Here is a 55206-nt window from a genome sequence, read left to right as displayed (position 1 = left end):
CTGCGCATGCTGTTCGGTCTGACCGGCGCCTCGGGGGTGCCCGGGACGGTCCGGGTCGAGGTGGCCGATGCCAGTTGCCGTCCGCCCCTGCAACGGCACGCGGCGGGCGAGGACACCAACGGCCGGGGCCTGGAGCTGGTGGACGGCCTCGCCGACCGCTGGGGCTGGCAGCCTGAGGGCGCGGGCAAGCGCATCTGGTGCGAGGTCGACCGGAGCGCGCCGCTGATCCAGCTGCCCCCGCACCCCGGTGTCACGGGCCGACCCGTCCTGGACCTGCGAAAACGTCCAGTGACGCGGGCCGTCACGCATCTCGCGTGACGCCCCGGGAATCTGCATAAAGGTTAAAGCAGTTGGACCGGGCAGCCGCCCGGCGCCTCGGAGCGCCGTCGGTCGTCCGGCGACCGGTCGTGCCTCTGCGCCCCCGGCGCGCCGCGCCTTCCTCGCGGTCAGAGCACGGCGACCGGGGCGACCGGGGTGCCCGTCGCCCCGGTGAAGGGTTCCGGCATCGCGGAGAGCAGGAAGGCGTACCGCTTCTCCTGGGCACAGACGGTGGACAGCTCCTCCAGGTTCCAGTTCTGGCCCTGGAGCATGCCCATCTCGACCAGGTCGAGGGCGTGTACCCCCAGCCACAGGTTCTCGATCTCCGGCGGGAAGATCTCGAAGGTCAGCGTGTCGTTGGCGACCGCCGCGACGTCGCGGGCGCGGAACCACTCGGGCGTACGGATCGAGAGCCCGGGTGAGGGATAGGCGTACGCGTGGGTGTCGCCCGCCAGGTACACCCGTATCTGCCCGGTCCGTACGAGCACGATGTCGCCGGGGCGCACCCGCACGCCGGCCAGTTCCTCGGCCGCCTCCAGGTCCTCGGGGGTGACGGCGTGGTCGCCGGGGAGCCGGTCGGTGCCGCGCGCGCGGGCCACGTCGAGGAGTACCCCGCGCGAGACGAGGTGGGGCACCTTGTCGATCCCGCTGAACTCCGCGCCGCCGTGCGCGGTGATCGACGCGGCGGGGCGGCCGTTGTAGATCCGGCCCGAGTGCGAGGCGTGGGTGAGGGCGTCCCAGTGGGTGGCCGTCTGGAGGCTCAGTACGGCCATGTCGTCGCTGGTGGCGACGGTGCCGGGGCCGAACAGCTCCTGGTTGATCTGGACCATGGTGTGCGTCGGGTTGATCCGCCCGGGGACCAGCCCGCTCTGCACGCCGTCCTGCCGCAGCGGCAGCGCCAGGGGGATGCGCAGCCCGCTGCGGACGGTGGCGGCGGCCTCCCGGACCACGGCGTCGGTGATCAGGTTGAGGGTGCCGATCTCGTCGTCGGCGCCCCAGCGACCCCAGTTGCTGACCCGCTTCGCGATGTCGTGGAACTCGGCCGGCAGTGACACAGCGCCTCCCGGGGCTTGTGCTCGTGGACCTGATGGCCCATAAAATCTAACGGTCCGTCAGAAACCGCGGGAAGGGGCCGGGCATGGGGAACTTCTTGGCAGGCAAGGTGGTGGCCGTGACGGGTGCCGGACGCGGCATCGGCAGAGCGGTCGCGCTCGCGGCGGCGGCCGAGGGCGCGAGGGTCGTCGTCAACGACTACGGGGTCTCCGTCGAGGGCGGCGAGCCGAGCAGCGAGGTGGCCGAGTCCGTCGTCAAGGAGATCGAGGCGGCGGGCGGAGAGGCGGTGGCGGTCGCCGACGACATCTCCACGATGGCGGGCGGCCAGCGGATCGTGGACACGGCACTCGCCCGGTTCGGCCGGATCGACGGGGTGGTCTGCGTGGCGGGCATCCTGCGCGAGCGGATGCTGTTCAACATGTCCGAGCAGGAGTGGGATCCGGTGGTCGCCACCCATCTCAAGGGCACGTTCACCGTCTTCCGGGCCGCCTCGGCGGTGATGCGGAAGCAGGAGGGCGGGGGCACGCTGATCGGCTTCACCAGCGGCAACCACCAGGGCAGCGTCGCCCAGGCCAACTACAGCGCGGCGAAGGGCGGGATCATCTCGCTGGTGCGGAGCGCGGCGCTCGGCCTGCACAAGTACGGCGTGACGGCCAACGCGGTCGCGCCGGTGGCCCGTACCCGGATGTCCGCCAACGTGCCGATGGAGCTGAAGGAGATCGGCGAGCCCGAGGACGTGGCGGCGCTCGTGGTCTACCTGCTCAGCGAACGGGCCCGTGCGGAGGGGATCACCGGCCAGGTGTACACGGTCGCGGGCCCGAAGATCGCGGTCTGGGCCCAGCCGAGGGAACTGCGCGCCGGATACGTCGAGGGGGCGTGGACGCCGGAGCGGATCGCGGACTTCCTGCCGGGGACGGTGGGCACCGACCCGATGCCGATGCTGGCACGGCTGGAGGAGATGGCCGCCGCCGCGGCGGCGAAGGCGCGGCCGAACGCCTAGGGATGGCGCAGGGATCAGGTCGGATCATCTTCGCCGGGCGGCCGAGACCGCCCGGCCTACCGAGGGAGACGGGATGAGAGGCGTCGTCTTCGACGGCGAGCGGACCGAGGTCGTCGGCGATCTGGAGATACGTGACCCGGGGCCCGGCGAGGTGCTGGTGCGGGTGGCCGCGGCCGGGCTGTGCCACAGCGACCTCTCGGTGATCGACGGGACGATTCCGTTCCCGGCGCCGGTGGTGCTCGGGCACGAGGGCGCGGGCGTGGTGGAGGCGGTCGGGGCGGGCGTCGGCCATGTCGTGCCCGGTGACCACGTGGCGCTGTCCACGCTGGCCAACTGCGGCGCGTGCGCCCAGTGCGACCGGGGGCGGCCCACGATGTGCCGCAAGGCGATCGGCATGCCGGGGAAGCCGTTCACCCGGCGCGGCACACGGCTGTACCAGTTCGCGGCCAACTCGGCGTTCGCCGAACGGACCCTGGTCAAGGCCGTGCAGGCGGTGAAGATCCCGGCGGACATCCCGTTGACGTCGGCGGCCCTGATCGGCTGCGGGGTCCTGACCGGTGTCGGGGCCGTCCTCAACCGGGCGAAGGTCGACCGCGGCGACACGGTGGTGGTCATCGGCACCGGCGGCATCGGGCTCAACGTGATCCAGGGCGCGCGGATCGCGGGCGCGCTGACCATCGTCGCGGTGGACGCCAACCCGGCGAAGGAGGCCGTGGCCCGGCAGTTCGGCGCGACCCACTTCCTGACCTCGGCGGACGGGGTGCGGGAGATCCTGCCGGAAGGCGCGGACCACGCCTTCGAGTGCGTGGGCCGCACCGAGCTGATCCGTACCGCGATCGACCTGCTGGACCGGCACGGCCAGGCGGTCCTGCTGGGCGTCCCGCCCGCGACCGCGGAGGCGTCGTTCCGGGTCTCGGCGATGTACCTGGACAAGTCGATCCTGGGCTGCCGCTACGGCTCCTCGCGCCCGCAACGGGACATCGCCCTCTACGCGGAGCTGTACCGGGAGGGGCGGCTGCTGCTGGACGAACTGGTCACCGCCACCTACCCGGTGGAGGACTTCGCCAAGGCGGCCGAGGACGCGCACCACGGCCGGGTGGCGCGCGGCGTGCTGGTGTTCTGAACTCCCGTGAGGCGCGGGGCGTGGCCGGGGCCGCCGGCGCGTTCCGGGGTGTTCTCCCCGGTCCGCCCGGTCCGCCCGGTGCGTTCCGGGCGTTCTCCCTGGTCCGCCCAGTGTTTTCCGGTGTGTCGGGGTGCTCCGGGGTGTCCTCAGGACCGCCCGAAGTGTTCCCCGGAGCTTCTCAGGTCCGCTCGGCGCGGAAGGTGCGCCGGTAGACCGTCGGGGAGACCCCCAGCGCCGTCTGGAGGTGCTGGCGCAGTGACGTGGGCGTTCCGAAGCCCGCGTCCCGGGCCACCTGGTCGATCGACAGGTCCGTCGACTCCAGCAGGTGCCGGGCGCGCTCGACCCGCTGCCGGGTCAGCCACTGCACGGGGCTGACCCCGACCTCCTCCCGGAACCGCCGGGTGAACGTCCGTACGCTCATCGACTCCTGCTGCGCCATGTCGCGCAGCAGGATCGGGCGCTCCAGCCGGCCGAGCGCCCAGGTCCGCGCGGTCGTCGTGGTCGCGAGCCGGGACTCCGGCACCGGGCGCCGGATGTACTGTGCCTGCCCGCCGTCCCGGTGCGGCGGCACCACCGTACGGCGGGCGACGTCGTTGGCGACGGCGGTGCCGTGGTCGCGGCGCACGATGTGCAGGCAGAGGTCGATCCCGGCGGCCACCCCGGCCGAGGTCAGGACATCCCCGTCGTCGATGAACAGGACGTCCGGGTCGACCCGGACCGCGGGGAACAGCTGCTGGAAGTGGTCGGCGTGCCACCAGTGCGTGGTGGCGGGGCGCCCGTCGAGGCGGCCGGAGGCGGCCAGCACGTAACTGCCCGTGCAGATGGAGACCAGCCGGGTGCCCGGTCTGATCCGGGCGAAGGCGGCGGCCAGTTCGTCGGTGAGCCTGCCCTCGGAGCGGACCGGGCCCAGCTCGTAACTGGCCGGGATCACCACCGTGTCGGCGGTGGCCAGTGCCTCGGGGCCGTGCTCGACGCCGATCGTGAAGTCCGCGTCGGTGCGGACCGGGCCCGGCGGGCGGACCGAACAGGTCACGACTTCATAGAGGCGGCGGCCCGCGTTCTGCGCCTCGACGCCGAACGCGCGGCCGAATATCCGCTGGGGGATGCCGAGTTCGAAGGGAAGCAGCCCGTCGAGGGCCAGAACGACGACTCGGTGCGGCACACGCGGCATGCGCAGGACTCCCTTCACCTCTAGTGGTATAGACCTCAACCCTGATACATGTCACTCCCGTGAAGGCAAAGTCAGCGCGGCACCCGCGCATTCCCGCGGCGCGGAGCGAGGGCGCGCAGCCCCTCCCGCCCGGTCCGTCCGCAGTGTCCTCGACCGGCGACGACCGGCCGGAAGGGCTGTGGAACCGTAACTTCCGGCTCTTCTTCGTCGCCCGTACCGCCGCCCTCTTCGGGGACGGCATGATCCCGGTGGCACTCACCGCCGGGCTGCTCGGGGCCGGTCGGCCGCACTCCTCCGTCGGGTACGCGCTGGCCGCCTGGATGGGTCCGCTGGCGCTGTTCGTGCTCTTCGGGGGCGTACTGGCGGACCGGTTCACGCCCCGCCGGATGATGATCATCGCGGACGCGCTGCGGCTGGTCGGCGCCTCGGCGCTGGCCGTCTCCTTCGCCACCGGGAACCCGCCCCTGTGGGCGGTGTACACGCTCAGCGCGGTCGCCGGGGTGGGCGCCGCGCTCTTCCAGCCGGGCGTCGCCTCGACCGTGCCCCGGGTGGCCGCGGACGTGCAGCGGGCCAACGCGGTACTCCGGGTCTCCGAGGCGCTCATGACCATGGCGGGCCCGGCCTTCGCGGGCATGCTCGTCGGGCTGGCCAGTGCCGGGGCCGTCTACGCGGCGAACGCCTCGACGTTCCTGGTCTCCGGGATCTGCCTGTTCCTGCTGCGGCTCGCCCCGGCCCCCGCGGACGACGCCCGGCGCGGCGGCTTCGTCTCCGAACTGGCGGACGGATGGCGGGAGTTCCGGGCCCGCAGCTGGCTGTGGGGGGTGATCGCGATCTGGACGGTGTACGGCTTCACGGTGCTCGGCCCGATGCTGCCGCTCACCGCGGTCGAGGTGACCGAGGCGCACGGCTCGGGGACGTACGGCGTGATGATGGCGGTGAACGGCGCGGGCAGCGTCGTCGGCGGGCTGCTCGCGCTGCGGCTGCGGCCCCGCCGTCCGCTCGCGGCGGGGGCCGTCGCGCTCACCGGGGTGTGCGTGAACCTGGTGGTGCTGGGGGCCGGGATGCCGGTGCCCGCGCTGGGGGCCGGGCAGTTCGTGGCGGGCGCGGCGTTCGCGTTCTGGCTGGTCATGTGGTCGACGACGGTGCAGACCCATGTGCCGCCCGAGGCGCTGAACCGGCTGCACGCGTACGACGTGGCGGGCTCGCTGCTGATGCTGGCGGCGGGCCGGGCCCTGGCGGGGCCGGTCGCGGACCGGCTGGGCGCGCCCGAGGTGCTGCTGGCCGGAGCGGTCATCAACCTGCTGGTGGTGGCGGTCCTGCTGGTGGCCCGGCCGATCAGCCGGCTGGAGCGGATCGCGTGAGGGGGCGTGGGGGCGGGCGTTCCGTCCCGCGCACGCGGGCGGTCGCGGCCGGGGCCGCCGTGCTGACGGTCCTGGCCGGGCTCGGGGTCAGGGCGTTCGCCGACGGCGACCTCGCCAAATACGCGGGGGACGCGCTCTACACGGTGCTGGTCTGCGCCCTGGCCGCGATGCTCGCCCCCCGAGCCCGGCCGGCCGGGTGGGCGGGGGCGGCACTGGCGTTCAGCTGGGCGGTGGAGCTGGCCCAGCTGACCGGGGTGCCCGCCGGGCTCTCCCGGCGCAGCGCGGTGGCACACCTGGTGTTCGGCTCGACCTTCAACGCGCCCGACCTGTTCTGGTACGCGGTGGGGGCCGGGTGCGGCTGGGCGGTCGCGGCCGGCTGGCGGCGGGCGCGCGGGTGGCCCGATCCCTGCGAAGCGCGTCCTTCCGGCCACTCGTGAGCGGGTCCGGCACGGCCGGATGCTGAGCGACGTGACCCAGACAACCAAGAGCGCCGCCCGGGACGGTGGCCGCCGGAGCGCGGCGGCGGCCACCCGCCGGCCGGCCCGCCCCCCTGTCCGTGCCGGGCGGACCGGCCGTCCCCGTACCCGGTCCGGGGAGCCCGGCCGTCCCCGTATCCACCGCGCGTGGATCGTCGCCGCCGTCACGTTCGTGACGATCATCGGCGGCGCCGCCTTCAACGCACTGCCCGGCCTCCTCATCGAACCGCTCAACGATGAGTTCGGCTGGTCACGCGGGGAGATCGGGCTCGCCGTCTCCATCGACATGGCGCTGTACGGGCTGACCGCGCCGTTCGCCGCCGCGCTGATGGACCGCTTCGGTATCCGCCGGGTCGTCGCCGTCGCCCTTGGCGCGGTGGCGGCCGGGGCGCTGGCCAGCGTGTGGATGACGGCGTCCTGGCAGCTGATGGTCTACTGGGGCCTGCTCGTCGGCCTCGGTACCGGCTCCATGGCGCTGGCCTTCTCCGCCACGGTCACCCACCGCTGGTTCGTCGCCCGGCGGGGCCTGGTCACCGGCATCCTCACCGCCGCGGGTGCCTCCGGCCAGCTGGTCTTCCTGCCGCTCTGCGCCTGGATCGTCGCGCACCACGGCTGGCGCCCGGCCTCGGTGACGGTGGCGCTCGCGGCCCTGGCCGTCGTCCCGTTCGTCTGGTTCCTGCTCCGCGACCATCCGGCCGATGTGGGCCTCGCCCCGTACGGCGGCGCGTACGAGCCGAAGCCCGCGCCCGCGCGCGGGGCGGCGCGGCGGACCGTGCGGGTCCTGGCCGACGCGGCGCGCACCGGGCCGTTCTGGCTGCTGGCCGGTACGTTCGCCATCTGCGGGGCCTCGACCAACGGCCTGATCCGTACGCACTTCGTGCCCTCGGCCCACGACCACGGCATGCCGGTCACCGCCGCGGCGTCCCTGCTCGCCGTCATCGGGATCTTCGACGTCGTCGGCACGGTCTTCTCCGGCTGGCTCACCGACCGCTTCGACGCCCGTCGGCTCCTCGCCGTCTACTACGCGCTGCGCGGCGTCTCGCTGCTCTTCCTGCCGATGCTGATGGCACCCGAGGTGCACCCGCCGATGCTGTTCTTCATCGTCTTCTACGGCCTGGACTGGGTGGCCACCGTCCCGCCGACGCTGGCCCTGTGCCGCGAACAGTACGGTGACGACAGCGCCATCGTCTTCGGCTGGGTCCTGGCCTCGCACCAGGTGGGGGCGGCCCTGGTCGCCTTCCTGGGCGGTGTGGCACGCGACGTCTTCGGCACGTACGACGTGGTCTGGTACGCCTCGGGCGCGCTGTGCGCCATGGCAGCCCTGATGGCCCTGGTCATCCGCCGCACCCGGCAGCCCGTGTAGGGGCGCGGGAGGCGCGCGAGCTCAGTCGTCGAGGGGGGCGAAGCGGCCGAAGGCGCCGCGGTGGAACAGCAGGGGAACGGTTTCGTCCACCGCGCCCAGGGCCTCCACCCGGCCGACCACGATCAGGTGGTCGCCCCCGGTGTGGACGGCCTGGATGCGGCAGTCGATCCAGGCGGCCACGGAGTCCAGCCGGGGCGAGCCGGTGACCGGGGCGGGCCGGTGCGCCACCCCCGCGAACTTGTCGGCGCCGCTCACCGCGAAGCTCCGGCACAGGGCGCCCTGGCCGGCCCCGAGGATGTTGACGCAGAAGGCCCCGGCGCGGGCGATGCGCGGCCAGGTCGTCGACGTACGGGCGACCATGAACGTGACCAGCGGCGGGTCCAGCGAGAGCGAGGCGAAGGACTGGCAGGCGAAGCCCGCCGGGCCCGCCGGGTCGTCCGGGGCGTGTGCCGTGACGATCGTGACGCCGCTGGCGAAGCTTCCCAGTACCCGGCGGAACTCGCGCGGATCGACCGGCGGTTGCTCGCCTTCGGCGACGGCGCGCAGATGCGGGCGCGGCAGCGGGTCGACCGGTGCCGGTCCGGTGGTGGCGGCGCCGACGGACCTGAGGTACCGGACGGCTATGGCGGCCATGCCTGCGTGTCCCATCACCTTTCGATTAGAGCTGACGAGCTGTCAGATGGGAAGAGCCGCGGAGCGGCGGCTTGCGCCTGCCTGTACATGGCAAGGTACATTGCATCGCATGGAACCAGGTGATCCGAGCGACCGCGCCGCGGGCAGGGCCGAGAGCCAGCTCCGCAAGGGCGTGCTGGAGTACTGCGTGCTCGCCCTGATGCGGGACGGGGCGCGGTACGGGGTCGAGCTGCTGCGCGAGCTGGAGGCGACCGGTGTGCTGGCGACCAGTCAGGGCACGGTCTACCCGCTGCTGTCGCGGCTCCGGCGGGACGAGCTCGTCGTGACCACCTGGCAGGAGTCCGCCTCTGGCCCCCCGAGGCGCTACTACGAGCTGACCGAGGCCGGGCGCGGCGCGCTCGCGGAGTTCACGGAGACGTGGCCCGCCTTCCGCGACGCCGTCGACCGCCTCCTCGCACCCACCCCGCGCCGGGCACCCCAGCCGTCTGGAGAGAACGAACGATGAGCATCAGCAGGTCGCAGAGTGCCCCGTGCGCCGGGGACGGTGCCGCGAGCGCACTGGTCCAGGACTACCTCGCGGCGGTCGGGCGCGAGGCGTCGGAGCTGCCCGCCGAACGCCGCCAGGAACTGGTGGCCGATCTCGCCGAACACATCGAGATCGCGTGCGCAGAGCGGCCCGGCGACTGCCGGGAGATCCTGCGCGAACTCGGCGACCCGCGCGCCATAGCCGCCACCGCCCTCCAGGAGTCCGGCCTCGGCGCCGCTCCCGCGCCCGGCTCCGTGCCGGGTTCCGCGCCCGGCTCCGCGCCTGGTCCGGTGCCGGGTTCCGCGCCCGGTTCTTCGGGCGGCCGGAGGGGCGGGCCGCGTTCGCCCGCGTGGCTCGTGGCGCTGCTGCCGGTGCTCGCCTTCGGGTGCGGCTACCTCTGGGTTCCGCTGGGCTTCGCGCTGAAGGTCACCGCGGCCGTCGTGCTGTTCCGGTCCCGGTACTGGACGAGGGGCCAGAAGTGGACCGGCTTCGGACTGACCGTACTGGCTCCCTCGCTGATGAACGTGGCCTGGTTCGTCTTCAGCTACCCCAACAACCCCTCGCAGACCGCGTACGGGACGGCGATCACGGCGACGGCCGCGGTGACCCTCGCCGGTGCCGCCCTGCTCTGGCGGGTACGGGGCGAGGGGCGGGGCGTCGCGGCCCCGTGATGCCGCGTGTCCGCCGGGCCGCGCCCGCGCACCCCTGACGATCGTCAGGGGTACGGACTGCCGTTCGGCACGGAGCGCGGGCCCCCGCCGCTTCTAGGTTCGCCTCTCATGAGACGAGAAACCGGAAGCAGTACCAGGGCCGGACGGCCGCTGACGGCCTGCGCCGTCCTGGCGGCGGGGGCGGCGGCGGTCGGCGGGCTCGCCCCGGGCGGGCTGGGCACCGACCGCGCCGTGGAGGTGACGGACGGCGCCTCGGCCTCCGCCTACCGCGCGGTGACCCGGGCGGTGGCCGACGCGCCCTCCTGGACGGGACCGCTGCTGGAGGCGGCCACCGACGGCACCCTCGTGGTGCTCGGCCTGCTGCTGGTGTGGGCCTGGTGGATTGCCGTACGCCGGGGCGACACCCGGACGTCCGCGGGCGCCGTGCTCACCGGCACCGGCACCGTGGCGGCGTACGCGCTCAGCGAGGCGGTCAAGCTGGTGGTGGACGAGGAACGCCCCTGCCGGGCCCTGCGGGGCATCGCCGAGACGGCCGCCGCCTGTCCGCCGCCCGGCGACTGGTCCTTCCCGAGCAACCACGCCACCCTGGCCGCCGGGCTCGCGGTGGGCCTGGCCGTGCTGCGCCCGCGCCTGGCCGCCGTCACCCTGCCGGTCGGCGGGGCGGCGGTCCTGCTGCGGGTCGCGGTGGGGGCGCACTACCCGCACGACGTGCTGGCCGGTGCGGCCCTCGGGGCCACGGTGGTGGCGGCCGTCCTGCTCGCGTTCCCGCCGCTCGCCCGGACGGCGGCCTCAGCGCTCGCCCGACGGGCGGCCGGGCGGCGGCTGCGCGGGCGCGGTGATCCCGGCCTCGTGGGCGACGACGGCCGCGGCGGCCCGGTTGTCCACGCCCAGCCGGGCCAGGATGGAACTCACATGCGCCTTGACCGTCCCTTCCACCAGATGGAGCCGTCGGGCGATCTGCCCGTTGGACAGCCCGCTGCCGAGGAAGGCCAGTACGTCGCGTTCCCGGGCGGTCAGGGCACCGACCCGTTCCCGGGCGGCGCTCCGGCGTCCGGCCAGGGAGCCCGCGCCCGTCGCCGAGAGGTGGGCGACGACCCGCGCCGCGACCTTCGGTGACAGGTAGGCGGCGCCGTCGGCCACCGCGCGCACCCCCGCGATCAGCTCCTCGGGCTCGCCCGACTTGATCAGGAAACCGGCGGCGCCGCCCCCGAGCGCCTGGAGGATGTAGTCGTCCTCACCGAAGGTCGTGAGCATCACCACCCCCGTCCCCGGGACGGCCCGCCGGATCTCGGCCGCCGCCTCGATGCCGTTCGTCCCCGGCATCCGGATGTCGAGCACGGCGACGGCCGGGCGGTGACGGCGCACCAGCTCCACGGCGTCGCGCCCGTCGGAAGCCTCCGCGACGATCTCGATGTCCGGGTCGGTGGACAGCACGGCGCGCACCCCCGCGCGGATCATCGGCTCGTCGTCGGCGATCAGCACCCGGATCACCGCTCACCTGCCGCGCCGGTCTTCCCTCTGCCCCTCATGCGGGCCGGGACCGGGATCACGGGGTCAGGGCCTCCTTGGACATCAGCCGGCCGTCCCGGAAACACAGCCGGTAGGCGTCTCCCGACCGGTCGTCGAAACGGTCCGCCGTCATCGCGTAGTACGCGCATGTGATGCCCCTTCCCCTCGGTTCCCCGGCCACCGGCCGCTGTCTGGTCTCCCGGTCGGGCAGCAGCCCCCGGACCGCCCTCTGATCCTGTCCCACCCGCAGCCGGGCGTAGTCCCCAGGGTCCAGTACGGACTGCCGGGCCGAGTGGACGTCCCAGGCCATCAGGGCCGCGCTCAGCAGGGCCCACACCCCCAGCGGCAGCACGACCGCGAGGGCCAGCGCCCGGCGGACCCGGCCGCGGGCCCGCCGGTGCTCCGGCGGCAGGGCCGGGGATGCGGCCCGGGACGGGGCGGGCGGCCGGCTGGCCGGCGGGGCGTGCGGAATCCGCGCGGTGACCGCGAAACCACCCGGGCCGGAGGCGCGCGCCTTTGGGCTGTCCGTGCGCGGCCCGTGCGTGCGTGGCCGGCGCGCGCGTGGGGCGTCCGGGTGCGGGGCGTCCGTGCCCAGGCTGTCCAGGCGCGGCGCGTCCGTGCGGGGACCGTCCGGGTGCGGGCCGTAGGTGAAGGTGCCGCCCGTCAGCCGTACGCGTTCGTCGAGCCCGATCAGCCCGCGCCCGGTGCCCGGTGCGGTGCCCGGAGCATGGGCGGTGCGGGCCGGGGCGGGCGCGGGGCCGTTCGCCACCCGGACCGTCGTCTCCCCGGCACCATGCGTCACCCGTACGTCCACCCGTGCGCCCGGCGCGTGCTTGGCCGCGTTGGTCAATGACTCCTGGACGACCCGGTGGGCGGCCCGCGCGGCTGCCGCAGGCATGGCGTCCGCGTCCCCCGCCACCCGGAGATCCACCGCGAGCCCGGCCGCCGCGGCCTCCTCGACCAGCCGGGAGATGCTCGTGCCCGTCTTCCCGTCAGCCCCCTCGTCCGCCTCCTCGCGCAGCAGGCCGATCACCTCGCCGAGCCGCTCCACCGACGCGGCCGCGCGGGCCCGGATCTCCCCGGCCGCCGCCCGGTGGGCCTCGTCGAGCCCGGGGGCCAGCTTGAGGGCACCGGCCGACAGGGCGATGAGGCTCAGGTCGTGCCCCAGGACGTCGTGCATGTCCTGGGCGATCCTGGCCCGCTCGCGGGACCGGGCCTGCTCGGCCACGAGCTGCTGCTCACGCTCCAGCCGGGCCGCCCGCTCCCAGCCCGCCCGGACAAGATCCTGGTACTGCCGCCAGAAGCGCCCCACGAACCAGGGGAGTACCGCGGCCAGCACCACCATCCCGACGAACTGCCCGGCCATCAGCAGCCACGAAGGCACCAGGGCCACCGCCACCGCCCCGCCCGCCACCACCGCGACGAGCACGAGGACCGCGGGCCCGGCCCTTCCCGGCTCCCGGCCCGCGAGGAAGGCCGCCACGGCCGCGGGCAGGGCCCACCACAAACTGACCGTGCTCAACGTCACGCAGGCCGCCGCGACGACAGCCGCCGCGGTCCCCGGGGCGGCGACGGCCCGCCGGACCGCCCCGCTGCTCACCACACCGTTCACCCGGACGACCGTACGCAGCCCGGCGGCCTTCCGGCACTGCCGAAAGTCACTGCCGCCCCGCGCCGGTCAGGACGCGGCGTCCCGGCCCAGGCTGATCACCGCGTAGGTCTCCCCGTCGCCCGGCGGCCGCGTCCACGAGCGCGTGGTGAACGTGTGCAGGCGCCCCCGCGTGAGCGCGTGACGCGGCAGCCCGGCACCGAACGTGCCGGACACGGCCTCCAGCAGCAGCCGCTCCTCGGCGCCGCCCCCGCCCGCCTCGTCCTCCTCGGCGGTCCCGGTCGTCCTCCGGGAACCGAAGAACCGGTCCGGGTCCAGGGCCGGGGGTATCTCCCCGGTGCGGCGTATCTCTCCGTCCGCGTACGTGAAGGCGTACTCCTGCGCCCCGTCCCGTGCCACGGACAGGTGGAAGAACGGCTCTCCGTGCCGGGTCCGCAGACCGCCCCAGACCACCACCGCACGGGTGCCCGTCCCGGCGGTCGCGGCCGGGGAGACGAACCGCAGCGGGTCGAAGCGCGCGGGGTTCCCGTCGAAGGCGAAGCTCCAACGGGCCCCGGCCCGGCCGACCGCCACGAGGGCCTTGTCGTCGTAGGACGAGAACTCCCGCCGCCCCTGAAGCGAGTGGCGCAGGGCCTCGTCGCACGTCATGGGATCGTCCAGCACCACCCCGCTCCCGCTCCCACTCCCACTTCCGCTCCCGTCCCCGTCGCCGTTCCTGTCCGCGAGCCGTTCCGGCAGGTCCTTGGGCTCCACGTCCTCGACCAGGACGAAGCGGTAGGACCTGCGGCCGTCACGGGACTCCGGGTCGGCGAGCCACGCCAGTCCGTCCGGATCGAGGGCGGCCGAACGGACCGGGGGCTCGCCCCGCTGCCCGCCCCTGGGCGTGGACAGCAGCTCACGGCCCCGTTCCGGAGTCAGCAGGGGGCCGAGCAGGGGGTCGGCCACCCACCCCAGCGGTGCCAGGTGGTCAGGGCCCAGCGGCAGCCACTCTGGCAGCGCGTCCATCAGTGTCCGCCAGGCCCCGTCGCCGTCGCCCCACCGTGCCCGCTCCCGGGCCCGCTCGACCGCCTCCCCGAACGGCCCGGCCGCCTCGTACCGGTACGTGCCGTCGCGCATCCGTTCCAGCATCGCCCGTGCCGACGACACCACGCCGTCGTCGGCACCCCGCAGGGAGAACATCAGCGCGGAGCCGTCCCCGTACGAGGCCGTCGCGTGACCGGAGACCAGCGCGGGCAGCAGATCGGGCGCGTACCGCGGGTCGGTCACCACCCCCTCCAGGCGGACCGCGGAGGTCCTCCCGAGCAGGAGGCGTATCTGGTCGCCCAGGCCCGCCGCCCGCGGCCTGCCGTACTCCTTCGCCTCGTCCAGCGCCTCCGCGGCCCGCTCCCAGCCGCCGCGCAGCGCCGTCAGCCGGGCCCGCCCCACCAGAGCGTCCAGCTCACGCGTCGTGTCGTTGACGAACTCCGGCGCCCCGTCGGCCGGATGGGTCCGCAGACGGTGGAACTCCCGGTGCATGGCCCGCATGAAGGCGGCGAAACTCGCGTACCGATGGGGCGGCGCGGCTCGCCAGCCCGCCCACGTGTACACCGCCCACTCGCCGTCCTCGGCCACATCCCCGGGATCCAGGACGACGTACAGGGCGTCGGACTCGACGTCGAGCTGGAGCCCGCGCCGCCAGAGATCCGCCTCCCGCCACTCCTCGGGCCCGGCGTCCTCGTCCAGGTACTCCTCGAACATGTCCGCCAGCCCGGAGGCGTTGTCGTGCCAGCGGGCCTCGGCGCTTCCCGCCAGCAGCGAGACGAACCCGCCCGCGTGCCGCCACCCGTCGCTGACCTCCAGGAACTCCCGGTACGACGGGGGCATCCGCAGGCCGAGGCGTTTCTCCATGGCCACGATCCGCTCCGCCGACGCGGGCGGGAACCCCAGCCACCGCTCCCGCCGGGCGGCCTCGTTGTCCTCGTGTCGCGCCTCGTCGGCGGGCAGGGAGTCCGACCACTCCTCGCTCCACCTGAGCAGGAACGGCCGCCAGTCGAACGGTGTCGTATCCGTCATGGGCCCGATGCTGCCACCCGCCGCTGACAACGCCCGGACCGGCGACGGACCTCGGGCTCTGTCCGGCGGATCTCCGCGACCGTGGGGCCACGACGTGACCCGGCGGTCCTACGGTGCTCCGTACACCGTGTCCAGGAGACCGTTGACGAAGCCGTCGAGGTCGTCGAGCCCGGCGGCCGTCCGCGTGGCAGGGCTCTGGGCCACCAGGTGGGGGAGAGCGGCGTGCAGGGCCAGCGTGACAGTGGCGGCGCGCCGCGAGGTCACGGGGAGGCCCGCGCCGCGCCGGGCGTGCCGCCTCCGCTGCCTGGCATGCCGTTCACCACCACACGGCCACCGCTCCTCTGGCCGCCCCGCCGCCCGACGGCGGCGGGTGCGGCTCAGGTCACTAAGGGCTGTCCCGTGATCCCTGGCGGGCGTGCGACGACAGCCACGGCACCTCGCCGCGTTGCCGGAACGCCCGGATACATCCGGTATTCGGGCGTCCCTCCGCCGTGCGACGCACCGCGTCTGACGCCGCACGCCGATCCACCAGAGATGACGGGCCAGCCCTTAGATCCCGCGGAACTTCGGCGTCCGCCGCTCCACGAAACTCGCCACGCCCTCCTGGGCGTCCCGCGTCGTCATGTTGATCTCCTGGGCCGCCGCCTCGGCGGCGAAGGCCGTCGCGCGGTCGGTGTCCAGCGAGGCGTTGACGAGCTGCTTGGTGAGGGCGATCGCCCGGGTCGGCCCCTCGGCCAGCCGCTGCGCCCACGCCGTCGCCGTGGCGGCCAGCTCCCCGTCCGGCACGACGCGGTTGACCAGCCCGAGCCGCTCCGCCTCCGCCGCCGGGAGCGCGTCGCCGAGGAACATCAGCTCCTTCGCCCGCTGCGGGCCGATCAGCCGGGGCAGCAGATACGCCCCGCCGCCGTCCGGGACCAGGCCGCGGCGTACGAACACCTCGATGAACCTCGCCGATTCGGCGGCCAGCACCAGATCGCAGGCGAACGCGAGGTGGGCGCCGATCCCGGCCGCCGTGCCGTTGACCGCCGCGACGACGGGCTTCTCGCAGTCCAGCACCGCGCCGATCAGCCGCTGCGCGCCGAGCCGGATCGTGCGGGCCACGTCGCCTGGCACCCGCTCGCCGGAGGCCGGGGCCGCACCGCGCAGATCGGCGCCCGCGCAGAAGCCGCGGCCGGTGGCGGTGAGGACGACGGCCCGTACGGCCGGGTCGGCGGAGGCGTCCGCGAGCAGGGCGATCACGCGCTCCCGCTGCTCCCACGTGACGGCGTTCAGCGCCTCGGGGCGGTTGAGGGTGATCCGCAGGACGCCGTTGTCGGTGGTGTGCAGTACCCATGAGTCAAGCGGATCGGAGGCATCGGCTGCCTCGGCGGATCCGGCGGGCCTGGTGGTGTCTTCGGGGGAGGACGGCATGGGAAGCTCCTGGCTAGGCGGTTCGGACGGCGGCGGCGGTGCGGCGGCCGGTCAGCGGCAGACGGCGAGCGCGTCGAGCGCCACCGCGCCCTGCCCCCGCCCCAGCACCATCAGCGGGTTGATGTCCAGTTCGGTGAGGTCGTCGCCCAGTTCCAGCGCCATCCGCTGCACCCGCAGCACGACTTCGACGAGCGCGTCCACATCCACCGGTGGTCCGCCCCGCACGCCCTCCAGCAGGGCCCGTCCGCGCAGTTCACCCAGCATCGCGCGCGCCTGGTCCTCGCCGAAGGGAGGCACCCGCACCGCCGCGTCGTGCAGCACCTCGACCAGTACGCCGCCGAGCCCGACCGTCACCGTGGGCCCGAACAGCGCGTCCTGGGTGACGCCGACCATCATCTCGACACCCCGCTCCACCATCTGGCAGACCAGGATCCCGTCCAGTTCGATGCCTTCGTACCGGGCGATGTCGGTCAGCTCGCGGTAGGCGTCCCGCACCTGGCTCGCCGAGGTGAGCCCGACCTTGACCAGGCCCAGTTCGGTCTTGTGGGCGAGCTGGGCGCCCGACGCCTTCATCACCACCGGGTAGCCGACCAGCGCCGCGGCCCGGACGGACGCCGCGGCGCTGGTCACCAGCTGTTCGCGCGGTACGCGGATGCCGTACGCGCGCAGCAGCTGCTTCGCCGCGTGCTCGCTGAGCTGACGGCCCGGCCGCATCAGGGCCTGTGCCTTGCGGAAGGACGGGGAGGGGGTGCGCGGCGCCTCGTCGAAGGGGGAGCGGTACGACTCGGTGAACCGGTGGTGGTCCAGGTAGGCCTTCACGGCGGTGACGCAGTTGCCGAAGGTGCGGAAGGTGGCGACGCGGGACGAGCCGAGCAGCGTCGTGCGGTAGGCCTCCTCCGTGCCGACGGGCGAGCCCCACACCACGCACACCAGCTTGTCCGTGGTCTCCGCCGCGTCCACCAGGTCCTGCGCGAGCCTGTCGCTCATCGGCGGGAACGGGCCGGTGATCGGACAGATCAGCACCCCGACGTCCGGATCGGCGAGTATCGCGTCGATGATCTTCCGGCCGCGCCAGTCGCCGACTGGATGGCCGCCGTTGTCCACCGGATTGGCCACGTTCAGATAGCGGGGGATCCACTCGTGCAGTTCGCGCTGCTTCGCCTCGGACAGGGTGGGCAGGTTCAGCCCGGCGCCGGTCGCCAGGTCCGCGAAGTGCGCCCCGGTGCCGCCCGAGATCGAGTAGACGACGACGCCGTCGGCCTGCGGTTCACGGGCTCGGGCGAGCAGGGTCGCGGTGTCCTGGAGCTCGTCGAGCCCGTCCACCCGGATCACGCCGAACTGCCGCATCGCCGCGTCGACCACCTGGTCGGCGCCGGTCAGCTTGCCGGTGTGCGAGGCGGCCGTCCGGGCCCCCGTCTCCGTACGTCCCACCTTGACGGCCACCACGGGCACACCCGCCCGCGCCGCCCGGTCCGCGGCCAGGAGGAAGGACCGCCCGTCCTTGAGCCCTTCCACGTAGCAGGCGATGGCCCCGACCTCGGGGCGCTGCGAGAAGTACGAGATGAAGTCGGCGGTCTCCAGGTCGGCCTCGTTGCCCGTGGGCGCCCAGTGGGAGAGCCGGATGCCCAGCTCCTGGAGGGTGAACAGGGGGCGGCCCTGGTGGCCGGACTGGGTGATCAGCGCGATGGCCGGGCCGTCCAGGTCGTCCCGGAACCGCTCGAAGGCGTTGAGGTTGGTGTTCGGCCCGAGCAGCCGCAGCCCGGACCGTTCCACCGCTTCGGCCAGCCGCGCCTGTGCGGCGGCCCCCTCCTCGCCGGTCTCGGCGAAGCCCGAGGCGAAGGCGACCGCGAACCGCACCTTGGCCTGCGCCAGTTCCTCGATCACCGGGAGAGGGTCGCCGACCAGCAGGACCGCCAGGTCGACCTGCTCGGGCAGCTGGCCGACCGACGGCGAGCAGGCCAGCCCGAACACCGACTCGCGCGTCGGGTGCACCGGATACAGCCGTGCTCCGACCCGCTCGGCCCAGGCGATCAGCTGCCGGGTGATGCCGGTGTTGGGGCGGCCCTCGGCGTCGGAGGCGCCGACGACGGCCACGGACTCGGGCCGGAAGAAGCGGTCCAGGTCGGGGACGGGGGCGTACAGCGGCCGGCCGCTGACGTCCAGGACGCATTCCTCGGTGGCCTCGACCGTCACGCTGTGGACGGCCGCGTGCGGTTCCTCGCCGCAGGCCACCACCCGTGCGCGGAAGTCGGTGGTAAAGGTGCCGTGAGTCGATCCAAGCATCGTTCCGCCCACTCCTGCCTGAGGTCCGTCGGGGGATCCTGCCGGGCCAGCCAAAGCTGACACTCTGTCAGGTTACTGAACTGACGGCTCGTCAGGAATGGGTGTGCAGGCAAAGACCGGCGGGGCCCCCGGGGCGAACGCGTGACGGCGTGCGGTGAAACCGGGACCGCTGCGGTGAAATCGGGGTTTCCGGGGTGAAGTCGTACGAGCGCCCGGTGAAGTCCCGGGGTTTCCGCCCGGCCCGTACAACCCCGTGGCGATCTTGGAGGTCGAATGTGCGGGCCGGACCGTCCGGCCGTCGTTCGAGGCCAGCGGCCCAGCCGGACCCCTGGCCACACTCTGTTTGGGGGAAGCATGAGACCCGTCTCCACCCGGCGCACCGCACGCCTCGGCGCCCTGGCCGCCGTCACGGCCGCCGGACTGCTGACCGTCGGACTGGCGGTTCCCGCGGTCGCGCAGGACCTGCCGCAGACCGACCAGCTCTGGATCCAGGCACCCGGGCAGCAGAGCCTCCCGGTCGGCGCCGATCTGCCGGGCCGGCCGCTGGACCTCGGGCTCTACCACGACAACGGCAACTTCACCGTCACCGACGGACTGCTCTCGGTCGACGTCTCCGGCATCACCGGGGTGGCCGAGGTGAGCTGGCCCGACAACTGCGCCCCGAGCGGGACCACGGCCGTGTGCACCGTCTCCGACGTGCCGGTCATGGGCGACACCTACAGCCCGCAGGTACAGCTCTCGCTCCGGGCCGCCGACGGCGCCGGGATCGGCGCCCAGGGCCGGATCACGTACGCGGCCGTGGCCACCGGCGGGCCGGACGGCACCCTGGAGGCCCCGCGGGACTCCTTCGGCACCCAGGTCACCGTCGGCTCCGGCCCGGACCTGTCCGTCTCCGGGCCCGCCCCGGTGAGGGACGCCCTGCCGGGCGAGCAGCGGACCGTGCCGCTCACGGTGACGAACCGGGGCGGTGAGCGCTCCGAGGGCCTCCGCGCCGTCATCAGCGCCACGCACGGGCTCACCTTCCTCGACGCGTACGCGGAGTGCGCGTACCGGACGACGGGTGGCGAGGACGTCCCGTTCACCACGGCCACCTGCGACTTCGACCAGGTGATCGAGCCGGGCGGCACCTTCACCCTGCCCCGGCCGCTGCGGGTGGCCCTCGCCGCTCACGCGTACCGCGAGCGCCTGGAGGTCACCGTCGAGCCCGGCAACGGGGTTCCCGACCTGGCGGAGGAGGACAACTACGCCGCCGCCGGGATCCAGGCGGTGAACACGGCCGACTTCGAGGCGAAGGGCGCCCACGTCTCCGGCGCCGTCGGTGAGACCGTCACCGCCGCACTGGGCTTCCGGAACAACGGCCCGGCCTGGATCGCCAACCTCGGCTCGGGCGACGCGGTCGCGGCCGTCGACCTCACGGTCCCCGAGGGGGCCACCGTCACCTCCGCCCCCGCCGGCTGCGAGCCCCGCACCCTGGCCGGCGGCTACCACCCGAACCCGGTCGGTGCCCCGCGCTACAGCTGCGAGCTGCCCCTCTGGGCCCTGCCGGACACCGAGCGCGCCTTCCCGTTCGAGCTGCGCATCGACCGGATGGTCCCCGACGCGGCCGGCCGCGTGGTGCTCACCACCGGCGGCGCCGCTCCGGTGACCTTCCCGTTCGACCCGCAGTCCGCCAACAACACGGCCCAGCTCGTGGTGAACCCCACCGCCGCGTCCTGACCGGACCGCATGACGAAGCGGGGCGCGCCCGGAGGAATCCGGTCGCGCCCCGCTTCGTCATGCGGTCCGCTCTGTCCGCTGCCCATTTCCCTTGTGCGCGCCGCTCTTCGCTGCCCCCGGCGTTCCCGGGGCGTCACCCGCCCTGTCCGGTCGGCCCGGCCAGGGCAGCCGGGCGGCCAGCCGGTGAAGGGCAGGCGCCGGACCGCCGGGCGCGCGGCGGTCAGCGGGCGGTGTCGCGGGCGAGGCGCCTGGCTATCTTGCGGGCGTCCAGGGCGATTTCGCGGAGCATCCCGCTGATCGGGTTGGTGAACCCGGTGAAGTACAGCCCGGGGGCCTGCTGGGGGGAGCGGGCGCCGTGGACCGCCGGGCGGCCCCGGGCGTCCAGCACGCCGAGGTGGCCGGCCAGCCCTTCCAGGGCCCGGCGGTAGCCGGTCGCCGCGATCACCGCGTCCGGGGTGATCCGCTCGCCGTCGGCCAGCACCACCGTGTCTCCGTCGAACGACTCGACGGCCGCCACCGGCACCACCCGGCCGCGCTTCACCGCGTCGATCAGCCCCACGTCCTGCACCGGGATGGCCCCGTCCCTGACCCGCGAGTACAGGCCCGTGTCCGGGCGCGGCAGCCCGTGCGCGGTGAGGTCGGGCACGGAGATCCGGCCCATCAGCCCCGCGGCCCGGTCCACCAGCCGTACCGGCAGCCTGCGCACCAGTACGGCGGTCGACTGCGCGGGCCATCCCGCCGTGGAGCGGCGCACGAGGTGCGGCACGGTGCGCACCGCGATCCGTACCCGCCTGGCCCCGCCCTCGACCAGGTCCACGGCGATCTCCGCCCCCGTGTTGCCGATGCCGACGACCAGGACGTCCTTTCCCGCGTACGGGGCCGGGTTGCGGTACTCCGCCGCGTGCACCAGATCGCCGCCGAAGCCGTCGAGGCCGGGCCACCGCGGGAGGCGCGGGGTGTGGTTGAAGCCGGTGGCGACGACGACGGCCCGGCCGGTCAGCACCCGGCCGCCGCTCGCGGTCAGCTGCCAGTCCCGGCCGTCCGGGGCGCGGTCGATCCGGGACACCTCGACGCCCGTCACCACCTCCAGCTCGTGGTGTTCGGCGTACTTGTCCAGGTAGCGCACCATGTCGTCGCGGGAGACCCAGCGCCCGAACCGGCGCGGCAGCGCGAGGCCGGGCAGTGCCGACCGGCGCCGGGTGGTGTGGAGGTGCAGCCGGTCGTAGTGGCCCCGCCAGGAGGCCCCCACCTGGCCGGACTTCTCCAGGACGACCGCCCGCACGCCCAGTTCGCGCAGGGACGCCGCGACGGCGAGACCGCCCGGCCCGCCGCCGATGACGTAGACGGGGCGGTCCTCGGTGAGGTCGGTCCGGTGCGGTCGGGGACTACCGGCGGTACGTGCGCTGTCGGACATGGTTCGGAGCGTAATCGCGCACCTGGTTGATGGGTCTCGGTCAAGACCGGAATCGATTGCGAATTGATCACGAGGGCCGGGGAGTTGGCGGCGGGGCTGGCCCGCCTCTTGCGCGAGCCGCCCGTCATCGGGTGAACTGACGTGCCGTCAGATTTCATGAGTGGGAGGCACCGTGCAGACGATCTGGCTCGGCGGAGCCGAGTGGCTCGCCATCCTGCGGATAGGGCTCGGCCTGTGGTGGCTGGAGAGCTGGCGGCACAAGGACAAGAAGGGCTGGTTCGAGCGCGGTACGGGCATCGCCTGGGCCGCGGACGTCGCGGAGAAGCATCGCTGGGCGGCCGTACGCACCGGCTTCCGCCGCATCGTCGCCCCGCGCCCCAAGGCGATGGCCTATGTCGTCGTCTACGCCGAACTGGCCCTGGGACTCGGCCTGGTGGCCGGGTTCCTCACCCCGGTGGCGCTGGCCGGAGGGCTCCTGCTCAACCTTCTCTACCTGGTGCTGATGATCCATGACTGGGCCGAGCAGGGGCAGAACGCGATGATGGCGCTGATCTCGCTGGTCGCGCTGTTCGCGATGGCCTGGCAGACCTGGTCCCTCGACGCGTGGATCGGACTCTTCGCATGACCCCCGCCGCCGTACGCTTCGACCTGCCCGAGCCCGACGGCTTCACCCGCCCGTACTGGGACGCCGCCGCCGACGGACACCTGCTGCTGCGCCGCTGCCGCGCCTGCGGGCGGGCCCACCACTATCCGCGCGAGTTCTGCCCGCACTGCTGGAGCGAGGACGTCGACTGGGAGCGGGCGAGCGGGGACGCGACGCTCTACACCTGGTCCGTCGTGCACCGCAACGACCTGCCGCCGTTCGGCGCCCGCGTTCCGTACGTCGCCGCCGTGGTCGAGCTGGCCGAGGGGCCGCGGATGATGACGGAGGTCGTGGAGTGCGAGGAGTCCGCGCTCACCATCGGCATGGCGCTGCGGGTCACGTTCCGGCGGGAGGAGGGGGCGGAGACCGTCGCGGTCTTCCGCCCCGGGACCTGACCGGGCGGCCCCGTTGGCCCGGGACCTGAACGGTCGGCCCCGTTGGCCCGGGACCTGACCGGGCGGCCCCGTTGGCCCGGGACCTGAACGGTCGGCTCAGGATTCGAGCCCGCGCAGCTTGCGGCGCTCGACGAAGTTCGGGTGGCGCACGTACAGCCCGCCCATGCCGCAGGAGCCCGTCACGCGCAGGAGCGGGGCGCCGGGGGTCCGGGTGTGGGTGGTCCGGTCCTTCAGCACGCCGAGGCCCTGCTCCACCTGGTCGGTGTCGGCGGTCCAGCCCTCCGGGATCACGATGCGTACGCCGCCCATCTCGCCGCGCACCTCCAGTGTGATCTCGCGCAGTCGGCACTCGGCGCGGGTGAAGTCGATCCGCACACCGCCCATGCCGCCCTGTGCGCGGATCACCGGGGGCACCTTCCAGACGCCCGCGCGCTTCACGCCGTGGAGGCCGCCCTTGAGGACCAGCGGTTCGCCCGCGGCCACCTCGATGGGGACCAGGTCCTCGGTGAGGGGAGCCAGTTCGGCGTAGGTCTTGGCCGCGAGCGCCTGCCCGAGCCGGGTGTCCAGCTCGTCCAGATCGATGCGGCCCTCGCCGGCCGCCTCCCGCAACTGCTCGACCACCGCCTCACGGTCGGCGTCCGAGGCGCGCATGCGGGCGGCGGCGGAACGGGACGGGTCAGCAGTCATGGCGGCGATCATACGGGCGTACGAGGCCCGAAACCCAGTGGCGCGGGCCCGGAGGGGGACGGCAGGCGGCCCTCAGCCCCCGGTCACAGGCCCGGGGCTCCCCATACCGGGAACCAGCGGGCCAGGTCCGGTTCCATCCGGAGGTCGTCCGCGAGCACCGCCCGTACCTGGAGCTCCAGCTGGTTGTCGCGCTTCTCGGCGCCGCCCGGCACCGGGGCGAACGGGTAGAACGTGCCGCGCTTGTAGAGGTAGACCAGGGCCAGCGGACGGTCGCGCTCGTCGCGGAAGCCGATCAGCGAGCACAGCAGCTGCGGGCCGAAGCCGCCGTCCTGGAGCAGGGTGTTGACCGCGTGCAGGTCGTTGACCAGGGTCGCGGTGTCGTCGGCCGGGTGACGGGAGAGCAGCCAGGTGTAGCCGTAGCCGTCCCGGTGGAACTCCACCGGGACGCCGCCGCGCCCGGTGTCGGCGTCGAGCAGTTCGCGCACGTCCTCCTGGAGCCGGGCGAAGGTGCCGCCCTCGACACCCGCGAAGCAGACCGAGCCGAGGCCGGTCGGCGCGAAGCCCGCGCCCGCCTGGAGCGTGAGGGCGGCGGAGGGGACGGCGAAGAGCGCGTCGAGATCGGGCCGGACCGGCTTGCTCCGGCCCAGGATCGCGTCGAGGAGACCCATGGACGGTTACCTCCGGTCAGCAGCGGTGGCGGGTGCGGCCCCGGGGCGGGGCCACGCGGGCGGGGCCCGTACGGGCGGTGCTCACGGGCGGGCGAGTTCGGCGGAGATGCGGGCCAGCTGGTCGAGGCGCTGTTCCAGGGTCGGGTGGGAGGAGATCAGACGGCTCAGGCTTTGTCTGGACGAGAACGCGGGGACGAAGTAGAAGGCGTTGTACGGCTCCGCCTTGCGCAGGTCCTCCGTCGGGATGCGGGCCATCTGGCCGCTCACCTTGGTGAGGGCGGAGGCCAGTGCGGAGGGGCGGCCGGTGAGCAGGGCGGCGGCGCGGTCGGCGGAGAGCTCGCGATAGCGCGACAGCAGCCGGGTCAGCAGGAAGCTCAGGCAGTACACGCCCGCGCTGATCAACGGGATCAGCATGATCGCGATGCCCATCGGGTCGTTGCCCCGGCTGTTGCGGGAGAGTCCGCCCCACAGCGCGACCCGGGTGATGATCCCGGCGAGCACGCCGAGGAAGGAGGCGATCGTCATGACGGCGACGTCACGGTGCGCCACGTGCGACATCTCGTGCGCGAGCACGCCCTCCAGCTCGCCGGGCTCCAGCCTGCGCAGCAGACCGGTGGTGGCGCAGACGAGTGCCGTCTTCTCGCTGCGGCCGGTCGCGAAGGCGTTCGGTACGTCGCTCTGCGCGATGGCCACGCGCGGTTTCCGCATATCCGCAAGAGCGCAGATCCGGTCGATCGCACCGTGCAGCTCCGGCGCCTGCTCCGGGGTGACCTCACGGGCCCCCATGCTGAACGCCGCGATGCGGTCGCTGAACCAGAACTGGGCGACGAACATGCCGCCGACGAGGATCAGGATCACCGGCCAGGCGCCGCGCAGCACGGCGAGCAGTACCCCGACCAGCACCACGTACAGCAGGCCGATCAGGAACATGGTGCCGACCATGCGGGTGGTCAGCCCGTTGTCCGGGGCGTAACGGGAACGGGCGCGGGTTCGGCTCATCGTCGCCTCCGCATTCCATCTTGCTCCTCGCGGACCGAAAGCGGAGGGTGCGCGGGAGGGGCGGCGGGGCGGTGGCGGGGGCCGCGCGGGCGAACGCCCGGGAACGCGGAACGCCGGTACGGGCCGCAGGGAAAAAGCGGCCGGGCGTGCCCGGCCGCGCCCCTCGGCGGACAATGGAGAACACCGAGGACAAATGGCCGAACATCACCTGGACCCATTAGGTGCCTGAGGCATCTAGTGGGCGGAGATCGGTAGGACACCCCCCTCTCTTTGCGAGGTCCGCCATGGCAGACGCCGAGACCGTCTCCTTCCCGCAGAACCGCACCTGTCCCTATGACCCGCCCGCCGGTTACCGCGACACCCGGCAGGGGCGGCACCCGGTGGCCCCCGCCCGGCTCTTCGACGGCCGTACGGTGTGGCTGGTCACCGGGCACGCCGAGGCACGCGCGCTCCTCGTGGACCAGCGGCTCTCGTCCAACCGGGAGAACCCCGAGTTCCCGTTCTTCGCCGAGCGGCTGGCCTCGTCCTCGCTGCGGCGCGTCGAACTGCTCGGCGTGGACGACCCAGAGCACAACACCCAGCGCCGGATGCTGATCCCGAGGTTCACCGTCCGGCGGACGGCCGCGCTCCGGCCGCGCATCAAGGAGATCGTGGACGGCCTGCTCGACGCGATGGTCGAGAAGGGCCCGCCCGCCGACCTGGTCGAGTCCTTCGCCCTGCCCGTACCGTCCATGGTCATCTGCGCGCTGCTCGGGGTGCCCTACGAGGACCACGAGTTCTTCGAGGAGCAGTCCCGCAAGCTGCTGCGCGGCCCGGCGTCGGCGGATGTCGAGGCGGCACGGGAGGCGCTCGACGCGTACTTCCGCGAGTTGATCGCACGGAAGCGGGCCACCCCCGGCGACGGGCTGCTCGACGAGCTCATCGCCGACCAGCTGGAGACCGGGGCCGTCGACCGCGACCAGCTGGTGCGGCTGGCGGAGATCCTGCTCGTCGCCGGACACGAGACGACCGCGAACATGATCTCGCTCGGCACCTTCACCCTGCTCCGCCACCCCGGCCAGCTGGCCCGGCTGCGGGCCTCGGAGGGCCTGGTGCCCTCGGCGGTCGAGGAACTGCTCCGCTTCCTGTCGATCGCGGACGGGATCTCGCGGGTGGCCGTGCAGGACATCGAGGTGGCCGGGGTGACGATCCGGGCGGGGGACGGCGTCGTCCTGAGCACCGCGGTGAGCAACCGGGACGAGACCGTCTACCCCTCCCCGGACGAGCTGGACCTCGGCCGGAACGCCCGCAATCACGTCGCGTTCGGCTTCGGTATCCACCAGTGCCTGGGCCAGAACCTGGCACGGGCCGAGATGGAGATCGCGCTGCCCGCGCTCTTCGACCGGCTGCCGGGGCTGCGGCTCGCGGTGCCCGCCGAGGAGGTCCCCTTCAAGCCCGGAGATACCATCCAGGGCCTCTTCGAACTGCCCGTGGCCTGGTGACCCGGGTCCGCGAGGCCGAGGAAGCCCAGGGAACGCGCACGGTGATCGGAACATGGTGAGCGACATGCGACCGGAAGGTTCTGCCGGAATGCGGATCAGTATCGACAAGGGCCGGTGCATCGGCGCGGGCCAGTGCGCGCTGACCGCGCCGAAGGTCTTCACGCAGGACGACGACGGGTTCAGCGAACTGCTGCCCGACTACGAGGACGCCCTGGACGGAGCCACGGTGCGGGAGGCCGTGCGGGTCTGCCCGGTGCAGGCGATCAGCACCGGCTGATCCGCGGCCCGCCCGGACACCCCGCGCCAGGACACCCCGCGTCTCGTACGGCCATGTGCCCCACGGTCCTACGGCCAGAGGAGGTCCCGCTCCCAGTCCGCGCCCTGCCGCCGGTACCGCAGCCGTACGTGCCGACGGCGGGCATCGCCCTGGAAGAACTCGGCCTCCCGGGCCTCGACCACGTACCGCGTCCAGCTCGCGGCCTCCGTGTCCGGCTCGGCGCGGGCGCGCTCCCAGGCGGCGTCGGACGCCCGGTCCAGCTCCCTGAGCGAGCCCAGAACCTCGCTCTGCGCCCCGATGAGCGCCGCCGCGAGCGCCCCCGTGGACCGGGCGCGCAGATCGGCCCGGCTCTCGGCGGGCGGGCACGCGGTGACCGGGCCCCGCACCCGTACCTGCCTGCCCTGCGCCGGCCAGTAGAAGCCGAGGGCCGCGTACGGGCGGGCGGCGAGCTGGCGGCCCTTCGCGCTGGTGCGGTGGGTGGCGAAGTGCCAGCCGCGCCCGTCGGCGTCGTGCAGCATCACCGTCCGCACGTCGGGGTGGCCGTCGGCGTCCGTGGTGGCCAGCGCCATCGTGTGCGGCTCGGGCTGCCCGGCGGCCACCGCCTCGGCGAACCAGCGGTGGAAGAGCGGCAGCGGGTCCGGGGGCGCGGCGGCCGGGTCGAAGGAGGGGAGCTCCACGTCCCAGACGCGCTGGGCGTGCAGCAGGTCCAGGAAGTCCCGGTGTGCGTCGTGTGCGTCGGTCGTCATGTCCCCATTGCAGCGCACGGCCGGGGCGGCGCCCCGTCACCCCCGCCCCAGCACCACGGTCCCCGAGGAGCAGAACCAGCCGCCCGTACCCGAGGCCACCGCCAGCTCCGGAAGCCCGCCGTCCGCCCGGTGCACCTGGCGCTCGCCCGCCTCGCCGCGCAGCTGGCGCACCGCCTCCACCAGCAGGAACAGTCCGCGCATCCCGGGGTGGCAGGCGGACAGCCCGCCGCCGTCGGTGTTGACCGGCAGTTCGCCCCGCAGCCCGGTCCGGCCCTTCTCCACGAACGGGCCGCCCTCGCCCTTCGCGCAGAACCCCAGGTCCTCCAGCGTCACCAGGGTCATGTACGTGAACGCGTCGTAGATCTCGGCGAGATCGATGTCCGAGGGCCGCACCCCGGCCCGCTCGAAGGCCAGCCGCCCCGAGACCGCCGCGGGGGAGACCGTGAAGTCCTCCCACTCGGACATGGCGGCGTGCGAGACGTGCTCGCCCGTGCCGAGAATCCACACCGGGGCCGTGGCCGTGTCCGGTACGTACTCCTCGGCTGCCAGCAGCACCGCGCACCCGCCGTCGCTGCGGATGCAGCAGTGCAGCTTGGTGAACGGGTCCGCGATCATCGGCCCCGACAGCACCTCGTCCACCGTGATCGGGTCGCGGAACATCGCGTCCGGATTGGCCGCCGCGTTCGCCCGCGCCCGCACCGCGACCTCGGCGAGCTGCTCCAGCGTCGTGCCGTACGCGTGCATGTGGCGGCGGGCGGCCATCGCGTACTTGGCGATCAGCGAGTGCCCGTAGGGCACTTCGAACTGGAGCGGGCCGCGCGCCCCGAAGGAGAGGTTGGACGTCCGCCGCCCCGCCTTGATGTCCGCCCGCGCCGTCGAGCCGTAGACCAGCAGGACGGCGTTGGCGCGCCCCGCCGCGATGGCGTCCGCCGCGTGCGCCGCCATCACCTCCCAGGTCGAGCCGCCGACCGCGGTGGAGTCCACCCACGTCGGCTTCAGGCCCAGGTACTCGGCGACCTCGACCGGGGCGAGCGTGCCCAGCCCGGCGGAGGCGAAGCCGTCGACGACGGACCGGTCCAGCCCCGAATCGGCCAGCGCCCGGCGGGCGGCCTGGGCGTGCAGGGCGTAGGGCGTGGCCGTGTCGACGCGCCCGCAGTCGGCGAGGGATATGCCGACGACAGCGACCTTGCGGTGGGAAGAAGGCATGAATCTGACGGTACATCAGATAAGAGGAATACGGAGGAGGTCCGCCATCCCGAGGCCGCTCCGGGGTCGCTCTGGGGCTGCTCCGAGGTCGCTCCGAGGTCGCTCCGAGGTCGCCCCGGGGTCACCTTGAGGCCGCCCCGAGGCCACGCCGCCCCGCTCGTACGCCCGGCGCGCGGCTCTGGGCATCTCGGGGATCGGCACCTAATATGACGCACCGTCAGATGATGGGCCGTAGGCCCCTCGGCGGAAGGAGCCCGACGATGGACGCCGCCTTCACCGCGGAACAGGACGGGATACGCCGCGCACTGCGCGCACTGCCCGCCGCGCGCCCCGCACCCGACGACGACGTCGGCGCCGCGCCGCCCGCGGACGGCGACGGCCGTGACGCCGCGCCGCCCGCGGACAGCCGTGACGCCGCCGCGCCGCCCGTGGACGGCTACGACACCGAGCTGTGGCGACGGCTCGCCCGCGACCCCGGGCTGCCGGGACTCGCCCTGCCGGCGGAGTACGGAGGTGCGGGCCGCGGGCCCACCGGGCTCGCCGTCGCCTGCGAGGAGACCGGCCGGGTCCTGCTGCCCTCGCCGCTGATCGCCACCGCCGTGCTCGCCGCACCCCTGATCGCCGCGCTCGGCACCGGCGCCCAGCGCGCCGCGCTGCTGCCGCGCATCGCGTCCGGCGAGCTGACCGCGGCCCTGGCCGTCCCCGGCGGATCGCTCGCCACCGCCCTCGGGCTCACCGGCGACCCGGCGGGCGCCACCTGGTCGGGCGGCGGCCGGGCGGGCGGCATCCAGGCCAGAGCCGTCACGGAGGACGGCGCGCAGGGCTGGCGGCTGTACGGGGAGGCCGACCGGGTCCTCGACGGCGGGACCGCCGACGTGCTCCTGGTCGCGGCCCACACCGGCGGCTTCCCGCGCAGCCGTACGCTCCTCTTCCTGGTCCGGCCGGACGCGGCGGCCGGTCTCGTCCGCGTTCCCCGCACCCCGCTCGACCGGACCCGCCCGCAGGCCCGGCTCGAACTCCGCGACACCGGGGCCGAACTCCTCGGCGCGGACGCCGCCACCGATGTGACCGGTGCCCTCGCCGCTGCCGGGCAGCCGGCCGCCGCGCTGCTCGCCGCGGAGGCGGTGGGAGCGGCGGCGGGCGCGCTGGAACGGACGCTCGGCCACCTCAGGGGCGCGGGCGCCCGGCCCGGAACACCGGGCGGGCAGGCCGCCGACGTCCTCCGGGACGCCGAGCACCGCCTGGCCGACCTGTACGTACGGGTGCAGGAGGCCCGCTCCGCGGCGTACTGCGCGGCCTGGAACCCGGCCGCCGCCGGGGGGCTCGCCCTCGCCCAGGCCCTGGAAGTGCTGCGGACCACCGCCGCCGAGGCGGTGCAGCTGCCCGGCGGGGGCGGCCCCGGCCGGGAGGACGAGGCGCGGCTGTACTTCGGGCGGGCAGCCGCCGCCGAGCTGCTCTTCGGTCCCGTCCACCGCCTCCGCGACCACGCGGCACGACGGGCCGGACTGCTCGCCCAGGGCACGCCGCAGGCCGCCAGGGGGCCGGGAGCGGGGCCGGGCCCGGGTGCGGCGGAGCGGGTGGGGGCGGTCTGATGGCGCCCGGCGTCCGGCTCGTCCAGAAGGTCTCCTCCACCCGTACGTTCGCGAAGATCGCCCCGCACGTGGTGCCCGCCATGGACCGCGCGGTGCACCGGATCACCCGGGGCCGGGTGCTGCTCAGCTCCCGGATGCTGCCGGGGCTGGTGCTGACGGTGCCGGGGGCGCGGAGCGGGCTGCCGAGGACCACCCCGCTGGCCTGTATGCCGGAGAGCGGCGCGGAACAGAGCTGGATCCTGGTGGGCAGCAACTTCGGCCGCACCGGGCACCCGTCCTGGACCGCGAATCTGCTGGCCGGTCCCGACCAGGCGGTGATCAACTGGCGGGGCCGGGACATTCCGGTGCGCGCCACGCTGCTGAAGGGGGCCGAGCGGGAGGAAGTGTGGCGGGCGGCGCTGAAGTTCTGGCCGCCGTACGCGGCGTACCAGGCGAGGATCGACCGGGAGATCCGGCTCTTCAGACTGCGCCCGCGCGACGGTTCCTGAACGGAGTTGCGGGCGGGGCTGGGAACGGCCCTGCGAGCGGGGCGGTGCGGGGGGGCACGCGGCGGGCCCCGTACGGCCCCGGGTGCACCGACGGCGGACCACGGACGTGGCCCGCCGTCGGTGTGACAGGACCTGGAGTGCGCCCGGGTCGGCCGCACGCTCCCCGGCGGGGAGGGGGCCGTCGGCGCCGGGGCTACTTCGGGGGCTTCTTGCCCGTGATGCCCAGATGCACCAACAGGGCGAGGTTCGGCTTGAGTTCGGCCTGCTTCACGCCCCAGGTGGTGAAACCCTTCTGGTGCGAGGCGACGGCGGCCAGCATGGCGACCAGCGAACCGGCCATCGCGGCGGCGCTGACCTCCTTGTCGACCCTGCCCTTGGCCTGGAGCTCCTTGACCGAATCGGTGAGGGAGTTGGTGACCGAGTTCAGGATCTTCATACGGATCTTGTAGAACCGCTTGTCGCCCTCGGCCGCGCCGAGATCGACCACGCGCAGGATCGCGTCATGGCGGCGCCAGAAGTCGAGGAAGCCGTCGACGAGGTCCTCGGCCGTCTGCCGTCCGGCCTTGCCGACCCAGGAGCGTCCGGCGACCAGTTCGGTCAACGCGGCGCCCTCCTTGGCCATTTCCTCGGCGATCTCGAGGACGGCGCCCTCGACGTCGGGGAAGTACTGGTAGAACGTCGCGGGTGAAGTCCCCGCCTTCCGGGCCACGTCGATGACTTTGACGTCCCGGTACGGCGAGGAGCTGAGCATCTCGCTGAGGCAGTCGAGCAGCTTCTGCCGCGTCGCCTGCCCGCGCCGACCGGCCACGCGGCCGTCGACGGTGCGCACTTGTCCTGTCATGCCGTCAGCTTACCGAGGGGTGATCGGAGCGCGATTCGGCCGACTGCAAATGGGGTTCGCCGCAGGTGTGGTGGGGGGAGTGGCCGGATTTCGACGTATGCGCACCACGGAACGATAAGTCTTATCAACAGCCTGTGGATAACTTCGGTGGATAACTTTCCGTGACGGCGCGGACGATGATCCCTTCCGCCGGAGTTGTATCGAAGATTTGTTCTATACGGGCAGGCCGGTGCGCGCGGCGCGCGTGCTGCGGCTACGTTGACTGTGACGAGCGTCACGGTCGTGTGTGACGTGTGGTGCATCACGGAAGGACACCGGGCCCATGGCCGCATTCGCACCATCCGTGCCGTGCTGGGTGGATGTGCAGCTTCCCGACCTGGAGGCGGGCAAGCGCTTCTACGGGGAGCTGTTCGGCTGGACCTTCCGGGCGGGCGAGGGCCCGTACGCGGACGCCTACGGCGGCGGACGGCTCGTCGCCGCGCTCGCCGCCAAGCAGGACGGCCGGATGCCGACCGGCTGGGAGATCTACTTCGCCACCGACGACATCGTGGCCGACACCGCCCGGATCAGGGCGGCGGGCGGCCAGATGATCACCGAGCCCGTCCGGGCGGGCCGGGCCGGGCTGCTCGCCCAGGCGGCCGACCCCGGCGGCGCGGTCTTCGGGCTCTGGCAGGCCGGTGAGCGCGCGGGCTTCGAGAAGCGGAACGAGCCCGGCTCCTTCTGCTGGACCGAGGTCTACACCCGCCGCAAGGACGAGGTGGACGCCTTCTACGAGGAGGTCTTCGGCTACCAGGGAACGGATACGGACGATCCGGGAACGGCCGAATCCGGTCTCGACTTCCGCATGTGGTCCCCGGCAGGCACCGAACCCGGACCGGACACCGCGATCGGTGGCCGCAGCGTCATCACCGACGCCTTCCCCGCGGAGATGCCCAGCTACTTCCTCACCTACTTCGCCGTCGAGGACTGCAACCGCGCGGCCGGGAACACCGTCCGGCTCGGCGGCCGGATCTCCGCGCCGCCCTTCGACATCCCGCACGGACGGATGGCGGTCCTCCAGGACGACCAGGGCGCCGTTTTCGCCGTACTTCAGCCCCCTGTGTCCGGGAAGGGTGCAGAGTGAGCTGTGACACCCCGATCCGCCCCCGGGTTCGCAACCACGGCCTCATCCAGGAAGAATCGGGGTGCGCACCGCCGGGTGGTGCCCAGTGGTGAGACGCCGTACAGGGCGGGTTTTCGCGGGCTTCTCTTACTGAGGCCCGTACGGGGAGGTGGCAGGGCAAGTGATGGAGCAGCTGACGCAGCACGACCCGAGGCGGATCGGCCCGTTCGAGGTGCTGGGCCGACTCGGTGCCGGCGGCATGGGGCTGGTCTATCTCGCCCGCTCGGCTTCGGGCCGGCGGGTCGCGATCAAGACGGTCCGTACGGAGCTCGCCGAGGACCAGCTGTTCCGGGTCCGTTTCACGCGTGAGGTGGAGGCCGCCCGCGCCGTCAGCGGTTTCTACACGGCCGCGGTGGTGGATGCCGATCCGCGCGCCGCCGTGCCGTGGCTGGCCACCGCCTACGTACCGGCGCCCTCCCTCGAAGAGATAGTGACCGAGTGCGGGCCCATGCCCGTCCAGGCGGTCCGCTGGCTGGCCGCCGGGATCGCCGAGGCCCTCCAGTCGATCCACGGCGCCGGGCTCGTTCACCGCGACATGAAGCCGTCGAACGTGCTCGTCGTCGAGGACGGGCCCCGGGTGATCGATTTCGGGATCGCCTCCGGCGTCTCCAACACCCGGCTGACCATGACCAACGTCGCCGTGGGCACCCCCGCGTACATGTCGCCCGAGCAGGCCAGGGACTCGCGCAGCGTCACCGGCGCCAGTGACATCTTCTCGCTCGGCTCCACCCTCGTCTTCGCCGCCACCGGCCACGCCCCGTACCACGGCGGCAACCCCGTCGAGACGGTCTTCATGCTGCTGCGCGAGGGCCCCGACCTGGAAGGACTGCCCGAGGAGCTGCGACCGCTCATCGAGTCCTGCATGCAGATGGAGGCCGGGCTGCGGCCCACCCCCGCCGACCTCCAGGCCCAGCTCGCCCCGCATCTCTTCGCCTCCGGCGGCGACGACAGCGGTACGGCCTCCGCCTGGCTGCCCGGCTCCGCCACGGCGATGATCGAGCAGCGCCGCGGCGGCCGGAAGCCCGCTCCTCCCGCGCCGCCCGCCCTGATTCCGCCGCCGCCCCAGGAGCCGCCGCGCCCCGATCCGCGCCCCTCTGTCGCCGTCGCGGCACACGGTCCCGACGCGGGCGGCCCCGTCCGGCTGCCCGGCGCCAAGGTGCCGATCGGCCCCGGCCCGCGCGCCCAGGACGTCCGGGCCGCCTCCCCCGCGCAGGCGGGCCACGCGACCGGCTGGGTGCGCCCGCCCGCCGGAGTGACGGCCGCCGCCCCGCCCGCCGTCCCCGTACCGGCCCCGGGGTATCCGGTCGAGCCCCCGCCGGGCCCGGACCGCTGGCGGCCCTGGCGGTTCCGGATGTCCAACGACGTCTGGGGCACCCCGGTCGTCGCCGGTGACCTCCTCTACGTCACGTCCTTCGAGGTGCACGCCCTGGACGTCGGCAACGGGCGGCGCCAGTTCAAGACCCGGGACGTGGCCTGGGTGATGACCGTCGAGGGCGGCCGTATCCACGCCTCCGACGGGCCCTCGCTCTACGCACTGGACGCGGCGACCGGCGCCGAGTGCTGGCGGCTCCAGACGGACGCCTGGGTGTACTCCCTCAAGGCCGACCGGGGCACCGTCGTCACCGCCACCCGGGGCGGCGGCGTCCAGGCCTGGGAGGCGGGCACCGGCGAGAAGCTGTGGGAGGCCACCGGCGTACAGACCGACTTCGAGACCGCCGAGGCCGGGCCGGTGATCCACGACGGCACGGTCTTCCTCTGGCAGGACGCCCGGCTGCGCGCCGTCGACGCCCGTACCGGCATCGAGCGCTGGTCGTACCCCATCGGCGACGCCGCCTCCTGCGGTGGTGTGCCGGTCCGGCTGACCCCGGCGCCGGACGGCTTCGTCTACGTCGCCGCGGGGGCCCGGGTCCTCGCCGTGGACACGGTGTCCGGGCACGTGCGCTGGCACTTCGAGTCGCCCGCGGTCTTCCTCTCGCCGCCCGCGTTCGCCCCCGGCCCGGCCGTCACCGGCGGCGGCGTCTACCTCGCCGACTACCTGGGCACGGTGTACGCGATCGACGCCTCGACCGGCAAGGACCGCTGGCGCATCGCCACGGAGGCCCGCCAGTCGACCGAGCCGGTCCTGGTGACCGCCGGGAACGTCCACGTCGGCAGCGGCAGCGCGCTGTACACCCTCGACGCGGTCACCGGCACCCCGAAGTGGCGGTTCGCGGCGGGCGGCGAGGTGGTCGGCTCCCCGGTGGTCGCCGACGGCCGGGTCCACTTCGGCTCCGCCGACCACGTCCTGTACACCCTGGACGCGGTGGGCGGACAGCTCCGCTGGAAGCTGGCGACGGGCGGCGAGATCACGGGCTCGCCGGTGGCACAGGGCGGCGTCGTGTACGCGTGCAGCAAGGACCGCTGCGTGTACGCGCTGGACGCGGTGAAGGGCACGGGCACGGGGAACAGGGCCAGGGCGTAGGGCTCGCTACGTTCCGGGGCGCGGTGTGCGCTCCGGAGCGTCGTCCGGGCCGCCCGGAGCGTCGTCCGGGCCTCCCCGTACTCCCCGTACTCCCTGTCCGCCTTGGCCGTCCGGGCCGCCCCGGCCGTCCGAGTCACCCGGACCGCCGTCCGGGCCGTCCGGAACATCGTCCGGGCCGCCCGGCTCCGGCCCGGTGTACAGCTCCGGTTCGGGTTCCGGCAGGGTGCTCGTCTGCACCGACGGCCCCGGCTCCTGCGTCGGCGGCCAGGTGTCCGGATGCGCCGTGTCCGGCGCCGTGAACGGCGCCCCGGCCCCCGCACGCGCCGACCGCCGCCGCCCCGGCATCACCAGCGCCCCCACCACCATCAGCGCCCCGCCCGCCAGTGCCCCGGCCACGCCCCACCCCAGCCCCGAACCGTCCCCCGCGATCGCCAGGCTGCCCGCCGCCTGCCCCTGACGCACCATCCACAGCACCGTGAACCCCAGCACCAGAGTCCCCGCCACAGCCACCGCCCACCGCGAGCGCAGCAGCACACCGAGCACCGCCAGCAGAGCAGCGCAGAGGAACACGAGCAGCATCGAGCCCAGGGGCTCCGGCCGCCCGGCGGTGACCTGGGTGAACAGCTCGCCGACCCGGTACTCACGTCCGGGGCGACCGTCGTACCAGTCACGGAAGGGGCTCAGCACGGCGGCCGCCGCTCCGGTGAGAGCGATGACTGGGCCGAGGACTTCGCGGATCATCTCGGCCTCCCGCGCGCACGGACCGGTGTCACGGTGCTGCACCACTCTCGGATCGACGCTACGCCCGGCCGCCGCCCCGCGCCACCGTGCGCTAGCGTGACGCACGGTCGTTCGACAAGTGCACATAAAGACAACAGCGCAAGGGGGGCTGCGTCGATGATGCGGCATGTCAAGCTGTCTGCGGTACTGATCGTGGTGGTACTCGCACTCACCGGTTTCTCCACGGCCGGCCACGGCCGCAGCGGCGGGAAGAGCAAGGGCAAGAGCCACAGTTCGAGCAGCAGCAGTGGTGGCGGCTGCTCCAACTCCAAGAAGAGCAACGACGGCTACCGCAGCAGCTACGACGATGACGACTACGACTCGTCGAGCAGCTCATCGGGCGGCACCGACTACGCGACGGCGACCCCGAGCCCCCTTTCCTCCGAAGCGCCCCGGATCTCCGTCATCCGCTGCGCCCAGCCGCGCAAGGGCAAGCGAAAGGCGAGTCCCTTCTCCGTCGTCAGCCTCACGGCCAACGGCTCCGGTCCGCACAGCTACGAGATCGGCGTGACCTTCCTCGACGCCCGGGGCAACACCGTCGACACCGGCACCGCGTACCAGGACGCCGAGGGCGGCAACGTCGTGGAGCTCACGGTGCGGATGGACCACCCGGGCAGGATCTCCCGGGTCAAGAAGTGCCGGGCCGAGGCCGAAATGAGCTACTGACCCGCTGCCCCACCGCTCCGGTTCGTTCCGGGCCCGCCTGGTCAGCGGGTCCGGAACGAACCTCCGCTCCGCCTGGTCAGCGGGTCCGGAACACGCCGGAGCTTCTACTGCCAGCGGGTCCGGAACGTGCCGGAGCCCGGACGTGCAGTGGTCCCGAATGTGCCGGAGCCCGGACGTGCAGTGGTCCGGAACGTGCCGGAGCCCGGACGTGCAGTGGTCCGGAATGTGCCGGAGCCCGGACGCTCAGCGGGTCCGGAACGCGCCTGGAGCCCGCTTCCGGAACAGCTCGCCCTGCCGCTCCGGCGGCAGGTTCCCGAGCGCGATCAGGTGCGGGGCGTGGGCCATGGCCTGGGCCCTGGCCGCCTCCCGGGCGGACCACACCGCCCGCACCGTTCCCTGCACCGCCTCCGTCGGGTACCCGGCGATCACCCCGGCCGCCCGCAGCGCCGCGTCCACCGCGCCGCCCGGCTCCGTCACCTCGCTGACCAGCCCGGTCTCGTACGCCCGCCGGGCCGAGACCCGCTCGGCCGTCCCCATCAGCGCCATCCGGGCCACCTCCCCGAACGGCATCCGCTGCGCCATCGCGACCGACTCGTACGCGCTGACCATGCCGTACGTGGTGTGCGGGTCGAAGAACGTCGCCTCCTTCGACGCGATCACGAACTCCGCCTCGCCCAGCAGATAGAACGCCCCGCCGCAGGCCATCCCCTCCACCGCCGCGACCACCGGCTTCCACAGGTCGTTCGCCTTCGGCCCGATCGCCAGCAGCGGATCGTCGATCGTGTACGGGGAGGAGGGCTGCGGAACCTCGGCGCCCCGGTCGATCCCGGTACAGAAGGCCCGCCCTCCCGCGCCGGTCAGGACCACCGCCCGCACCTCGTCGTCGTAGCGGAACGCCCGCCACGTCCTGGCCAGTTCGGCCGCCGTGGCCAGGTCGATCGCGTTCAGCTTCTCCGGCCGGTCCAGGGTGACGAGCGCGACCCCGGTCTCCCGGTCCGTCTCGGTGCGCAGCGCCATCGCCGCTCACCGCTCCAGCAGCCAGCGCACCAGGGTCAGCCCCGAGGCGTCCGGACAGAACACCGCCCGCACCCCCGCGCCGATCCGCAGCCGCGCCGGATCGACCGAGTCCAGCGGGGCGTCCGGCCCGCTCACCACGTTCCCGACCAGCCGGATCGCCGGAGCGTCCGCCAGCTCCACCACCACCGCGTTGTACGGGGCCTGCGCCGCGTAGGCGGGCAGCAGCGGCGGATGCGGCAGCACGTACGACCAGATCCGGCCCCGCCCGCTCATCCGCCGCCACTCACTGTCGAAGGACTGGCAGTGCGGGCAGCAGGGCCGCGGCGGGAAGCGCGGCTTGCCGCACCCCTCGGCGGCGCACGCCTGCACCCGCAGCTCACCGCGGGCCGTGTACTCCCAGAACGGCGCCCCGTCCTCGTCCACCACGGGCAGCAGCAGCCCGTCCGCGTCCGTTGCCGTCATGATCCCTCCTCAACTCCTCAGCAGTACGGCGGAAGTGGGCACACCCTCACCGGCGGTGACCAGGCAGGTGCTGGCGTCCGGGACCTGGGCGGTGGAGACGCCGCGCAGCTGCTTCACGCCCTCGGTGATCAGGTTGAAGCCGTGCACGTACGCCTCGCTCAGTCCGCCGCCCCCGGTGTTGATGGGGAGGCGTCCGCCGCTCTCCAGCGCCCCGCCCTCGGTGAACGCGGCGCCCTCGCCGCGCCCGCAGAAGCCGTACCCCTCCAGGGAGAGCGGGATGAGCGGGGTGAACGCGTCGTAGATCTGCGCCACGTCCACGTCCCCGGGCCCGAAGTCGGCCTGCTTCCACAGCTGCCGGGCGGCCGTCCAGGCGGGGCCGGAGAGCGGATCGTCGTTCCAGTAGTTGACCATCCCGTGGTGCTGGGCGGGCAGCCCCTGCGCGACGGAGTGGATGTACACGGGCTTCTGACGGCAGTCGCGGGCCCGTTCCGCCGAGACGATCACGCAGGCCAGCGCGCCGTCCGTCTCCAGACAGTTGTCGAAGAGGCAGAGCGGCTCGCTGATCCAGCGCGAGGTCATATACATGTCGCGGGTCAGCGGCCGCTCGTACATCATGGCGGCGGGGTTCTGATTGGCGCGGTTGCGGCAGGCGAGGGCGACGTTGAAGAGGTGGTCGCGGGTCGCCCCGTACTCGTGCATGTACCTGCGGGCCAGCATCCCGATCTCGTCGGCCGGCCGCAGCAGGCCGAACGGACGGGTCCACTGTCCCGGGGTCGGCAGCTGCACCGCGGTGTTCTTCCAGGGCCGGGGCCCCGAGCCGCGCTTGCGTGACCGCCAGGCGACTCCCACGCTGGCCTGCCCGGTGGCCACCGCGGCGGCCAGGTGGGCGATCGTCGCGCAGGAGCCGCCGCCCCCGTATCCCACCTTGCTGAAGAAGGTGACATCGCCCGCGCCGATGGCCTTGGCGATCTCGACCTCGTCGGTCTCCTCCATCGTGTACGAGGCGAACCCGTCCACCTCCGACGCGGGGATGCCCGCGTCGTCGAGCGCCGCGACGATGGCCCGGCAGGCCAAGGTCTTCTCGGATTCCGGCAGTTGTTTCGCGAAGGCCGTCTGCCCTATTCCGGCTATCGCCGTCGCGTCCTTGAGTGCCGCCACCGCCACCTCCCAGGCCGTCATGACTGCTGACAGCGGCAGAGGCTACAGCTAATCTGACGGATAGTCAGCTACTGCGTCAGGGAGGGCGAGGCATGCGCGGCGACGAGGAGTGGGGCACCATCCCCGAGCTGGTCCGAACGGCGGCCCGGCGCTACGGGGACCGGGAGGCGGTCGTCGAGGGCCGCACCCGGATCTCCTACGCCGAGCTGGGGGACCGGGTGGAGCGGGCCGCCGCCGCGTGCCTGGCCTCGGGCGTCGAGCCGGGGGACCGGGTCGCGGTCTGGGCCCCCAACACGCTGGACTGGATCGTCTCCGCGCTCGGGGCGGTCACGGCGGGCGCGGTCCTCGTCCCCCTCAACACCCGCTTCAAGGGCACGGAGGCGGCGTACGTCCTGGGCCGCAGCCGGGCGAAGATCCTCTTCGTCACGGGCACCTTCCTCGGCACCTCGTACGTGGCGTCACTGCGCCGGGCGGAGGCGGAACTCCCGCACCTGGAGAAGGTGGTGGTGCTGGCCGACACCGCCCCCGACGACTACGTCACCTGGAAGGACTTCCTGGCCTCGGGGGAGGGGGTGCCGGCGGAGGCGGTACGCGCGCGGGCCGGGGCCGTCGCACCCTCGGACCCCTCCGACATCATCTACACCTCGGGCACCACGGGCCGCCCCAAGGGCGCGGTCATCACCCATGCCCAGACCCTGCGCTGCTACGCGATCTGGAGCGAACTGGCGGACCTGCGCGAGGGCGACCGCTATCTGATCGTGAACCCCTTCTTCCACACCTTCGGCTACAAGGCGGGCGTCCTCGCCTGCCTGATGCGGGGGGCCACGATGGTCCCGCAGCCGGTGTTCAACGTGGACACGGCCCTGGCCAACATCGCCGCCGAACGGATCTCGGTGCTGCCCGGCCCGCCCACCCTCCACCAGTCCCTGCTGGACCACCCGGCCCGTGACGCACACGACCTCTCCGCCCTGCGGCTGGTGGTGACGGGTGCGGCGGTGGTCCCGCTCAAGCTGGTGGAGCGGCTCCGTACCGAACTGCGGATCCCCACGGTCCTCACCGCGTACGGCCTCTCCGAGGCGAGCGGCATCGTCACCATGTGCCGGCGCGGCGACCCGGCGGAGACCGTCGCCTCGACCTCGGGCCGGGCGATCCCCGGCACGGAGATCCGGGTCCTGGCCGAGCCCGGCGTGCCCGGCGAGATCCTGGTCCGGGGCTTCCACGTGATGGACGGCTACTTCGAGGACCCGCGGACCACGGCCGCCACGATCACCCCGGACGGCTGGCTCCGCACCGGTGACGTCGGCGTACTCGACGAGCACGGCAACCTGAGGATCACCGACCGGATCAAGGACATGTTCATCGTCGGCGGCTTCAACGCGTACCCGGCCGAGATCGAACAGCTCCTCGGCCTGCACCCGGACGTGGCCGACGTCGCGGTGATCGGCATCCCGGACCCCCGCCTCGGCGAGGTCGGCAAGGCGTACGCGGTCCGCCGTCCGGGCGCCACGCTCACGGCCGACGACCTGATCGCCTGGTCCCGCCGCGAAATGGCGAACTACAAGGTCCCGCGGGCGGTGGAGTTCGTCCCCGGCCTCCCCCGCAACGCGAGCGGCAAGGTCCTGAAGGGGGAGCTGCGGTCCCGGGAGGCCTGAGCCGTACGGCCCGCGTCCCGCTCCGCGCCGCCCTCCTCCCGCACGCGCACATGCGGCAGCCGCGACGGCTCCCCCTCCGCGCCGCCGCGGCTGCCTCCCCGTCACATGAAGAACTAGCGGGGGTCGGCCCCGGTCATGTGGCTGTCCATCGGCTTGATCTCCGGCTCGCCGGTCATGTGGCTGTCCAGCGGCTTGACCTTGGGCTCGCCGGTCATGTGGCTGTCCGTGGGCTTGATGTCCCCCGCGGCGTCCGGCGCCTGGGTCGGCGCCTGGATCTTCTTTTCGTCGCTCATGTCGTGAACTCCATTACTAGTGCATGGACGGTCGGCTAAGCCCGTCCGGCTGTTCCCCCGTGGACTGCCGGACGGGCTGTTCAGAGCCGTTCACCTTAGTGCGCGGTCCCCCTGCCGATCCGTCTGCCCCCCGACACGACGCATCGACAGGTACGAGACTGCCCTGGAGCGATAAACGAATGATGAACGTCCGTCAGAGGCCCTTGGCGACGGGTGCGGAGGACAGCAGCCGACGCACGTCATCCGCCTCCGGGACCTTCAGCTGGTCGAAGACGGAGAGCGCGTCGCGCCAGCAGGCCCGCGCCCGGCCTTCCTGCCCTATGCCCTGGAGGGCCCTGCCCAGCGTCGTCAGCACATTGGCGCGGCGCCATTCTCCCCCCACGTGCAGCAGAACCGTCAGGGCTTGTTCGGCGAGCCCCGCGGATTGTGCGGCCCGCCCGGCGTCGAGGTGGACCTCGGCCAGCCGGAAGAGGGTCATCCCTTCCCACAGCTTCTGGCGGCTGTCCCGGAACACCGAGAGCGCTTCGGCCAGCCGGTCCTGGGCCTCGTCCTGCCGGCCCGCGCGGGCCAGGGCGAGCCCCAGGGCGTAACGGCCGTTGGCCAGGCGGAGCGTGAGCCCGATGCGGTTGTAGAGCGCGACTCCCTCACTGGCCAGCTGCACCGCGCTCGTGGTCTGCCCGACGGCCAGGAGCACCCGGGACAGATTGCACAGGGCGCTCGCCTCGCCCGGCTGGTTCGCGTCGGCGCGGAAGGCGGCGATGGTCTGCTGGAGCAGGCTCCTCGCCTCGTCGAGCCGGTTGCGGTATCCGGCGATGATCCCGAGCTCGTTCAGGGTGTTGCAGCGGGTCCACACATCATCGGTCGCCGGCTTCAGGCGCATGGCCCTGCGCAGTTCCTCCTCGGCCTGGTCGAAACGGCCCGCGGTGCTGTGCACCTGGGCGAGTGTCGTCCTCGCGCGGGCCTCGGAGCGCGGGTCGCCCGCGACCACCGCGGCGTCCCTCACCGCGGTGGCCACGGACTCGAACTGGCGGGAGTTGGCCCCCGATTCCGCGAGGTCCTTGCAGGCCAGGAGGAGATCCACGCTGCGGCGTATGGTCCTGGTAGTCACCGACTGCTGAGCACAGGCCAGCAGCGAGCTGGCCTCGGAGTAGAGCCAGTCCAGCGCGTGGTCGTGGCTGGCGAACGAGAGTCCTGCGCCCTCCGTACGTTCCAGATGGGCGACCGTCCGGTCCCCCGGCCGTTCCAGCGCGTACACGCCCGCCGCCGTCGCCAGGTAGAAGTCCAGCAGGCGGGACAGCGCCGACTCGCCTCCCTCCGGGTCCTGTTCGTCCCGTTCCGCGCAGGAACGCGCATAGAGGCGCACCAGGTCGTGGTAGCGGTACCGGCCCGGCGCGGCGGACTCCAGGAGGCTGGTGTCGACCAGGGCCTCCAGGAGGTCCTCCGCCGCGTGGGGCTCCAGGTTGAGCAGGGCCGCCGCCGCGGCCAGCGAGATGTCCGGGCCGTCCGCCAGGCCCAGGAGCCGGAAGGCGCGGGCCTGGGCGGGCTCCAGCTGGCCGTAGCCGAGCTCGAAGGTGGCCTTCACCGCGAGGTCGCCGGCCTGGAGCTCGTCCAGGCGGCGTCGCTCGTCCGCGAGCTTGGCGGCCAGCACGGAGACCGTCCAGGTGCGGCGGGAGGCCAGGCGGGAGGCGGCGATACGGATGGCCAGCGGGAGGAAGCCGCAGGCGGCGACCACGTCGAGGGCGGCCTCGCGCTCCGAGGTGATGCGCTCCTCGCCCACGATCCGGGTGAAGAGCTGGAGCGCCTCCTCCGGCGACATCACGTCCAGGTCGACCAGATGGGAACCGGCCAGGTCGACCATCCGGACCCGGCTGGTGATCAGGGCCGCGCAGCCCGCGGTGCCCGGCAGCAGCGGGCGGACCTGCGCCGCGTCGTGGGCGTTGTCGAGGAGCACCAGTACGCGGCGGCCGTCGAGCGTCGAGCGGTACAGCGCGGCGCGCTCGTCCAGGGACTCCGGGATCGCCGAGTCCGCGGTGCCCAGAGCGCGCAGGAACGCGCCGAGTACCGTCTCCGGCTCGGCCGCCCGCGCCCCGGCGCCCTGGAGGTCCACGTACAGCTGCCCGTCCGGGAAGTGCTGGCGGGCCTGGTGGGCGACGTGCACCGCGAGGGTCGTCTTGCCGACGCCCCCGATGCCGGCCAGCGCCGAGACGGCCATCACGGATCCCTCGGCGGTCGCCAGCTGGTCGCCCAGCTCGTGGACGAAGGAGGCGCGGCCGGTGAAGTCCGGCACGGTGGCCGGAAGCTGGGCGGGACGCACGGGCGCGGAGGCCGGGGCCGGTTCGTCGGCGGGGCGGGCCAGCTCCTCGTCGGCCCGCAGGATGCGCTGCTGGAGCTGGGCCAGCTCGGGGCGCGGGTCCACGCCCAGTTCCTCCGCGAGCAGGCGGCGGGTGTCGGCGTAGACGGCCAGCGCCTCGGCCTGGCGGCCACTGCGGTACAGGGCGATCATCAGGAGCTCGCGCAGCCGCTCCCGCAGCGGGTGCGCCGCGGTCAGCGCGGTCAGCTCGGAGACCGCCTCCGCGTGGCAGCCGACCTCCAGGTCCAGGTCCAGCCGGGTCTCGGTGAGCTGGAGCCGCCACTCCTCCAGCCGGGTGCGCTGGTTCTCCGCGTACGGGCCGGGCACGGAGGCCAGCGCCTCGCCCTCCCACAGCCCGAGCGCCTTGTTGAGCAGGGTCCGGGCCTGCCCGCGGTCGCCGCCCGCCCGCGCCTTCTCCGCCTCGGCCGCCAGATCCCGCACCACATGGACGTCGAGGGCGTCCCGGCCGGTCTGGATCGCGTACCCGCCGGCATCGCTGACCAGCGTCTTCGGGTCGAGGACCTTGCGGAGCCGGGAGGCGTACGTGCGTATCGTGGCGAGTGCCTGCGAGGGCGGCTCGTCGCCCCAGATGGCGTCGATGAGCTCGGCGGCGGTGGCTGTACGGCCACCGCGCAGCAGCAGCGCCGCCAGCAGCGCCCGCTGCTGCGGCGAACCGGAGGACAGGGCTTCGCCGTCTCGCCAGGCCCGTACCGGACCGAGCACGGAGAAGCGCAGATCGGTGCCGCGTGTCTGCCGCTGGTGCGGAACACGCTGCTCCGGAACGCGCGTGTGCGGTCCGTTGTCACGGTCCATTGCTGCCCCCTGTCCTGCCTCGCCCCGCCGGTGCCGCCCGTCGTGCTGACGCGGTCCGCCTGGATTTGCCCGCCCATGCGCCGGTCCGGGGCGGGTGGATCCGGATTGCTCGGTACCGCTGGTATCGCGCTCAACAGTCTGCCTTGTCTGGGGTGGGCGCGTCAGCAGTGGGTGGCTCTCTGCACAAGCCCTCGACAACGATTCCGGAACGAGGTCCGGTACAGATTACTGACGGTTCGTCAGATTGGCGCTACCGTGGGAAACATGGAGACCTTCCCGAAGATCATCTCGGTGGACGACCACACGGTGGAGCCCGCTCATGTCTGGCGGGACCGGCTCCCGTCCAAGTACCTCGACCGCGGCCCGCGGATCGTCCGTGCCCCGCTGAAGGAAATGACCTTCATGGGTGGAAAGTTCGCACCCGTGATGGGTGCGAAGGGCGACGACGGGCCGATCGGCGACTGGTGGGTGTACGAGGACCTGCACCGCCCGCTCACCCGGCTCGACACCTCGGTCGGCTACGACCGGGACGAGATCAAGCTGGAGGTCATCACCTACGAGCAGATGCGTCCCGGTTCGTTCTCGGTGCCCGAGCGGCTCGCCGACATGGACGTCAACCACGTCCAGTCCGCGCTCTGCTTTCCCACCTTCCCGCGCTTCTGCGGCCAGACCTTCACCGAAGCGAAGGATCGTGAGCTGGGGCTGCTCGGGGTGCGCGCCTACAACGACTGGATGGTCGAGGAGTGGTGCGGCCCCGAGGCGCACGGCCGGCTCATCCCGCTCACGCTGATTCCGCTCTGGGACGCGGAACTGGCCGCCGAGGAGGTCCGGCGCAACGCGGCCCGGGGCGTGCGCGCCGTGGCATTCTCCGAAATACCCCCGCATCTCGGGCTTCCGTCGATTCACACGGACGAGTGGGATCCGTTCCTGCGGGCCTGCGACGAGACGGGGACCGTGATCGCGATGCACATCGGCTCGTCCTCGAAGATGCCGTCCACCTCGGCCGACGCGCCGCCCGCCGTCGGCTCCACGATCACCTTCGCCAACTGCTGCTTCTCCATGGTCGACTGGCTGATGAGCGGCAAGTTCGAGCGGTTCCCGAACCTCCGGATCATGTACGCGGAGGGGCAGATCGGCTGGATTCCCTACATCCTGGAACGCGCCGACGTGGTCTGGGAGGAGAACCGGGCCTGGGGCGGCGTCGCCGACAAGGTGCACCGCCCGCCGTCGGAGCTGTTCGCCGAGCACGTCTACGGCTGCTTCTTCGACGATGCCTTCGGGCTGCGGAACCTGGACGCGATCGGGGTCGGGAACGTCCTGTACGAGACGGACTACCCGCACTCCGACTCCACCTGGCCCAAGTCGCGCGAGGTCGGCGAGGCGCAGATGGGGCACCTGGACGCCGGTACGGTCGACCGGATCGTCCGGCGGAACGCGATCGACCTGCTGGGGCTCACGGACGACGGGCTCTGGGCGGGGCCCGGCGGCAGCGGACGGTAGCGGCACGCGGGCGGGGGCGCGGGGCGGAACGTGACACCTCACCCGCGGAGGGCCACGTTCCGCCCCGTCGCCCCGTCGCCCCGTCGCCCCGTCGCCCCGTCGCCCCGTCGCCCCGCCGCCGGGGCTCGGGGCTCGTGGCGCCCGGGGCTCGGTGCGCCGTGGATCAGGCGCCGGTGACCGGCTCCTGGAGCTCCGTCACCCACTGGTCCTGGTCCTCGGGGCACTCCAGGTTGATCTCCCGGGCGTACCCCCGGGACCGGTAGCCGTTGGCGTCGATCCAGCGGGCCAGGGCCTGGGCGGTCGGCAGAACACCGTCCATCGAGCCCCGGTGGACGACGGTCGCCGCCTCGAACGCGGGCAGCTCGACCACCGTGATCCCGGTGCCGCCCAGCGGTCCCACGGGCGCGGACACCGTGACGCCCGCGTGGACGACGACCGCGCCGCCGCCCGCCGGGGCGTCCTCGTAGTACGCGATCCCCGGCCCGCTCGGACGGACGTCCGTGCCGTCGAGCAGGGTGAACAGCCGCTCGTACAGGGGTTTGATCACGGGCGTGATGTGCTCCGGCTCGTAGCTCGCCGCGGTGCCGGACAGCTCGGCGACCCGTACCGCCGGCACCTGCTTGACGACGACATCGTTCGTGGACATGCGTCCCTCGCTCTCGATCGACCGGAGCCTCGCCTCGACCTGCGCCAGCCTGACGCCCGCCGCCCGCATGGCCTCCTCCAGCTCGGCCCGGCGCAGCCGCAGCATCCCGCGCAGCTCCTCCGGTCCCACCTGCTCGTCGAGGATGGCCTGCACCTGCTGAAGCGTGAAGCCGAGATCCTTGAGGGCGATGACGCGGTTGAGGCGCGACAGCTGGGCGGCTCCGTAGAAGCGGTAGCCGGTGGCGGGATCGGTGCGGTCGGGGTGCAGCAGCCCGATGGCGTCGTAATGACGCAGCATCCGGGCCGACACCCGCCCGTACCTGGCGAAGTCTCCGATGGTGAACATGACGTCTCCGACTGCATCGCTTCACACGGTGTCAAGGTCAAGCGCCGCGCTCGTACCGCCCGGCGACGGGAGAATGGAACGCGGGGGAAAAGCGGCGGCCGGGAAGGCCGGGAAGACCGCACCGGAACACGGACCGGTTAACGCGCGGACAACGGAAGAAAGACCGGGAAGCGGGAACGGAACGGGTGCGCAAAAGGCAGGAGCCCCGTTCCCCGCCGAAGCGGAGGAGCGGGGCTCCTTGGGTACTACTAGCCGGCCGCGATCGGCCGACCCGGGCAACTAGGCCGGGGTGACGTTCTCAGCCTGCGGACCCTTGGGGCCCTGAGTGACGTCGAAGTTCACGACCTGGTTCTCCTCAAGGGAGCGGAACCCGGACGCGTTGATCGCGGAGTAGTGGACGAAGACATCCGGGCCGCCGCCGTCCTGGGCGATGAAGCCGAAGCCCTTTTCAGCGTTGAACCACTTGACGGTTCCGGTAGCCATAAGCCCTCCTTGGGCCAAAGGGTTGCCCTGCTCCAGAACCTGCATAGAAGTCTGAAAACTACAAAAGCCTGCGGGTTACATGCTCCGCAGGCTCTGTACTGCAAGGGAAACCAAACTGCAACTTGCGTCGAGCCTAGCACGCAGCGTGTATCGAACGGTAGAGGGAAAGATCACTTCACCCGGATGTTTGATTGGCTCCTCGGCGGGCCCCTGAAGGGGGTCTACGGGAGGGTGTCGCAAGGGTGACTTCGCAGCGTACGGAGGGCGGCCCCCCGTGCGCCCCGGGCGTCGTTCCGAGGTGCTTTCGGGGCGGCTTCCGGGTGCTTCGGGGTGGCTTCGGATGCGCCCCGCGCCCCCGGTGCCGTTGGTTTCGGGCCACAGGTCTAGCCTCGCGATGTGGACAATTCAACCGTCTCAACCGTCTCGGCCGTCGAAGGCGACGACCGCCGCAGCCGGCCGCGCGTCGGCCACATCCAGTTCCTGAACTGCCTTCCCCTCTACTGGGGGCTGGCGCGGACCGGAACCCTGCTCGACCTGGAGCTGTCGAAGGACACCCCGGAGAAGCTCAGCGAGCAGCTGATCAGGGGTGATCTGGACATCGGCCCCGTCACGCTGGTGGAGTTCCTGCGCAACGCCGACGACCTGGTCGCCTTCCCCGACATCGCGGTGGGCTGCGACGGGCCCGTCATGTCGTGCGTGATCGTGTCGCAGGTGCCGCTGGACCAGCTGGACCGGGCCCGGGTGGCGCTCGGCTCGACCTCGCGGACCTCCGTGCGGCTGGCCCAGCTGCTGCTGGCCGAGCGGTACGGGGTCAGTCCGGACTACTACGTCTGCCCGCCGGACCTCGGTCTGATGATGCAGGAGGCGGACGCCGCGGTGCTCATCGGCGACGCCGCGCTGCGCGCCCACCTGCACGACGCGCCCCGGCTCGGCCTCCAGGTCCATGACCTGGGCCAGATGTGGAAGGACTGGACCGGGCTGCCGTTCGTCTTCGCGGTCTGGGCGGCCCGCAAGGACTTCCTGGCGCGCAGGCCCGACCTGGTGGCCAAGGTGCACGAGGCGTTCCTGGCCTCGCGGGACCTCTCCCTGGAGGAGGTCACCAAGGTCGCGGAGCAGGCGGCGCGCTGGGAGGCCTTCGACTCGGAGGTGCTGGAGCGGTACTTCACCACCCTGGACTTCCGTTTCGGTCCGGAGCAGTTGGCGGGTGTGCGGGAGTTCGCCCGCCGGATCGGTCCGACGACCGGCTTCCCGGCGGACGTGAACGTGGAGCTGCTCGGCGGCTGAGGCGGGTCCGGGGCTCCCCGCCCGGACCGGGCGGGGAGCCCCGGCGGCGCGCGCCCGAAAGCGCGAAAGGCGGGGTGTAGGTGAACGCTGTACTTTTCCGGCCGCTTATCCCGTCCCGCCGCCCGGGTGTTCCGTCCGGTCTTCCTCCCGGAGTTCTTTCCGCCGTCCGCCCGTTCTTCCCCCGTTCCTCCAGTCGTCCCCCGCGCCTTCCGGTGTTCCTTCCTCCGGTCCGCCTGGATTCGGACGAATAAGCGATGAATAACCCATTCCCGGATGGGTCCGGACCAGGTCCGGACCCCGGAGCGGAATCGTTCGGGTGAACGACTCATTCGCGCCTTTTGTTGTGCCGAAAGTTGTTGTTCGTTCCCTTGGGGGCGAAATAGGCGGATGGTTTCCCCTGGGACCTGATGACCTTCGCCCCCTAGGCTTCGGTCGGAGGCCGGGCCGGTACACAGGGGGAGTCCACATATGCAGCCGCTGGAAGCCGGCGAACCGCTGACCATCGGTGCCTACCGATTGCTCGGCAGACTCGGCGCGGGCGGCATGGGACGGGTCTATCTGGGGCGCAGCGCGGGCGGACGCACCGTCGCGGTCAAGGTCGTGCACCCGCATTTCGCGCTCGACGAGCAATTCCGCGCCCGCTTCCGGCGCGAGGTGGAGGCGGCCCGGCGGATCGGAGCGCAGTGGACGGCCCCCGTACTGGACGCCGACCCGGACGCCCCCATTCCGTGGGTCGCCACCGGCTACGTGGCCGGGCCTCCGCTCTCCAGCGCGGTCGAGGAACACGGGCCGCTGCCCGTGAACGCGGTACGGACCCTGGGCGCCGGGCTCGGCGAGGCGCTGGCCGCCGTCCACGAGCAGGGCGTCATCCACCGCGACGTGAAGCCGTCCAACGTGCTGCTCGCCCTGGACGGCCCCCGGCTGATCGACTTCGGGATCGCCCGCGCGCTCGGCGCCACCGCCTCACTCACCTCGACCGGGGTCTCGGTCGGCTCGCCCGGCTACATGGCGCCGGAGCAGATCCGGGGCACCGACATCTCGGGCGCGGCCGACGTCTTCTCGCTCGGCGCGGTCCTCGCGTACGCGGCGACCGGCAGTGCCCCCTTCCTCGGCGACTCCTCGGCGGTGCTCCTCTACAAGGTGGTGCACGAGGAGCCGGAGCTGGGGGAGCTGGAGGGGGATCTGCTGGAGGTCGTCGCCGGGTGCCTGGAGAAGGAGCCCGGCGACCGGCCGACGCCCCGGGAGCTGGCCCGGCGGCTGGCACCCGGCGGGGCCGCCGCGCTGGTGACGGCCGGCTGGCTGCCCGGTCCGGTGGAGCGCGAGGTGAGCCGGGTCGCGGTGGCGCTGCTGGACCTGGAGCCGCAGGACGCGCCGGTGCAGTCGGGGCCGGTGCCGTTCAGCGGCGCGGCCTGGGGGCCGGGCAGCACGCGGGGCGACGGGAGCGGGCCGGACGGGACCGGTGGTGTGGGCGGCGGGTTCGGCTCACCGGCCAGGCCCTTCCCCACGCACGACCCGACCCGGCTGACCCACCCGGGTGTGCTGCCCTCGTGGCCCGCGGACCCGGGCCCGGACGGCGGGACGGCGAGCGGCTACGGGACGGCGGGGAGCTTCAGGGCGGCGGGCGGCCCCGGAGCGTCGGCGCGCGGCAGCGCGTCCGGGCCGCGCGGGCGTGAGGCCCACCACTCCCTCACCGTCGGCGCGGGCGTGGGCACGGGCCCGGGTACGGGCCAGCGGCGGAGGCTCAGCTGCACCGTCGCCCTCGCGGTGGCGGGCGCCCTCGCGGCGGTGACCGTGGGCGGCGCGTTCCTCCTCGACCTGTTCCCGGGCAGCGGCGGGTCCGACGCCGGGCACGGCGATGTGGCCGGCAGCCTGCCCGCCGCGTCCCGGAGTCCGGAGGAGACCGGCGAGCTGCCCAGGGAGTTCGTCGGCACCTGGAGCGGCCCGGTCACCGAGAAGACCACCGGCCAGCCCCACGGCACGCTCACCGCCGTCTTCACCGCGGGGAAGGCGGGCACGGACGTGGTCCGCATGACCACCGAGGTCAGCAGCCTCGGGATCACCGTCCGCTGCAACAGCGTCGCCAGCCTCACCTCCGCCACCGCCGGGGAACTGAAGCTCCACGAACGCTCCGACCCGGACCGGCCCAGTACTCCGGGCCTGTGCACCTCCACCACCACCGACGTGCACTTCACCCGGGCCGCCGACGGCACCCTGAGCTTCCGCTCCGAGGAGCGCGCTGCCGGACTTCCGTACGGCACGCTCAGCAGGTCCGACGACTGAGCCCGCAGAGGGCTGGCGTACGCTGAGCCGGTCCGTAGATCCGTTCAAAAACCGCCGAAAGGTGACTGCCCGGTGACCGAGAAGGCCGACCTCCAGCCCATCCTCGACCGAGCCGCCGAGGGCGGTCGGATCACTCCGGAGGAGGCGCTCGACCTCTACCGCTCGGCGCCGCTGCACGCACTGGGCGCGGCCGCCGACGCCGTACGCCGCCGTCGTTACGCCGGTACGGAGCACATCGCGACGTACATCATCGAGCGCAACATCAACTACACGAACGTGTGTGTCACGGCCTGCAAGTTCTGCGCCTTCTACGCCGCGCCGAAGGACACCGGCAAGGGCTGGACCCGCGATCTGGACGACATCCTGCGCCGCTGCGCGGAGACCGTCGAGCTGGGCGGCACGCAGATCATGTTCCAGGGCGGACACCACCCGGACTACGGCGTCGAGTACTACGAGAAGCACTTCTCCGCCATCAAGCAGGCGTTCCCCCAACTGGTCATCCACTCGCTGGGCGCCTCCGAGGTCGAGCACATGGCCCGGATCTCCAAGGTCTCCGTCGAGGAGGCCGTCCAGCGCATCCACGCCGCCGGTCTCGACTCCTTCGCCGGAGCCGGTGCCGAGCTGCTCCCGGCCCGGCCGCGCACCGCGATCGCCCCGCTGAAGGAGTCCGGCGAGCGCTGGCTGGAGATCATGGAGATCGCCCACCGCCTCGGTGTCGAGTCCACCTCCACCATGCTGATGGGCACCGGCGAGACCAACGCCGAGCGCATCGAGCACCTGCGGATGATCCGCGACGTGCAGGACCGCACCGGCGGCTTCCGCGCCTTCATCCCGTACACGTACCAGCCGGAGAACAACAAGCTGAAGGGCCGGACGCAGGCCACGCTCTTCGAGTACCTGCGGATGATCGCCATCGCCCGGATCTTCCTGGACAACGTCGCCCACATCCAGGGCTCCTGGCTGACCACCGGCAAGGAGGTCGGCCAGCTCTCGCTGCACTACGGCGCCGACGACCTCGGCTCGATCATGCTGGAGGAGAACGTCGTCTCCTCCGCCGGGGCCAAGCACCGCTCCAACCGTCTGGAGATCATCGACCTGATCCGCAAGGCGGACCGGGTTCCGGCCCAGCGCGCCACCACGTACGAGCACCTCGTCGTGCACGACGACCCGGCGAACGACCCGGTCGACGACCGGGTGGTCTCGCACATCTCCTCCACCGCGATCGAGGGCGGCACCGCCCACCCGGAGCTGAAGCTCCTCGACGCCAACTGAGGCGGCGGCCGTGCTGACGGTGCACGCCGCGGACGCGGTGTACGGCGGCCCGGACGGGGACGTTCCGGAAGGTGCGGAGGCCGTGACCGTGGACGGTGCCACGGTGGTTGCCATCGGTACGTTCCGGGAGCTGACCGCCGCCCGTCCGGGGGCCCGTGTCCGGCGCTGGCCGGGGCTGATCACCCCGGGGCTGCTCAACGCGGCGGCCCCGGCGCTGCTGGAGGCGGCCTACCACCCCGACCCGCGCGAGGCCGACGAGCTCGGCACCCGGCCGCTCACGGGCACCGCCCTCGCCGCGCTCGCGATGGACGAGGCCCGCTGGGGCGCCAGCGCCCGCCGCGGTCTGCAACGGATGCTGCGGCACGGCACGACCGCCGTGCGCGGCCCGTTCACGCGGCCCGCCGTGCGCACCGCGGTCGCCCGCTCGGGGCTGCGGCCGCTCCCGCCGGGGCCGTCCGGCGTACCGGCGCTGCTCGACCCGCTGGCCGCCCTCGCGGAGCCGGACGGCCTGGCCGGAGCCTTCGCCTCGGCCCTGACCGTGGGCGGGCCCGCCGACCTCGCGGTGTTCGGCGTGCCGGACCCGGCGGCGCTGCGCACCGAGGGCGCCGGGAGCTGCGTGGCGACGGTGCTCGGCGGACGCCTGGTCTTCCGCCGCGGCTGACGCGCACCCGCGTACGGGGCCGGGGGGGGGCACGCGTACCGCGCACTGCGCCACACCGTGCGACGCGCACCCGCGTACGGGGGCCGGAGACGGGTCCGCCATGGCCGCCGCGACCGGGACCTGAGCCGCCCGCGCGGGCGGCTCAGAGGGCGAGGTCCGCGGTGCGGTCGCCGACCGGTACGGACCCGCGCCCGCGCGCGGGTCACGGCACGGCCGGGCCGCTCAGGTAGCGGTCGGTGGTGCCGTACGGCCAGGCGTTGGCGACGCACCCCTTCAGCCCGTAGATCTGCTGCATCATCACGGGGGCGGGGCGCCCCGGGCCCGGACAGGTCTCGTGGCCGTGGCCCAGCCAGTGACCGACCTCGTGGTTGATGATCAGGGCCCGGTACTCGGCGAGCGGACCGCGGAACTCGGGGGATCCCTGCTGCCAGCGCTTCAGGTTGACCATGACGTCGGCGCCGACCCGGCAGTTGACCTCGCCGTGGGTGTCGAGGCCGCCCTTCCCGCAGAGAGCGTCGGTGGTCGCGGGGGTGGCGATGCGGACGACGAGCCCGGCCGGGCCCGAGGAGACCCGGCGGAAGCGGTGCTTGCCGTGGTGCGCCCAGCCGCGGGGCGCGGCCAGGACCCGGGCGATCTCGTCGGCGGCCAGGTCCGGGTCCACGCCCGAGCCGTCCTCCACCTCGACGCGGTACGCCCTGCTTCCGTCCCCGTTCCCGCCGGAGCCGGCCGGGCCGCCCCGGGCGACGGTGAACGTGCCCGTGGCCGCCGGGTTCCCGGACGAGGCGGATGCGCCGGGCGTGCCGGACGCGTCCGACCGGTCCTCGGCGCCGGTGTTCCACCGGGGCCCCAGCACGGCGGCGGCACAGAGCACCGCGACCGGCACGGCGGCGCCCAGCAGCCGTCTTCGACGGCCGCCCGGCTCCGGCCCCCGCCCCGTGCGTGCACCTCGTGCGGACATCTGGGCTCCCCCCTGGCTCCCGGCGGCGGCGACGCGCCGCTGCCTGTACTGACCATGGACGCGGGCGATCGGTTCAGTCCACCCGGGTACCTGTCCCGGGCGCGACCCACCACCGGAGCCGAGCCCCGGGAGGAGGGCTGCTTGAATGGGCGGGTGACCCGAGCATCCCTGGACAAGCAGCCGCACGAAGTCGCCGAGATGTTCGACGGCGTGGCGGCGAACTACGACCTCACCAACGACGTGCTGTCCCTCGGCCAGGCCAGGCTGTGGCGCAAGGAGGTCGCGAAGGCGGTGCACGCCCGCCCGGCGGAGAAGATCCTCGACCTGGCCGCGGGCACGGCGACGTCCTCGCTGCCCTTCGCCGCGACGGGCGCGTACGTCGTGCCGTGCGACTTCTCCTTCGGCATGCTCCAGGAGGGCAAGAAGCGCAACTCCTGGCTGCCGTTCACCGCGGGTGACGCGACCCGGCTGCCGTTCCGCGACGCGTCCTTCGACGCGGTGACCATCTCCTTCGGGCTGCGCAACGTCCAGGACACCGAGGCGGCGCTGCGCGAGCTGTACCGGGTGACCCGGCCGGGCGGACGCGTGGTGATCTGCGAGTTCTCGCAGCCGACCTGGGCGCCGTTCCGCACCGTCTACACCGAGTACCTGATGCGGGCGCTGCCGCCGGTCGCGCGCGCGGTGTCGTCCAACCCGGACGCGTACGTCTACCTCGCCGAGTCCATCCGCGCCTGGCCCGACCAGCCGGGGCTCGCCGCCGCGCTCCAGCGGGCCGGCTGGTCGAAGGTCGCCTGGCGCAACCTCACCGGCGGCGTGGTGGCCCTGCACCGGGGCGTACGCCCCTGAGGCAACGGTTCGGCGACTTTCGCGGCAGGGAGGGCCGGACGGTCGGGAAGATGCGTCCGTGGAAGCGCACAGGGCTTCCACGGCCGTCGTTCCGAGGACCTCGGTCCGTCCCGTCCCCCTTCCCGCCACCGGAGTCCGCATGCCGTCGTACTGCCCCTTCTGTGGAACACAGGCACCGGAAGAAGCACGTTTCTGCATGACGTGCGGCCGCGAACGCCCGGCCGGGGGAACAGCCCCGGGACCTGCCGGGGGAACAGCCCCGGGACCTGCCGGGGGAACAGCCCCGGGACCTGCCGGGGGAACAGCCCCGGGACCTGCCGCGGGGCCGCCTGTCGCTCCGCCGCCGATGCCTGCCGCCCCGCCACCACCCGGCCCGGCCTGGGCCCCCGCACCGCCTGCGCCGGTC

Annotated in this window: 52 protein-coding genes and 2 pseudogenes (2 of these 54 running past the window's edge); 28 read left to right on the top strand and 26 right to left on the bottom strand. The window is 73.3% G+C overall.

Going from position 1 to position 55206, the window contains the following annotated elements; translation table 11 throughout:
- A protein-coding gene (locus tag ACFVWY_RS14360; RefSeq protein WP_389871260.1) for an ATP-binding protein crosses the window boundary here: on the top strand, window positions 1-318 show its 3' portion. It extends 189 nt beyond the left edge of the window; only the last 318 of its 507 coding nucleotides appear in the window; the start codon falls outside the window, past its left edge; the stop codon is at window positions 316-318.
- A gap of 128 nt (window positions 319-446) precedes the next feature.
- On the opposite strand, the gene ACFVWY_RS14355 is transcribed toward ACFVWY_RS14360, so the two are convergent.
- Window positions 447-1373, bottom strand: coding sequence for a cyclase family protein (locus tag ACFVWY_RS14355; protein ID WP_389871257.1), 927 nt, complete (start codon window positions 1371-1373; stop codon window positions 447-449).
- A gap of 83 nt (window positions 1374-1456) precedes the next feature.
- On the opposite strand from ACFVWY_RS14355, the gene ACFVWY_RS14350 reads away from it, so the two are divergent.
- Together ACFVWY_RS14350 and ACFVWY_RS14345 are read left to right on the top strand one after the other, a co-directional pair.
- Window positions 1457-2371: an SDR family oxidoreductase gene (locus ACFVWY_RS14350; RefSeq protein WP_389871255.1), complete on the top strand. Its 915-nt coding sequence runs from the start codon at window positions 1457-1459 to the stop codon at window positions 2369-2371.
- Between the two features lie 73 nt (window positions 2372-2444).
- Window positions 2445-3494 (top strand): Zn-dependent alcohol dehydrogenase, encoded by a 1050-nt coding sequence (locus ACFVWY_RS14345; RefSeq protein WP_389871252.1) that lies wholly within the window; start codon window positions 2445-2447, stop codon window positions 3492-3494.
- A gap of 178 nt (window positions 3495-3672) precedes the next feature.
- Here ACFVWY_RS14345 and ACFVWY_RS14340 read toward each other — a convergent pair whose 3' ends face one another.
- Window positions 3673-4656: a GlxA family transcriptional regulator gene (locus tag ACFVWY_RS14340; RefSeq protein ID WP_389871427.1), complete on the bottom strand. Its 984-nt coding sequence runs from the start codon at window positions 4654-4656 to the stop codon at window positions 3673-3675.
- A gap of 152 nt (window positions 4657-4808) precedes the next feature.
- Here ACFVWY_RS14340 and ACFVWY_RS14335 point away from each other — a divergent pair, with 152 nt between their 5' ends.
- Genes ACFVWY_RS14335 through ACFVWY_RS14325 form a run of 3 tightly spaced genes read left to right on the top strand, consistent with a single transcriptional unit; the run spans window position 4809 to window position 7865 of the window.
- Window positions 4809-6026, top strand: coding sequence for an MFS transporter (locus ACFVWY_RS14335; protein WP_389871250.1), 1218 nt, complete (start codon window positions 4809-4811; stop codon window positions 6024-6026).
- A complete protein-coding gene (locus ACFVWY_RS14330) occupies window positions 6023-6463 on the top strand; it encodes a DUF2809 domain-containing protein (protein ID WP_389871247.1) in 441 nt (146 codons plus the stop codon). Before ACFVWY_RS14335 ends, ACFVWY_RS14330 begins: the two co-directional genes overlap by 4 nt.
- Window positions 6464-6494: 31 nt before the next feature.
- Window positions 6495-7865, top strand: coding sequence for an MFS transporter (locus tag ACFVWY_RS14325; RefSeq protein ID WP_389871244.1), 1371 nt, complete (start codon window positions 6495-6497; stop codon window positions 7863-7865).
- A gap of 21 nt (window positions 7866-7886) precedes the next feature.
- Here the strand turns inward: ACFVWY_RS14325 and ACFVWY_RS14320 are convergent, their stop codons facing one another.
- Window positions 7887-8498 carry a flavin reductase family protein gene (locus tag ACFVWY_RS14320; RefSeq protein ID WP_389871424.1) on the bottom strand — a complete coding sequence of 204 codons (612 nt, stop codon included), beginning with the start codon at window positions 8496-8498 and terminating at the stop codon, window positions 7887-7889.
- A gap of 109 nt (window positions 8499-8607) precedes the next feature.
- Between ACFVWY_RS14320 and ACFVWY_RS14315 the strand changes: the two genes are divergently transcribed.
- Together ACFVWY_RS14315 and ACFVWY_RS14310 are read left to right on the top strand one after the other, a co-directional pair.
- On the top strand, window positions 8608-9003 hold the full coding sequence (locus ACFVWY_RS14315) for a PadR family transcriptional regulator (protein WP_389871241.1): 396 nt from the start codon (window positions 8608-8610) through the stop codon (window positions 9001-9003).
- On the top strand, window positions 9000-9695 hold the full coding sequence (locus ACFVWY_RS14310) for an HAAS signaling domain-containing protein (protein ID WP_389871239.1): 696 nt from the start codon (window positions 9000-9002) through the stop codon (window positions 9693-9695). The genes ACFVWY_RS14315 and ACFVWY_RS14310 overlap by 4 nt, the downstream gene beginning before the upstream one ends.
- A gap of 263 nt (window positions 9696-9958) precedes the next feature.
- Here ACFVWY_RS14310 and ACFVWY_RS14305 read toward each other — a convergent pair whose 3' ends face one another.
- The gene (locus ACFVWY_RS14305) at window positions 9959-10270 is read right to left on the bottom strand and encodes a hypothetical protein (protein ID WP_389871442.1); all 312 of its coding nucleotides are present in this window, start codon (window positions 10268-10270) and stop codon (window positions 9959-9961) included.
- Between ACFVWY_RS14305 and ACFVWY_RS14300 the strand changes: the two are divergent.
- A pseudogene (locus tag ACFVWY_RS14300) lies at window positions 10176-10400 on the top strand (phosphatase PAP2 family protein); the annotation flags it as partial. The gene ACFVWY_RS14305 and the pseudogene ACFVWY_RS14300 overlap by 95 nt on opposite strands.
- An 84-nt stretch (window positions 10401-10484) precedes the next feature.
- On the opposite strand, the gene ACFVWY_RS14295 reads toward ACFVWY_RS14300, so the two are convergent.
- The 6 genes from ACFVWY_RS14295 to ACFVWY_RS14270 all read right to left on the bottom strand — a co-directional run bounded on the left by ACFVWY_RS14295 (window position 10485) and on the right by ACFVWY_RS14270 (window position 18558).
- Window positions 10485-11186 (bottom strand): response regulator, encoded by a 702-nt coding sequence (locus ACFVWY_RS14295; protein ID WP_389871236.1) that lies wholly within the window; start codon window positions 11184-11186, stop codon window positions 10485-10487.
- 55 nt (window positions 11187-11241) lie between these two features.
- Window positions 11242-12816 carry a sensor histidine kinase gene (locus tag ACFVWY_RS14290; protein ID WP_389871233.1) on the bottom strand — a complete coding sequence of 525 codons (1575 nt, stop codon included), beginning with the start codon at window positions 12814-12816 and terminating at the stop codon, window positions 11242-11244.
- A gap of 66 nt (window positions 12817-12882) precedes the next feature.
- Window positions 12883-14865, bottom strand: a complete 1983-nt coding sequence (locus ACFVWY_RS14285; RefSeq protein ID WP_389871230.1) for an SMI1/KNR4 family protein — start codon at window positions 14863-14865, stop codon at window positions 12883-12885.
- A 108-nt stretch (window positions 14866-14973) separates the two neighbouring features.
- Window positions 14974-15129 carry a hypothetical protein gene (locus ACFVWY_RS14280; RefSeq protein WP_389871227.1) on the bottom strand — a complete coding sequence of 52 codons (156 nt, stop codon included), beginning with the start codon at window positions 15127-15129 and terminating at the stop codon, window positions 14974-14976.
- Window positions 15130-15414: 285 nt separating this feature from the next.
- Complete coding sequence (locus ACFVWY_RS14275) at window positions 15415-16275, bottom strand: enoyl-CoA hydratase/isomerase family protein (RefSeq protein ID WP_389871225.1); 861 nt, start codon at window positions 16273-16275, stop codon at window positions 15415-15417.
- Window positions 16276-16326: 51 nt separating this feature from the next.
- The gene (locus tag ACFVWY_RS14270) at window positions 16327-18558 is read right to left on the bottom strand and encodes an acetate--CoA ligase family protein (protein WP_389871222.1); all 2232 of its coding nucleotides are present in this window, start codon (window positions 18556-18558) and stop codon (window positions 16327-16329) included.
- 354 nt (window positions 18559-18912) lie between these two features.
- On the opposite strand from ACFVWY_RS14270, the gene ACFVWY_RS14265 reads away from it, so the two are divergent.
- Window positions 18913-20274 (top strand): hypothetical protein, encoded by a 1362-nt coding sequence (locus tag ACFVWY_RS14265; RefSeq protein WP_389871220.1) that lies wholly within the window; start codon window positions 18913-18915, stop codon window positions 20272-20274.
- A 220-nt stretch (window positions 20275-20494) separates the two neighbouring features.
- Here ACFVWY_RS14265 and ACFVWY_RS14260 read toward each other — a convergent pair whose 3' ends face one another.
- Window positions 20495-21688 (bottom strand): flavin-containing monooxygenase, encoded by a 1194-nt coding sequence (locus ACFVWY_RS14260; protein WP_389871217.1) that lies wholly within the window; start codon window positions 21686-21688, stop codon window positions 20495-20497.
- Between the two features lie 172 nt (window positions 21689-21860).
- Between ACFVWY_RS14260 and ACFVWY_RS14255 the strand changes: the two genes are divergently transcribed.
- On the top strand, window positions 21861-22313 hold the full coding sequence (locus ACFVWY_RS14255) for a DoxX family protein (RefSeq protein WP_389871214.1): 453 nt from the start codon (window positions 21861-21863) through the stop codon (window positions 22311-22313).
- A complete protein-coding gene (locus tag ACFVWY_RS14250; RefSeq protein WP_389871212.1) occupies window positions 22310-22726 on the top strand; it encodes a Zn-ribbon domain-containing OB-fold protein in 417 nt (138 codons plus the stop codon). Before ACFVWY_RS14255 ends, ACFVWY_RS14250 begins: the two co-directional genes overlap by 4 nt.
- Window positions 22727-22822: 96 nt before the next feature.
- On the opposite strand, the gene ACFVWY_RS14245 is transcribed toward ACFVWY_RS14250, so the two are convergent.
- The 3 genes from ACFVWY_RS14245 to htpX all read right to left on the bottom strand — a co-directional run bounded on the left by ACFVWY_RS14245 (window position 22823) and on the right by htpX (window position 25080).
- Complete coding sequence (locus ACFVWY_RS14245) at window positions 22823-23413, bottom strand: DUF1707 domain-containing protein (protein ID WP_389871209.1); 591 nt, start codon at window positions 23411-23413, stop codon at window positions 22823-22825.
- 83 nt (window positions 23414-23496) lie between these two features.
- A complete protein-coding gene (locus ACFVWY_RS14240; protein WP_389871206.1) occupies window positions 23497-24081 on the bottom strand; it encodes a hypothetical protein in 585 nt (194 codons plus the stop codon).
- 81 nt (window positions 24082-24162) lie between these two features.
- A complete protein-coding gene (gene htpX, locus ACFVWY_RS14235; protein WP_389871204.1) occupies window positions 24163-25080 on the bottom strand; it encodes a zinc metalloprotease HtpX in 918 nt (305 codons plus the stop codon).
- A gap of 284 nt (window positions 25081-25364) precedes the next feature.
- On the opposite strand from htpX, the gene ACFVWY_RS14230 reads away from it, so the two are divergent.
- Together ACFVWY_RS14230 and ACFVWY_RS14225 are read left to right on the top strand one after the other, a co-directional pair.
- Window positions 25365-26561: a cytochrome P450 gene (locus tag ACFVWY_RS14230; protein ID WP_389871203.1), complete on the top strand. Its 1197-nt coding sequence runs from the start codon at window positions 25365-25367 to the stop codon at window positions 26559-26561.
- Between the two features lie 88 nt (window positions 26562-26649).
- The gene (locus ACFVWY_RS14225; protein ID WP_389871201.1) at window positions 26650-26838 is read left to right on the top strand and encodes a ferredoxin; all 189 of its coding nucleotides are present in this window, start codon (window positions 26650-26652) and stop codon (window positions 26836-26838) included.
- 68 nt (window positions 26839-26906) lie between these two features.
- Here ACFVWY_RS14225 and ACFVWY_RS14220 read toward each other — a convergent pair whose 3' ends face one another.
- Window positions 26907-27584: a pyridoxal 5'-phosphate synthase gene (locus tag ACFVWY_RS14220; RefSeq protein ID WP_389871199.1), complete on the bottom strand. Its 678-nt coding sequence runs from the start codon at window positions 27582-27584 to the stop codon at window positions 26907-26909.
- A 36-nt stretch (window positions 27585-27620) separates the two neighbouring features.
- Window positions 27621-28790, bottom strand: coding sequence for an acetyl-CoA acetyltransferase (locus ACFVWY_RS14215; RefSeq protein ID WP_389871196.1), 1170 nt, complete (start codon window positions 28788-28790; stop codon window positions 27621-27623).
- A 260-nt stretch (window positions 28791-29050) separates the two neighbouring features.
- On the opposite strand from ACFVWY_RS14215, the gene ACFVWY_RS14210 reads away from it, so the two are divergent.
- Both ACFVWY_RS14210 and ACFVWY_RS14205 read left to right on the top strand, forming a co-directional pair.
- Entirely contained in the window at window positions 29051-30382 is a 1332-nt protein-coding gene (locus ACFVWY_RS14210; RefSeq protein WP_389871194.1) for an acyl-CoA dehydrogenase family protein, read from the top strand.
- Window positions 30382-30870 (top strand): nitroreductase family deazaflavin-dependent oxidoreductase, encoded by a 489-nt coding sequence (locus tag ACFVWY_RS14205; protein ID WP_389871192.1) that lies wholly within the window; start codon window positions 30382-30384, stop codon window positions 30868-30870. The genes ACFVWY_RS14210 and ACFVWY_RS14205 overlap by 1 nt, the downstream gene beginning before the upstream one ends.
- Window positions 30871-31063: 193 nt before the next feature.
- Here ACFVWY_RS14205 and ACFVWY_RS14200 read toward each other — a convergent pair whose 3' ends face one another.
- Window positions 31064-31711 carry a TetR family transcriptional regulator gene (locus ACFVWY_RS14200; RefSeq protein WP_389871190.1) on the bottom strand — a complete coding sequence of 216 codons (648 nt, stop codon included), beginning with the start codon at window positions 31709-31711 and terminating at the stop codon, window positions 31064-31066.
- Between the two features lie 322 nt (window positions 31712-32033).
- Here ACFVWY_RS14200 and ACFVWY_RS14195 point away from each other — a divergent pair, with 322 nt between their 5' ends.
- Window positions 32034-32834: a VOC family protein gene (locus tag ACFVWY_RS14195; protein WP_389871188.1), complete on the top strand. Its 801-nt coding sequence runs from the start codon at window positions 32034-32036 to the stop codon at window positions 32832-32834.
- A 163-nt stretch (window positions 32835-32997) separates the two neighbouring features.
- Window positions 32998-35334, top strand: a complete 2337-nt coding sequence (locus tag ACFVWY_RS14190; RefSeq protein ID WP_389871185.1) for a PQQ-binding-like beta-propeller repeat protein — start codon at window positions 32998-33000, stop codon at window positions 35332-35334.
- A gap of 6 nt (window positions 35335-35340) precedes the next feature.
- Here the strand turns inward: ACFVWY_RS14190 and ACFVWY_RS14185 are convergent, their stop codons facing one another.
- A complete protein-coding gene (locus ACFVWY_RS14185; RefSeq protein WP_389871182.1) occupies window positions 35341-36075 on the bottom strand; it encodes a hypothetical protein in 735 nt (244 codons plus the stop codon).
- Window positions 36076-36231: 156 nt separating this feature from the next.
- On the opposite strand from ACFVWY_RS14185, the gene ACFVWY_RS14180 reads away from it, so the two are divergent.
- Window positions 36232-36780 (top strand): hypothetical protein, encoded by a 549-nt coding sequence (locus tag ACFVWY_RS14180; RefSeq protein ID WP_389871180.1) that lies wholly within the window; start codon window positions 36232-36234, stop codon window positions 36778-36780.
- Between the two features lie 243 nt (window positions 36781-37023).
- On the opposite strand, the gene ACFVWY_RS14175 is transcribed toward ACFVWY_RS14180, so the two are convergent.
- The 3 genes from ACFVWY_RS14175 to ACFVWY_RS14165 are packed head-to-tail and all read right to left on the bottom strand — an operon-like array spanning window position 37024 to window position 39417.
- A complete protein-coding gene (locus ACFVWY_RS14175) occupies window positions 37024-37797 on the bottom strand; it encodes an enoyl-CoA hydratase/isomerase family protein (protein WP_389871178.1) in 774 nt (257 codons plus the stop codon).
- A gap of 6 nt (window positions 37798-37803) precedes the next feature.
- Window positions 37804-38259 carry a Zn-ribbon domain-containing OB-fold protein gene (locus ACFVWY_RS14170; RefSeq protein WP_389871176.1) on the bottom strand — a complete coding sequence of 152 codons (456 nt, stop codon included), beginning with the start codon at window positions 38257-38259 and terminating at the stop codon, window positions 37804-37806.
- Window positions 38260-38268: 9 nt separating this feature from the next.
- Window positions 38269-39417 (bottom strand): lipid-transfer protein, encoded by a 1149-nt coding sequence (locus tag ACFVWY_RS14165; protein WP_389871422.1) that lies wholly within the window; start codon window positions 39415-39417, stop codon window positions 38269-38271.
- A 92-nt stretch (window positions 39418-39509) separates the two neighbouring features.
- Here ACFVWY_RS14165 and ACFVWY_RS14160 point away from each other — a divergent pair, with 92 nt between their 5' ends.
- Window positions 39510-41069 (top strand): FadD3 family acyl-CoA ligase, encoded by a 1560-nt coding sequence (locus tag ACFVWY_RS14160; RefSeq protein ID WP_389871173.1) that lies wholly within the window; start codon window positions 39510-39512, stop codon window positions 41067-41069.
- 113 nt (window positions 41070-41182) lie between these two features.
- Here the strand turns inward: ACFVWY_RS14160 and ACFVWY_RS14155 are convergent, their stop codons facing one another.
- On the bottom strand, window positions 41183-41362 hold the full coding sequence (locus ACFVWY_RS14155) for a hypothetical protein (protein ID WP_389871171.1): 180 nt from the start codon (window positions 41360-41362) through the stop codon (window positions 41183-41185).
- 193 nt (window positions 41363-41555) lie between these two features.
- Window positions 41556-44525 (bottom strand): BTAD domain-containing putative transcriptional regulator, encoded by a 2970-nt coding sequence (locus tag ACFVWY_RS14150; RefSeq protein WP_389871169.1) that lies wholly within the window; start codon window positions 44523-44525, stop codon window positions 41556-41558.
- A gap of 264 nt (window positions 44526-44789) precedes the next feature.
- Between ACFVWY_RS14150 and ACFVWY_RS14145 the strand changes: the two genes are divergently transcribed.
- Window positions 44790-46025, top strand: a complete 1236-nt coding sequence (locus ACFVWY_RS14145) for an amidohydrolase family protein (protein ID WP_389871167.1) — start codon at window positions 44790-44792, stop codon at window positions 46023-46025.
- A 163-nt stretch (window positions 46026-46188) separates the two neighbouring features.
- On the opposite strand, the gene ACFVWY_RS14140 is transcribed toward ACFVWY_RS14145, so the two are convergent.
- A complete protein-coding gene (locus ACFVWY_RS14140) occupies window positions 46189-47016 on the bottom strand; it encodes a MerR family transcriptional regulator (protein WP_389871166.1) in 828 nt (275 codons plus the stop codon).
- Window positions 47017-47295: 279 nt separating this feature from the next.
- Window positions 47296-47499 carry a cold-shock protein gene (locus ACFVWY_RS14135; RefSeq protein ID WP_003967102.1) on the bottom strand — a complete coding sequence of 68 codons (204 nt, stop codon included), beginning with the start codon at window positions 47497-47499 and terminating at the stop codon, window positions 47296-47298.
- A gap of 396 nt (window positions 47500-47895) precedes the next feature.
- On the opposite strand from ACFVWY_RS14135, the gene ACFVWY_RS14130 reads away from it, so the two are divergent.
- The 4 genes from ACFVWY_RS14130 (at window position 47896) to ACFVWY_RS14115 (ending at window position 52996) form a co-directional block, all read left to right on the top strand.
- Window positions 47896-48783, top strand: a complete 888-nt coding sequence (locus ACFVWY_RS14130) for a menaquinone biosynthetic enzyme MqnA/MqnD family protein (protein ID WP_389871164.1) — start codon at window positions 47896-47898, stop codon at window positions 48781-48783.
- Between the two features lie 468 nt (window positions 48784-49251).
- A complete protein-coding gene (locus ACFVWY_RS14125) occupies window positions 49252-51063 on the top strand; it encodes a serine/threonine-protein kinase (RefSeq protein ID WP_389871163.1) in 1812 nt (603 codons plus the stop codon).
- 72 nt (window positions 51064-51135) lie between these two features.
- Entirely contained in the window at window positions 51136-52335 is a 1200-nt protein-coding gene (gene mqnC / locus ACFVWY_RS14120) for a cyclic dehypoxanthinyl futalosine synthase (RefSeq protein WP_389871161.1), read from the top strand.
- Between the two features lie 10 nt (window positions 52336-52345).
- A complete protein-coding gene (locus ACFVWY_RS14115; protein WP_389871159.1) occupies window positions 52346-52996 on the top strand; it encodes a hypothetical protein in 651 nt (216 codons plus the stop codon).
- Window positions 52997-53198: 202 nt separating this feature from the next.
- On the opposite strand, the gene ACFVWY_RS14110 is transcribed toward ACFVWY_RS14115, so the two are convergent.
- Entirely contained in the window at window positions 53199-53954 is a 756-nt protein-coding gene (locus ACFVWY_RS14110) for a DUF3152 domain-containing protein (RefSeq protein ID WP_389871157.1), read from the bottom strand.
- A 153-nt stretch (window positions 53955-54107) separates the two neighbouring features.
- Between ACFVWY_RS14110 and ACFVWY_RS14105 the strand changes: the two genes are divergently transcribed.
- The 3 genes and pseudogenes from ACFVWY_RS14105 to ACFVWY_RS14095 all read left to right on the top strand — a co-directional run.
- Window positions 54108-54800 carry a demethylmenaquinone methyltransferase gene (locus ACFVWY_RS14105; RefSeq protein ID WP_389871155.1) on the top strand — a complete coding sequence of 231 codons (693 nt, stop codon included), beginning with the start codon at window positions 54108-54110 and terminating at the stop codon, window positions 54798-54800.
- A gap of 139 nt (window positions 54801-54939) precedes the next feature.
- Window positions 54940-55008 (top strand): annotated as a pseudogene (locus ACFVWY_RS14100) (zinc-ribbon domain-containing protein); the annotation flags it as partial.
- 138 nt (window positions 55009-55146) lie between these two features.
- Window positions 55147-55206, top strand: partial view of a zinc ribbon domain-containing protein gene (locus ACFVWY_RS14095; protein ID WP_389871440.1) — the 5' end (the start) only. Its footprint extends 1278 nt past the window's final position; the window shows 60 of its 1338 coding nt (coding positions 1-60); its start codon is at window positions 55147-55149; its stop codon lies off the right edge, out of view.

It is taken from the genome of Streptomyces sp. NPDC058195 (genome assembly GCF_042883525.1).
Lineage (GTDB): Bacteria > Actinomycetota > Actinomycetes > Streptomycetales > Streptomycetaceae > Streptomyces.
This window is presented reverse-complemented; position numbering and strand designations above follow the sequence as displayed.

Coding starts and splice junctions, on each gene's coding strand:
- ACFVWY_RS14350 (WP_389871255.1), top strand. CDS start 1,457: ATGGGGAACTTCTTGGCAGGCAAGGTGGTGGCCGTGACGGGTGCCGGA.
- ACFVWY_RS14345 (WP_389871252.1), top strand. CDS start 2,445: ATGAGAGGCGTCGTCTTCGACGGCGAGCGGACCGAGGTCGTCGGCGAT.
- ACFVWY_RS14320 (WP_389871424.1), bottom strand. CDS start 8,498: ATGGCCGCCATAGCCGTCCGGTACCTCAGGTCCGTCGGCGCCGCCACC.
- ACFVWY_RS14315 (WP_389871241.1), top strand. CDS start 8,608: ATGGAACCAGGTGATCCGAGCGACCGCGCCGCGGGCAGGGCCGAGAGC.
- ACFVWY_RS14310 (WP_389871239.1), top strand. CDS start 9,000: ATGAGCATCAGCAGGTCGCAGAGTGCCCCGTGCGCCGGGGACGGTGCC.
- ACFVWY_RS14285 (WP_389871230.1), bottom strand. CDS start 14,865: ATGACGGATACGACACCGTTCGACTGGCGGCCGTTCCTGCTCAGGTGG.
- ACFVWY_RS14275 (WP_389871225.1), bottom strand. CDS start 16,275: ATGCCGTCCTCCCCCGAAGACACCACCAGGCCCGCCGGATCCGCCGAG.
- ACFVWY_RS14270 (WP_389871222.1), bottom strand. CDS start 18,558: ATGCTTGGATCGACTCACGGCACCTTTACCACCGACTTCCGCGCACGG.
- ACFVWY_RS14265 (WP_389871220.1), top strand. CDS start 18,913: ATGAGACCCGTCTCCACCCGGCGCACCGCACGCCTCGGCGCCCTGGCC.
- ACFVWY_RS14260 (WP_389871217.1), bottom strand. CDS start 21,688: ATGTCCGACAGCGCACGTACCGCCGGTAGTCCCCGACCGCACCGGACC.
- ACFVWY_RS14250 (WP_389871212.1), top strand. CDS start 22,310: ATGACCCCCGCCGCCGTACGCTTCGACCTGCCCGAGCCCGACGGCTTC.
- ACFVWY_RS14245 (WP_389871209.1), bottom strand. CDS start 23,413: ATGACTGCTGACCCGTCCCGTTCCGCCGCCGCCCGCATGCGCGCCTCG.
- ACFVWY_RS14240 (WP_389871206.1), bottom strand. CDS start 24,081: ATGGGTCTCCTCGACGCGATCCTGGGCCGGAGCAAGCCGGTCCGGCCC.
- htpX (WP_389871204.1), bottom strand. CDS start 25,080: ATGAGCCGAACCCGCGCCCGTTCCCGTTACGCCCCGGACAACGGGCTG.
- ACFVWY_RS14230 (WP_389871203.1), top strand. CDS start 25,365: ATGGCAGACGCCGAGACCGTCTCCTTCCCGCAGAACCGCACCTGTCCC.
- ACFVWY_RS14225 (WP_389871201.1), top strand. CDS start 26,650: ATGCGGATCAGTATCGACAAGGGCCGGTGCATCGGCGCGGGCCAGTGC.
- ACFVWY_RS14220 (WP_389871199.1), bottom strand. CDS start 27,584: ATGACGACCGACGCACACGACGCACACCGGGACTTCCTGGACCTGCTG.
- ACFVWY_RS14215 (WP_389871196.1), bottom strand. CDS start 28,790: ATGCCTTCTTCCCACCGCAAGGTCGCTGTCGTCGGCATATCCCTCGCC.
- ACFVWY_RS14210 (WP_389871194.1), top strand. CDS start 29,051: ATGGACGCCGCCTTCACCGCGGAACAGGACGGGATACGCCGCGCACTG.
- ACFVWY_RS14205 (WP_389871192.1), top strand. CDS start 30,382: ATGGCGCCCGGCGTCCGGCTCGTCCAGAAGGTCTCCTCCACCCGTACG.
- ACFVWY_RS14200 (WP_389871190.1), bottom strand. CDS start 31,711: ATGACAGGACAAGTGCGCACCGTCGACGGCCGCGTGGCCGGTCGGCGC.
- ACFVWY_RS14195 (WP_389871188.1), top strand. CDS start 32,034: ATGGCCGCATTCGCACCATCCGTGCCGTGCTGGGTGGATGTGCAGCTT.
- ACFVWY_RS14190 (WP_389871185.1), top strand. CDS start 32,998: ATGGAGCAGCTGACGCAGCACGACCCGAGGCGGATCGGCCCGTTCGAG.
- ACFVWY_RS14185 (WP_389871182.1), bottom strand. CDS start 36,075: ATGATCCGCGAAGTCCTCGGCCCAGTCATCGCTCTCACCGGAGCGGCG.
- ACFVWY_RS14180 (WP_389871180.1), top strand. CDS start 36,232: ATGATGCGGCATGTCAAGCTGTCTGCGGTACTGATCGTGGTGGTACTC.
- ACFVWY_RS14175 (WP_389871178.1), bottom strand. CDS start 37,797: ATGGCGCTGCGCACCGAGACGGACCGGGAGACCGGGGTCGCGCTCGTC.
- ACFVWY_RS14170 (WP_389871176.1), bottom strand. CDS start 38,259: ATGACGGCAACGGACGCGGACGGGCTGCTGCTGCCCGTGGTGGACGAG.
- ACFVWY_RS14160 (WP_389871173.1), top strand. CDS start 39,510: ATGCGCGGCGACGAGGAGTGGGGCACCATCCCCGAGCTGGTCCGAACG.
- ACFVWY_RS14155 (WP_389871171.1), bottom strand. CDS start 41,362: ATGAGCGACGAAAAGAAGATCCAGGCGCCGACCCAGGCGCCGGACGCC.
- ACFVWY_RS14150 (WP_389871169.1), bottom strand. CDS start 44,525: ATGGACCGTGACAACGGACCGCACACGCGCGTTCCGGAGCAGCGTGTT.
- ACFVWY_RS14145 (WP_389871167.1), top strand. CDS start 44,790: ATGGAGACCTTCCCGAAGATCATCTCGGTGGACGACCACACGGTGGAG.
- ACFVWY_RS14140 (WP_389871166.1), bottom strand. CDS start 47,016: ATGTTCACCATCGGAGACTTCGCCAGGTACGGGCGGGTGTCGGCCCGG.
- ACFVWY_RS14135 (WP_003967102.1), bottom strand. CDS start 47,499: ATGGCTACCGGAACCGTCAAGTGGTTCAACGCTGAAAAGGGCTTCGGC.
- ACFVWY_RS14125 (WP_389871163.1), top strand. CDS start 49,252: ATGCAGCCGCTGGAAGCCGGCGAACCGCTGACCATCGGTGCCTACCGA.
- ACFVWY_RS14110 (WP_389871157.1), bottom strand. CDS start 53,954: ATGTCCGCACGAGGTGCACGCACGGGGCGGGGGCCGGAGCCGGGCGGC.